General features: G+C 69.1%; 41 protein-coding genes (2 of these 41 running past the window's edge). 17 read left to right on the top strand and 24 right to left on the bottom strand.

Annotated elements, in window-relative coordinates:
* The 9 genes from MRBLMI1x_RS03750 to MRBLMI1x_RS03710 all read left to right on the top strand — a co-directional run.
* Positions 1-677, top strand: partial view of a glycosyltransferase family 2 protein gene (locus MRBLMI1x_RS03750; protein ID WP_363456194.1) — the 3' portion only. 457 nt of this gene lie to the left of the window's left edge; 677 of the gene's 1,134 nt are visible here — the last part of the coding sequence; its start codon lies off the left edge, out of view; its stop codon occupies positions 675-677.
* Entirely contained in the window at positions 677-937 is a 261-nt protein-coding gene (locus MRBLMI1x_RS03745; protein ID WP_028497448.1) for a glutaredoxin family protein, read from the top strand. Before MRBLMI1x_RS03750 ends, MRBLMI1x_RS03745 begins: the two co-directional genes overlap by 1 nt.
* A 19-nt stretch (positions 938-956) precedes the next feature.
* Entirely contained in the window at positions 957-2,645 is a 1,689-nt protein-coding gene (locus tag MRBLMI1x_RS03740; RefSeq protein WP_363456191.1) for an aldehyde dehydrogenase family protein, read from the top strand.
* Positions 2,646-2,925: 280 nt separating this feature from the next.
* Positions 2,926-4,449 carry a sugar transferase gene (locus MRBLMI1x_RS03735; protein ID WP_363456188.1) on the top strand — a complete coding sequence of 508 codons (1,524 nt, stop codon included), beginning with the start codon at positions 2,926-2,928 and terminating at the stop codon, positions 4,447-4,449.
* Complete coding sequence (locus tag MRBLMI1x_RS03730) at positions 4,449-5,696, top strand: DUF1972 domain-containing protein (protein WP_363456185.1); 1,248 nt, start codon at positions 4,449-4,451, stop codon at positions 5,694-5,696. Before MRBLMI1x_RS03735 ends, MRBLMI1x_RS03730 begins: the two co-directional genes overlap by 1 nt.
* A 98-nt stretch (positions 5,697-5,794) precedes the next feature.
* Positions 5,795-6,784, top strand: coding sequence for an acyltransferase (locus MRBLMI1x_RS03725; RefSeq protein WP_363456182.1), 990 nt, complete (start codon positions 5,795-5,797; stop codon positions 6,782-6,784).
* Positions 6,781-8,211 (top strand): lipopolysaccharide biosynthesis protein, encoded by a 1,431-nt coding sequence (locus tag MRBLMI1x_RS03720; RefSeq protein WP_336125648.1) that lies wholly within the window; start codon positions 6,781-6,783, stop codon positions 8,209-8,211. Before MRBLMI1x_RS03725 ends, MRBLMI1x_RS03720 begins: the two co-directional genes overlap by 4 nt.
* A gap of 37 nt (positions 8,212-8,248) precedes the next feature.
* Entirely contained in the window at positions 8,249-9,361 is a 1,113-nt protein-coding gene (locus tag MRBLMI1x_RS03715; protein WP_311858653.1) for a polysaccharide pyruvyl transferase family protein, read from the top strand.
* Positions 9,358-10,551, top strand: coding sequence for a glycosyltransferase (locus MRBLMI1x_RS03710; protein WP_363456178.1), 1,194 nt, complete (start codon positions 9,358-9,360; stop codon positions 10,549-10,551). The genes MRBLMI1x_RS03715 and MRBLMI1x_RS03710 overlap by 4 nt, the downstream gene beginning before the upstream one ends.
* Here the strand turns inward: MRBLMI1x_RS03710 and MRBLMI1x_RS03705 are convergent.
* On the bottom strand, positions 10,476-11,210 hold the full coding sequence (locus MRBLMI1x_RS03705) for a hypothetical protein (protein WP_363456175.1): 735 nt from the start codon (positions 11,208-11,210) through the stop codon (positions 10,476-10,478). The genes MRBLMI1x_RS03710 and MRBLMI1x_RS03705 overlap by 76 nt on opposite strands.
* A gap of 341 nt (positions 11,211-11,551) precedes the next feature.
* Between MRBLMI1x_RS03705 and MRBLMI1x_RS03700 the strand changes: the two genes are divergently transcribed.
* Positions 11,552-12,958: a polysaccharide biosynthesis tyrosine autokinase gene (locus MRBLMI1x_RS03700; protein WP_363456172.1), complete on the top strand. Its 1,407-nt coding sequence runs from the start codon at positions 11,552-11,554 to the stop codon at positions 12,956-12,958.
* Entirely contained in the window at positions 12,955-14,247 is a 1,293-nt protein-coding gene (locus MRBLMI1x_RS03695; RefSeq protein ID WP_363456169.1) for a hypothetical protein, read from the top strand. Before MRBLMI1x_RS03700 ends, MRBLMI1x_RS03695 begins: the two co-directional genes overlap by 4 nt.
* Here MRBLMI1x_RS03695 and MRBLMI1x_RS03690 read toward each other — a convergent pair.
* Complete coding sequence (locus MRBLMI1x_RS03690) at positions 14,174-15,241, bottom strand: acyltransferase family protein (RefSeq protein ID WP_363456166.1); 1,068 nt, start codon at positions 15,239-15,241, stop codon at positions 14,174-14,176. The genes MRBLMI1x_RS03695 and MRBLMI1x_RS03690 overlap by 74 nt on opposite strands.
* A 187-nt stretch (positions 15,242-15,428) precedes the next feature.
* Here MRBLMI1x_RS03690 and MRBLMI1x_RS03685 point away from each other — a divergent pair, with 187 nt between their 5' ends.
* On the top strand, positions 15,429-17,816 hold the full coding sequence (locus tag MRBLMI1x_RS03685; protein ID WP_363456163.1) for a right-handed parallel beta-helix repeat-containing protein: 2,388 nt from the start codon (positions 15,429-15,431) through the stop codon (positions 17,814-17,816).
* A 46-nt stretch (positions 17,817-17,862) separates the two neighbouring features.
* Positions 17,863-18,897, top strand: a complete 1,035-nt coding sequence (locus MRBLMI1x_RS03680) for a glycosyltransferase family 4 protein (RefSeq protein WP_256335406.1) — start codon at positions 17,863-17,865, stop codon at positions 18,895-18,897.
* On the opposite strand, the gene MRBLMI1x_RS03675 is transcribed toward MRBLMI1x_RS03680, so the two are convergent.
* The 7 genes from MRBLMI1x_RS03675 to MRBLMI1x_RS03645 form a co-directional block, all read right to left on the bottom strand.
* On the bottom strand, positions 18,884-19,912 hold the full coding sequence (locus MRBLMI1x_RS03675; protein ID WP_363456160.1) for a glycosyltransferase: 1,029 nt from the start codon (positions 19,910-19,912) through the stop codon (positions 18,884-18,886). The genes MRBLMI1x_RS03680 and MRBLMI1x_RS03675 overlap by 14 nt on opposite strands.
* Positions 19,913-20,015: 103 nt before the next feature.
* Complete coding sequence (locus tag MRBLMI1x_RS03670) at positions 20,016-25,505, bottom strand: PKD domain-containing protein (protein ID WP_363456157.1); 5,490 nt, start codon at positions 25,503-25,505, stop codon at positions 20,016-20,018.
* Positions 25,506-25,768: 263 nt separating this feature from the next.
* A complete protein-coding gene (locus MRBLMI1x_RS03665; RefSeq protein WP_363456154.1) occupies positions 25,769-26,506 on the bottom strand; it encodes a DUF4352 domain-containing protein in 738 nt (245 codons plus the stop codon).
* Positions 26,507-26,595: 89 nt separating this feature from the next.
* Positions 26,596-27,525, bottom strand: a complete 930-nt coding sequence (locus MRBLMI1x_RS03660; RefSeq protein WP_040570453.1) for a glycosyltransferase family 2 protein — start codon at positions 27,523-27,525, stop codon at positions 26,596-26,598.
* Positions 27,515-28,252 (bottom strand): CDP-alcohol phosphatidyltransferase family protein, encoded by a 738-nt coding sequence (locus MRBLMI1x_RS03655; protein WP_018185798.1) that lies wholly within the window; start codon positions 28,250-28,252, stop codon positions 27,515-27,517. Before MRBLMI1x_RS03655 ends, MRBLMI1x_RS03660 begins: the two co-directional genes overlap by 11 nt.
* On the bottom strand, positions 28,249-29,235 hold the full coding sequence (locus MRBLMI1x_RS03650; RefSeq protein WP_363456149.1) for a glycosyltransferase family 2 protein: 987 nt from the start codon (positions 29,233-29,235) through the stop codon (positions 28,249-28,251). The genes MRBLMI1x_RS03655 and MRBLMI1x_RS03650 overlap by 4 nt, the downstream gene beginning before the upstream one ends.
* Positions 29,232-30,203, bottom strand: coding sequence for a glycosyltransferase family 2 protein (locus MRBLMI1x_RS03645; protein ID WP_363456146.1), 972 nt, complete (start codon positions 30,201-30,203; stop codon positions 29,232-29,234). The genes MRBLMI1x_RS03650 and MRBLMI1x_RS03645 overlap by 4 nt, the downstream gene beginning before the upstream one ends.
* A 168-nt stretch (positions 30,204-30,371) precedes the next feature.
* Here MRBLMI1x_RS03645 and MRBLMI1x_RS03640 point away from each other — a divergent pair, with 168 nt between their 5' ends.
* The 3 genes from MRBLMI1x_RS03640 to MRBLMI1x_RS03630 all read left to right on the top strand — a co-directional run bounded on the left by MRBLMI1x_RS03640 (position 30,372) and on the right by MRBLMI1x_RS03630 (position 33,556).
* A complete protein-coding gene (locus tag MRBLMI1x_RS03640) occupies positions 30,372-32,594 on the top strand; it encodes a glycosyltransferase (RefSeq protein ID WP_363456143.1) in 2,223 nt (740 codons plus the stop codon).
* Between the two features lie 93 nt (positions 32,595-32,687).
* Positions 32,688-33,149, top strand: a complete 462-nt coding sequence (locus MRBLMI1x_RS03635) for an adenylyltransferase/cytidyltransferase family protein (RefSeq protein ID WP_018185802.1) — start codon at positions 32,688-32,690, stop codon at positions 33,147-33,149.
* Positions 33,146-33,556, top strand: coding sequence for a hypothetical protein (locus tag MRBLMI1x_RS03630; protein ID WP_020097744.1), 411 nt, complete (start codon positions 33,146-33,148; stop codon positions 33,554-33,556). The genes MRBLMI1x_RS03635 and MRBLMI1x_RS03630 overlap by 4 nt, the downstream gene beginning before the upstream one ends.
* A gap of 104 nt (positions 33,557-33,660) precedes the next feature.
* On the opposite strand, the gene MRBLMI1x_RS03625 is transcribed toward MRBLMI1x_RS03630, so the two are convergent.
* Positions 33,661-35,217 carry a DEAD/DEAH box helicase gene (locus MRBLMI1x_RS03625; protein ID WP_363456138.1) on the bottom strand — a complete coding sequence of 519 codons (1,557 nt, stop codon included), beginning with the start codon at positions 35,215-35,217 and terminating at the stop codon, positions 33,661-33,663.
* 192 nt (positions 35,218-35,409) lie between these two features.
* Positions 35,410-36,282, bottom strand: coding sequence for a KPN_02809 family neutral zinc metallopeptidase (gene ypfJ, locus MRBLMI1x_RS03620; protein WP_363456135.1), 873 nt, complete (start codon positions 36,280-36,282; stop codon positions 35,410-35,412).
* A gap of 157 nt (positions 36,283-36,439) precedes the next feature.
* Between ypfJ and MRBLMI1x_RS03615 the strand changes: the two genes are divergently transcribed.
* On the top strand, positions 36,440-36,874 hold the full coding sequence (locus tag MRBLMI1x_RS03615; protein WP_018185806.1) for a hypothetical protein: 435 nt from the start codon (positions 36,440-36,442) through the stop codon (positions 36,872-36,874).
* 9 nt (positions 36,875-36,883) lie between these two features.
* On the opposite strand, the gene MRBLMI1x_RS03610 is transcribed toward MRBLMI1x_RS03615, so the two are convergent.
* The 13 genes from MRBLMI1x_RS03610 to MRBLMI1x_RS03550 all read right to left on the bottom strand — a co-directional run.
* Positions 36,884-38,581, bottom strand: a complete 1,698-nt coding sequence (locus MRBLMI1x_RS03610) for a serine/threonine-protein kinase (protein ID WP_363456132.1) — start codon at positions 38,579-38,581, stop codon at positions 36,884-36,886.
* The gene (locus MRBLMI1x_RS03605; protein ID WP_018185808.1) at positions 38,578-39,999 is read right to left on the bottom strand and encodes an FHA domain-containing protein; all 1,422 of its coding nucleotides are present in this window, start codon (positions 39,997-39,999) and stop codon (positions 38,578-38,580) included. Before MRBLMI1x_RS03605 ends, MRBLMI1x_RS03610 begins: the two co-directional genes overlap by 4 nt.
* Positions 39,999-40,820: a PP2C family protein-serine/threonine phosphatase gene (locus MRBLMI1x_RS03600; RefSeq protein WP_018185809.1), complete on the bottom strand. Its 822-nt coding sequence runs from the start codon at positions 40,818-40,820 to the stop codon at positions 39,999-40,001. The genes MRBLMI1x_RS03605 and MRBLMI1x_RS03600 overlap by 1 nt, the downstream gene beginning before the upstream one ends.
* Positions 40,817-41,866 (bottom strand): RDD family protein, encoded by a 1,050-nt coding sequence (locus MRBLMI1x_RS03595; RefSeq protein ID WP_363456127.1) that lies wholly within the window; start codon positions 41,864-41,866, stop codon positions 40,817-40,819. Before MRBLMI1x_RS03595 ends, MRBLMI1x_RS03600 begins: the two co-directional genes overlap by 4 nt.
* Positions 41,863-44,175, bottom strand: coding sequence for a transglutaminaseTgpA domain-containing protein (locus MRBLMI1x_RS03590; protein ID WP_363456124.1), 2,313 nt, complete (start codon positions 44,173-44,175; stop codon positions 41,863-41,865). The genes MRBLMI1x_RS03595 and MRBLMI1x_RS03590 overlap by 4 nt, the downstream gene beginning before the upstream one ends.
* Positions 44,172-45,515: a DUF58 domain-containing protein gene (locus tag MRBLMI1x_RS03585; RefSeq protein ID WP_363456121.1), complete on the bottom strand. Its 1,344-nt coding sequence runs from the start codon at positions 45,513-45,515 to the stop codon at positions 44,172-44,174. The genes MRBLMI1x_RS03590 and MRBLMI1x_RS03585 overlap by 4 nt, the downstream gene beginning before the upstream one ends.
* The gene (locus MRBLMI1x_RS03580) at positions 45,512-46,486 is read right to left on the bottom strand and encodes an AAA family ATPase (RefSeq protein ID WP_018185813.1); all 975 of its coding nucleotides are present in this window, start codon (positions 46,484-46,486) and stop codon (positions 45,512-45,514) included. Before MRBLMI1x_RS03580 ends, MRBLMI1x_RS03585 begins: the two co-directional genes overlap by 4 nt.
* A 42-nt stretch (positions 46,487-46,528) precedes the next feature.
* A complete protein-coding gene (locus MRBLMI1x_RS03575; RefSeq protein ID WP_363456117.1) occupies positions 46,529-52,639 on the bottom strand; it encodes an Ig-like domain-containing protein in 6,111 nt (2,036 codons plus the stop codon).
* A 179-nt stretch (positions 52,640-52,818) separates the two neighbouring features.
* Complete coding sequence (locus MRBLMI1x_RS03570) at positions 52,819-55,116, bottom strand: excinuclease ABC subunit UvrA (RefSeq protein ID WP_363456114.1); 2,298 nt, start codon at positions 55,114-55,116, stop codon at positions 52,819-52,821.
* A 3-nt stretch (positions 55,117-55,119) separates the two neighbouring features.
* Complete coding sequence (locus MRBLMI1x_RS03565) at positions 55,120-55,560, bottom strand: cupin domain-containing protein (protein ID WP_363456112.1); 441 nt, start codon at positions 55,558-55,560, stop codon at positions 55,120-55,122.
* Positions 55,561-55,605: 45 nt separating this feature from the next.
* Positions 55,606-56,247: a hypothetical protein gene (locus tag MRBLMI1x_RS03560; RefSeq protein ID WP_363456109.1), complete on the bottom strand. Its 642-nt coding sequence runs from the start codon at positions 56,245-56,247 to the stop codon at positions 55,606-55,608.
* 5 nt (positions 56,248-56,252) lie between these two features.
* Positions 56,253-56,738, bottom strand: a complete 486-nt coding sequence (locus MRBLMI1x_RS03555; protein WP_018185818.1) for a hypothetical protein — start codon at positions 56,736-56,738, stop codon at positions 56,253-56,255.
* Positions 56,739-56,745: 7 nt separating this feature from the next.
* Positions 56,746-57,671 carry the 3' portion of a hypothetical protein gene (locus MRBLMI1x_RS03550; RefSeq protein WP_363456106.1) on the bottom strand. 658 nt of this gene lie beyond the right edge of the window, so the window shows 926 of its 1,584 coding nt (coding positions 659-1,584); its start codon lies off the right edge, out of view — the gene reads right to left on this strand; it ends in the stop codon at positions 56,746-56,748.

Genomic DNA, 57,671 nt, shown 5'->3' with positions numbered 1-57,671 from the left:
AGCTCGCGAACTGCTCCGACCCGATGACCGGGTTCTTCCTGCTCGACACCCACGCCGTCGACGTCGGCGCGCTCCGCCCTCGAGGCTTCAAGATCCTGCTCGAAGTCCTCGCGCGACGTCAGCTGCGGGTCGACGAGGTCCCCTTCGACTTCGCCTCCCGCCACGCCGGCACCTCGAAGGCGACCTTCACGCAGGGCGTCCGCTTCCTGACCCAGCTCGCCATGCTGCGCTTCGGCCGGATGTCGGCGTTCGCCCTCGTCGGCGGGTTCGGCGCCATCGCGAACCTCGTCATCATGTGGGGTCTGATCCGACTGGGGATGGACTACGTGCCGGCGGCCATCGTCGCGAGCGTCATCACGATCATCACGAACTTCCTGCTGCTCGAGTACCTCGTCTTCGCCGACATGAGGTCCGAGTCGGGGCGGATGCTCACCCGGTTCCTCAAGTCGTTCTCTTTCAACGGCCTCGAAGCGATCATCCGCATCCCGGTCCTGTCGATCATCGTCGAGGCCACCCACATCCCCGCCGTGCTGGCCGCGGCTCTCACGCTCGTCGCCGCCTTCGTCCTGCGCTTCGTCTTCCACGCACTCGTCGTCTACGCACCGCGCCGGCCGATACGTGCCGTCGCGGCCCAGGAATCCGAGCCCGCAGCAGCGGGCGGGCGTACCCTGGACTGATGACCGACACGTCCACTCAGATCACGATGTTCGGCGCCGAATGGTGCCGCGACTGCCGCCGCACGAAGGCGCAGCTCGACAGCCTCGGAGTCGATTACCGGTACGTCGACCTCGAGGCTGAGCCCGACGCCGCCGACATCGCCCGTGAGATCTCCGGACGCACCAACATCCCGGTCGTGGTGTACCCCGACGCCACGCATCACGTCGAGCCCAGCAACGACGACGTCGCGGCGAAGCTCCGCGAACTGTCGCTCATCTGAGTCCACCGGCACAGCGACGATGACGACGACGTCACCGGCCACGCCGCACGAGCTCTCCCCCGAGGCCCGCACCGATCTCGACTCCGCCCTCACCCGGCTGCGCGTCGGTGCGAGCGAGTGGACCGCATTCACCGCTGCCGGGCGTCGTGATCTGCTCCGGCGCATCCGCTCCGCCGTCGCCGGTGCCGCCGACGATTGGGCGCGCATCGCCGCCGCGAGCAAAGGGCTCGAGCCGCGGCATCCGCTCGCCGGAGAAGAGTGGCTCGCCGGCCCGTACGCCGCCATCGTCGCGCTCGACGCGTACATCGGGACGCTCGACGCGCTCGCCCGCGGGCGCAGTCCGCTCGCCGGCGTCCGCACCGGCACCGCGCCCGGCGGTCGCACCGTCGTCCACACCTCGCCGCTGAACGTCGCCGACCGGATCCTCCTCTCGGGCTACACGACCGAGGTCTGGTTGCAGCCGGGCGTCACCGCGCACGAGGCGAGGGACGCCGCGGGCCTCGCCTCGCGGCATCCGCTCCGCAGCGGCGGGGTCGGCCTGGTCCTGGGCGCGGGGAACGTGACCTCGATCCCCTTCCTCGACGTGCTGTATGAGCTGCTCGCCGAAGGGCGCGTCGCACTGCTGAAGGTGAACCCCACGCAGGATGCGCTCGTGCCGGTGTTCGAGCGGGCGTTCGCGCCGCTCATCGAGGCCGGGTTCGCCGCAGTCGTGAGCGGAGGCGGCGACGTCGGGGCCTACCTGACGCGGCATCCCGAGATCGACCACGTCCACATCACCGGGTCGGAGACGACCTTCCATGCCATCGTCGGCTCCGGCGACGATCGCCTGCGCGTGCCGATCACCGCCGAGCTCGGCGGCGTGTCGCCGATCATCGTCGTGCCGGGGCGCTGGACGAAGGCCGATCTGCGGTTCCAGGCCGAGCACGTCGCCACGATGCGGCTGCACAACAGCGGGCACAACTGCATCGCCGGTCAGGTCGTGCTCCTCAGCCGCGACTGGGATCAGCGCGAGGACTTCGAGCGCGAGCTGCGCCGCGCCTTCGCGCGGACGCCGAAGCGGCCCGTCTGGTATCCGAACGCGGCGGCGCGGCTCGAGCACGTGCGCGAGGTCTACCCCGATGCCGAGTGGTTCGCCGACGGCACGCGGGCGATCGCAGTGGGTGACGGCGAGATCGAGACGACCGAGTACTTCGCCCCCGTGCTCGGGATCGTCGACCTGCCCGGCACCGGCGCCGCGTTCGTCGATGCCGCCGTCGCGCACGCGAACGAACGACTCACCGGAACCCTCGGCGCGAACGTCCTCGTAGACCCCGTCACCCAGCACCGCCTCGGCTCCCCGTTCGAAGAGGCGATGGCTCGCCTGCGCTACGGCACGGTGGCCATCAACGCGTGGACGGCGTTCGGGTTCCTCACCCCCACGGCGACGTGGGGCGCGTTCCCGGGCGGCACCGTCGACGACGCGCCGAGCGGCATCGGGATCGTTCATAACGCACTCCTGCTGGACGAGGTCGAGCGGAGCGTCGTCCGCGGACCGTTCCGTCCCTTCCCCCGCTCCCTCGGCCGCGGGCGCTTCTCGGTGCTGCCGAAGCCGCCGTGGTTCGTGACCTCGCGCACGGGACGCGCGGTGTCGGAGGGCTTCGCCCGGTTCCGGATCGACGGCCGCATCGGCCCGCTCGTCGTGACGCTCTCCCGCGCCTTCGGCGCCTGAGCCGAATCGCCCGGCGGCGCAGCCGGGGATCGCGGGCGCAGGGCTCTGACGACATGACGCGTCGGTTTACATCGAGTTAACGCCCCGCGCTCGCACGACCGTTCGTCGCACGCTACAGTTGCCATCGAGTGGATCGCGCGGCCGGGGGGTCGTGCGGAGGTTCTTGGGGGACCGCGAAGCTCATTGGGGAACTATGCATCCGCCTTGGGGGCGGGTGCAGTGATCGCACATTGCTTGGGGGCATGATGCGGACACCGTCCGATGTGTGTGGGGACGCACGATGAGCGCGGTCGAGGGCATCTCGCCCGGCCTGTCGCTGCCAGGGCTGAGCCCGCTGACGACCGTGCGCACGTGGGCTGGCGAAGCGCCGCGGGCATCCGCCGCGCTGGTCAGCCGTCAGCAGTGGGAGCGTCGCTTCCGCGTGCGGCTGCGAACCAGCGACACGGCGATCGTCGCAGTGGCCTGCGCGTTCGCGACCGTGCGCGTGACGGCATCGGGCGCCGTCGCCCCGGTCCCGTACAGCGCGATCGCGATCGCGCTCGCGACCGGCACGCTCTGGCTCGTCGCGCTGATGCTCTTCAACACCCGGTCGGCGAGCGTCATCGGCTCGGGCTCGGTCGAGTACGCCCGCGTCGCTCACGCGACCGGGCTCGCGTTCGGGCTTCTCGCGATCATGTTCGTCGTCTTCGAGTGGGGCGGGATCCGCGCGCAGCTGTTCACCGCTCTCCCCCTCGGGACACTCGCGCTCCTGTTCTCGCGATGGGGATGGCGGCGGTGGCTCGTCGCGCAGCGCGCCGAGGGCAGGTTCGCCTCGCGCACCGTCGTCGTCGGGTCGCGGGATGACGTCGAGTACGCGATCCGCACCCTCGGGCCCGCGGGCCAGCTCGGCTACCTCGTCGTCGGGGTCGCGCTCCTCGAAGGCGCCGGCGAGCGCGTGAGCGTCGACGGCGTCGACTACCCGGTGATGCACGGCGAGGACGCCGTCCTCCGTGCGTCGGAGATCTACGGAAGCGACACGATCGTCGTCGCGAGCCAGCCGGCGGGCGATCCCACGTATGTGAAGCGCCTCTCCTGGTCACTGGAGGGCACGGCTGCCGAGCTCGTGATCTCGAGCCGGCTCGCCGACGTCGCAGGACCGCGGATGTCGCTCCGGCCGGTCGAGGGGATGCCGCTCATCCACGTGAAGATCCCGACCTTCGAGGGGGCTTCCTTCTACGTCAAGCGGGCGCTGGACATCCTGGTATCGACCACCGCCCTCCTCGCCTTCGCTCCGGTGGCCGCGGTCATCGCTCTCGCCATCAAGACGAACGACGGCGGCCCGGTCTTCTTCCGCCAGGCGCGCGTCGGCCGAGACGGGCACGAGTTCGCGATGCTGAAGTTCCGGACGATGCGGGTGGATGCCGAGTCCGAGCTCGCCGCGCTGCTCGCCCGCAACGAGGGCTCGGGCCCGCTCTTCAAACTGAAGCAGGACCCCCGGGTCACCCGCGTCGGCCAGATCCTCCGGAGGTTCTCGCTCGACGAGGTACCGCAGTTCTGGAACGTCCTGCGCGGCGACATGAGCGTCGTCGGCCCGCGCCCGCCGCTGCCCGCCGAGGTCACCGCCTACGACGGAACCGTCTTCCGCCGTCTCTACATCAAGCCCGGCATCACCGGACCGTGGCAGGTCGGCGGACGGAGCGACCTCTCCTGGGAGGAGAGCGTCCGCCTCGACCTCCGCTATGTCGAGAACTGGACCGTCATGACCGATCTCGTCCTGATGTGGCGAACCGCCAAAGTCATGGTCACACGTGAGGGAGCGTACTGATGGTCATCGAAATCCCGCACCCGCTCGACACCGACGCCGACCGCGGTCGGCACCGGACGCAGACCCTCGAGACGCGGACGCTCCACATCGCGATGATCGGCACCCGGGGGGTGCCGGCCTGCTACGGCGGCTTCGAGACGGCGGTCGAGGAGATCGGTCGTCGCCTCGTCGAACGCGGCCACGACATCACGGTCTACTCGCGAGGCGCGAGGACGCGGACCTCGGAGTACCTCGGCATGAGGGTCGTCCACCTTCCGGCCGTCCCCGTGAAGCAGCTCGAGACCCTCAGCCACACCGGGCTCTCCGCCGTGCACGCCGTGTTCGGCCGGCGGACGGATGCGGCCTTCGTGTTCAACGCCGCGAACTCGCCGTTCCTCCCGGTCCTGCGTGCCCGCGGCATCCCGACCGCCCTCCACATGGACGGTCTCGAATGGAAGCGCTCGAAGTGGGGCCGGCGCGGCAAGGCCTACTACCGCTGGGCGGAGGAGTTCGGCGTGCGGACGGCCGACGCCCTCATCGCGGACGCCCCCGGCATCCGCGAGTACTACGACCGCGAGTTCGGGGTCCCGACGGAGCTGATCCGCTACGGAGCACCCATCCTGGACGGTGCACCGACCGACGGCGTCCGCGCTCTCGATCTCACCCCCGGCGGGTACCACCTGGTCGTCGCGCGGTTCGAGCCCGAGAACCATGTGCTCGAGATCGTGGCCGGCTATCGGGCCAGCTCCGCGACCACTCCGCTCGTCGTGGTCGGCTCGGCGCCGTACGCCGCCGAGTACACGCAGCGCATCCGCGCCGCGGCCGGCGACGACCCCCGCATCCGCTTCCTGGGCGGCGTGTACGACCAGGACCTGCTCGACGCGCTGTACTTCCACGCGACGTCGTACGTGCACGGGCACTCGGTCGGCGGGACGAACCCCTCGCTCCTGCGCGCCATGGGCGCCGGCACCGCCGTGCTCGCCTACGACGTCGGCTTCAACCACGAGACCCTCGACGAGCACGGCCTGTTCTTCGCGGATGCCGCCGAGGCCACCCGCCACTTCAGCACCCTCGAGAGCGATCCCGTCAGGGTCGCCGCACTCGGTCTGCACGCCCGCGAGCGCGCTGCCGCAGCGTTCCGGTGGGACGACGTGACCAGCGATTACGAAGACCTGGCGAGGCGTCTCGCCCAGGGGGAGTCCATGCACGCTCGAGGCCGCCGGGCTCGCCGCGACAGCCGAGCGCACAGCCTGAGGGGCACCGGATGAGGGCGAGGAACGCACTCATCGCACCGGGTCATGATGTGCCGGGACGCCATACGGCAGGGTGGGCGCCGACGTCACGGACGACGGGACGCGTCGAGTGGATGGACACCCTTCGAGGCACCGCCATACTCCTCCTCATCGTCTGGCACGCATCGTCCATCCCGGTGCGATTCGGGTTCGATATGCCGACCTGGCTGTTCCTTGTGAACGAAGCGTTCCTGCCCTGGCGGATGCCGACTCTCATGTTCCTGTCAGGGCTGCTCTTGGCGGGCTCGCTCCGCAAGCCCGCGTCCGTCTACACCGTCGGCAAGGTGAGGAATCTGCTCTGGCCCTACGCCTTGTGGGCCGCTGTCTACTTGTCGCTCTTCCCCGGATCCGGTGAGGCGATCAGCGACCCGATGTCGTGGTTCGGCGCGGGGTACCTGTGGTTCATCCTCTATCTCTTCGGCTACAACCTGGTGGCCCCGCTGGTCGTCCGCGCGCCGTGGTGGATCGCACTCCCGGCATTCACCGTCGGCGCGATCCTCATCCCGCATCCCTCGCCCCAGAAGATCTGCTTCTTCGCGGTGTTCTTCTTCGCCGGCCACTACGCCCGCACGCTGATCCCGTTCGTCCTCAATGCACCGCGCACGCTCGTCGGCGCCGTCGGCCTCGTCGCTGCGGCCTTCACCGCGGCATCGGTGACGCTGTCCGCGGTGACCGGAGCGCATTTCTTCGAGTTCGCACCCGCGTCGATCGTCTTCGAGCTCGCGCTCATCGCGCTCAGCATCCGCGTCGCGCACGCGCTCGGTCGTCGGGCATCGAAAAGCCCCCTCCGGCGCGGGATCGCGTGGATCGGTCGCAATTCCGTGGTCTTCTACCTGACGCACTTCCCGCTGATGATCATTGCGTGCGTGATCGCCCGACAGACCGCCGATGCGCTCGGACTGTGGATCGTCGGAGTCTGCTGCGCCACCGCACTTCTCGGCGGCGTCCCCCTGGCGCTGGCGAATCGCCACTGGAGTGTCTCCTGGCTGTTCCGCGCACCGAGCCTTCCCCACGGGAGAACTCTCATCACCGCTCGCCCCCGGACCGTCGGCGGTGCCGCATGACGGCCGCCGAAACCGTCCGTGCCCGCAGCGACGCCGCGAGCGAAGAGTCGCCTGACATCGACGTCGACGTCGCACGCCGGCTCGGAACGCGACGAGGAATGCTCGCGTCCGTCGGCGGCAGCGCGATCGCTCGCCTGACGGTGATGCCGCTCAGCGCGCTCCTGGGCATCGTCGTCACACGACTCATCCTCGACAATTACGGTGAAGCGACGTACGCCCAGTACACGCTCCTGGTCGGCATCGCGGCACTTCTGCCCTTCGCAGACCTGGGACTGTCCGCCGCGATCCTGAATGCCGCATCCGCAGCCGGAAACCCCCGCACAGACCTGAACTTCCGGGGTGTCCTCGTCTCGTGCATCCGCCTTCTGGCGTGTTGCGCGCTGGTACTTCTGACGGTCGCCGTGGGCATCTACGCCTTCGGGTACTGGGACGCTCTGCTCGGCGACGGGTTGAGCCTGGATTCGGGGGCCCTCGCCGCGACGCTCTGCCTCGCCATCCTCGCCCTCAATCTGCTCGTCTCCTTCGGGCAGCGCATCCTGATCGCGTTGGGCCTGAACACCCTCGTCGTCCTGCTGGGAGCCCTGCAGACGCCGATCGTCCTCCTCGTGCTCTGGCTGACGATCTCGGCCGGCGCGGGCGGCGGCTACATCGCCGTGGCGTCGTACGCAGGCACCTTCCTGGTCAGCGTCATCGCCTTCGTCGTCGCCGTTCGCCGGACCTCGCCCACGATCGGCATCGCGATCCGTCAGAGCTTCAGCCCCCGCGTGCGCGGAGAGCGCGTGCTCAACGTGGCATGGCCGATGCTCGTGCAGATGATCGCCCTTCCTATCGCGATGTCCTCGGACCGTCTGGTGCTCAGCCATCTCGCCTCGCTCGATGACCTGACCGAGTACAGCTTGACGATGCAGATGTTCGGCCCGGCACTCGGGGTTCTCACCACGGCGGGAATGTCCCTGTGGCCGGTCTTCGCCCGGGCTCGCGCCACGGGAACCGCCACACCCTTCTCGCCGCACGCGATGGCCGGGATGTTCGCGGCGCTCGCGCTCATCGGCGGAACGCTCATCGTCTCGCTCTCAGGGTGGCTCGCCGAACTCGCCTCGGGTGGGCGCATCCATCTCGGCTGGCCGATCCTCGTGGCAGGGGCCATCTTCATCGTCGTCCAAGCGGTCAAGCAGCCGTACGGTATGGCGCTCACCGATCCGAGAGGTCTCGCCTTCCAGGCGGTCTGCGCGCTCGTGCTCCTTCCCGTGAACCTGGGGTTGACGATCTCCCTCACACCGAGCCTCGGTGCACCCGGGCCGCTCATCGGCTCCATCGTCGCCGTCGTCATCTGCCAGCTGGCGCCCAACATGATCCTCGTCCGGCAGCGCGCGCGTCGCGCCGCGCTCGTCGACGAGACACGAGAGACAGGAGTCCGCCATCAGTGACGTGTTGTCAGAAGAGGCGCCCGTTCGCACTTCGCCCGTGAGGCTCGCACAAGTCGGCGACTACTCCGTGTCCAACTGGGGCGATCAGCTCTACCCGGGTGTGACCGCTGACCTGCTCCGCCGCATCGGGCTCCTCTCCGAGATCACGCATTTCGCTCCTCTTGCGGGAACCACCCTGGCCGGCGAGCCGATCCGCCCACTGCGCGAGATAAGGCGGTCGGATGCCACTGCTGTGCTGGTCGGCGGCGGGGACCTCGTGCGCTTCGATACGACCACCGTCGCTCTCGACCACATGGCCATACCGGAGGCGGAACGGCATGGGCGCCTCCTCCGACTGCGAGCGGCGTGGTTCGCTCGAAGGCACTTCCTCGCCGGCCCCGGAGTGTGGCTCCCGGAGGACGACTGGGTCCGCGGCGCGCCGACGGTCCTGGTCTCCGTGGGAGCCCGTCGGATGGCGCACGATGCCCGAGCACGAGCGGTCGTGACTCGACTGCGCGGCGTGTGGGTGCGGACGTCACACGCCGCACAGCAGTTCCAGGCGGCGGGCGTCGACGCTTCGCGCATCGTCCTGGCGCCCGACATGGTCTTCGCTCACCCGGCACTGTCCGATCCCCAAGGTTCAGCCGACCGAGGCCGACAGGTCATCCGTCGGCGACTCGGCATCGACGAGCCACTCGTCGTCTTCCATGCCGCGGCGTTCCACGGCTGGCCTGAGGCCCGGATCGAAGCCGCCCTGCGGTCTCTGGCCGGCCTCCCCGTCGCTGTCCTCTCACTGGGCGCCTATTCCGGCGAGGACCGCGCTCTGGCCGCGGCAGCCGAGCGAACCGGTGTCGGCGCCCTCATCGGCCTCGACGCGGACGAGATCGTCTCGGTGTTCGCCGCGGCGGGGGTGGTCTTCACGACGAGCATGCATGCAGCGATCGTCGCGGGCTCGTTCGGCACCCCCGTGCTCACCCCCGGCGTGGCGAAGACCGCCGAGGCTTTCGCGGCGTGCCCCGTCCCCCCGCGCGTCGAAGGCGTCAGCGACGAGGATCTGGCCGAGACCGTGCGCGCCCGACGCGGCGAACGCGTGTCGCATGACCCGACCCCCAATGCCCGAGCCGCAACGACAGCGATGACGTCGATCCTCACGATGGCCGGAGTGCTGTGACCACGCTGCAAACGGTCCTCGTGGCGCACCCCGGGGCGGAGTTGTTCGGCTCCGACCGGATGCTGCGTGAGTCCGTTGCAGGGCTTCGCGAGGGCGGCGCACGAGTCGTCGTGGTCGTGCCCACGGCCGGTCCCCTGATCCACGAGCTGCGCACTCTCGGCGCTGAGGTCGTCATCGCTCCTGGCCTCGTGCTCCGCAAGGCGCTCCTGCGACCGTCGGGGTGGTTGCGGTTGGTCAGAGAGGCCCTGCGCGGTTTCGGTTCGGCGTGGCGGCTCATCCACCGCGTGAAACCCGACGCGGTGTACGTCAGCACCATCACCATCCCGCTGTGGCCGCTGGTCGCGTGGTTGCGCCGAGTGCCGGTCGTCAGCCATGTCCACGAAGCCGAGGCCTCGGGGAGTGTCCTGGTGAACCGGATGCTGTACATGCCCCACATGCTGGCTCAAGAAGTGCTGGTGAACAGTCGTTTCAGCCAGGAGACGATACGACAAGCGCTGCCGAAGCTCGCCTCCCGCGCGCAGCTCGTCCTCAACGGCGTCGTCGGCCCGGATCGGCCCGAGCCGCCTCGGGCCGACACCGACGGGGCCCTCCGCGTTCTGTACATGGGGCGCTTGTCTCCTCGGAAAGGGCCTGATCTGGTCCTCTCCGCGGCGTCTCTGCTCGCCCGAGAAGGCCTTCCGGTCGATGTCACGCTCGTGGGCGACACCTTCCCCGGATACGAGTGGTTCGGAGCGGAGTTGAGGCAGCAAGCGTCACGCGCGCCGAGGAGGATGTCGGTCCGCTTCGCGGGCTTCCAGCCCGATGTGTGGAGCTATGTCGCAGCGTCGGACGTCATCGTCGTGCCTTCGCGGATCGACGAGCCGTTCGGCAACACGGCCGTCGAGGCCGTCCTCGGCCTGCGCCCGGTCATCGTCGCCGACACCAGTGGTCTGCGCGAGGCCGCCGACAGGTACGCCACGGCGCGCATGGTGCCCGTCGACGAGCCGGAGGCCATCTCAGCCCAGCTCCGGGCACTCTCGGAGTCGTGGGCGGCGGTGACAGCGGATGTCGAACGGAGCCGGGCCGAAGCCCTCCGACGACACTCCCCCGAGTCCTACCGCGCGACCGTTCGCCGTCACGTCGAACGAGCGGTGCGTTCCGCCTCGTCCATCAGCGTCGCGGCCGATCGACGGCGCGGCAGAAGGCGGTAAGTGCGAAGCCCTCGACCCTTGGCCACATCGTTCGGCAGATGATCGACGCCTCGAAGGAACTCCCGCCCCTCCTCCTGTGCAGCATCCCAGGAGTACGTGCTCGCGACCTTGCGGCTCGCGTGCACGACGGCGGCTGCGTCGATCACTCCCATGGCCAGGCCGGCGTCCTCCATGAGACGGGCCCACTGGAAGTCCAGCCCCCACCCCCAGCGAAGGTCCGCCGGGAACGGCAGCAGGAGCCGTGCGGCATCCGCGCGCACCAGTGTGACCGGACCGATCTCGACGAACCTCGTGGTTCGAGCGACACTCAGCAGACGACGCTTCGCAACCGCCCAGTTCGCGTTGCTGAACCGCGTCTGCGCCGGCTGCGCGAGGGCGAGGTCGAGCCGCTCGCACACTTCGATCGCGAGATCCAGGAACCCGTGCGGAAGGACGACGTCGTCATCGATGATCACGAGCCAATCCACCTCGGGCAGATCCCGCACCAAGACGTTGAGATTCTGGAACTTGCCGGCGACGAGATGGTCGGCGCCGGTGTCCGCCTGCATCGCCGCCGGGACGTCCCCCATGGCCCCGAGGTGGATCTTCACCTCGTGGCGCGATGCCCTCAGCTCCGTGACGGCCGCGCGGATGGGCTCCGCGTTCCGATAGATGCCCACCACACCGACGCTGCGGGGCGGCCCTTTTCGCACCGCGCCGACGCCTCGCGCGAACACCTCGTCCACGGCCTCGGACAACCGACGCCCCAGACGCCTGACCCCAAACCCACTCGTGCGCATGCGACTCCCCAAGTCTGCGTATTCCCCAGGTCAGACGATACCGCTCGTCGTCACGATTCACACACTTCCGACATCGCACGAGGAGGCGACCCCGTAGAATGCGGAGAGGAAAAGCGTCCGCTGGGGCCGTTGGGGCGGACGGGATGCTTGGGGGGATCTGCCATGGTGGATGACGTCGTCCGCGCGGGGAACGTGCGCTCGGGTGCATCGAGGACTGCACGGTGAGCCTCAACGACTACTTCCTCGCCCTGCGCAAGCAGTGGCTGGCCATCCTCGTACTCGCTTTCCTGGGCGCCGCGATCGGATACGGCTATGCGCAGACGCAGACCGACGTGTACCGCGCACAGTCATCCGTCCTGGTCCTTCCGGCGCGCGGCGACAGCACAGCCGAGCTCGTTCAAGGGTCGAGCTACGTTCAGAGCCTCGTCAACACCTACGCGCTGGTGGCGACGTCTCCGGTCGTGCTCGAACCGGTGATCGATCGACTCGGGCTCTCGATATCACCACGCGCCCTCGCCGGACAGGTCACCGTCGAAACACCCCTGGACTCCGCCGTCCTGAACATCACGGTGACCGGAGGGTCGCCCTCGGGGACTGCGAGGATCGCGAACGCGATCGCCACCGAGCTCGCTGACGCCGTCGAGGGGCTGTCCCCGCAGACGAACACTTCCGGCCCGGCCGTCCGGATCGAGACGATCAGCCCGGCCGCGGAGTCACGCGTTCCCATCGCGCCCAACACGAGACTGCTCATCATCGTGGGCGCCCTCGCAGGCCTGGTCGCCGGCATGGTGTACGCCTGGCTCCGCCGGCTCCTCGCAACCCGCCTTCAATCCCGCGAGGACATCGCCGGGGTAACGGAGACGCCGGTGCTCGGCGAGGTCACCGGCGTCGCACGCGGCTCGACACTGCCCGATGCCGTTCGCAGAGCAGAGACAGGGCTGGCTGCCGAGTCCATCCGCGGCGTCGCCGCCGGACTCCGCTTCGCCAACGTCGACGGCGACACGAGCGTCATCCTCGTCACCTCCGCGACCTCCAACGAGGGCAAGTCCTCCGTGGCCCTCTCGACGGCTCTGATCCTTGCTGAACAGGGCCAACGGGTTCTGCTCATCGACGCCGACCTCCGACGTGGTTCGATCGCGAGGATGACCGGGCTCGAGGGCGGCGTCGGCGTGACGACCATCCTGGTGGGCGACATCGGCTTCGGCGAGGCTATCCAGCACTGGGGAACGAGCAATCTCAGCGTTCTCGCGAGCGGAACCATCCCGCCGAATCCTGGCCAACTTCTGACGTCCGACCACCTGCGAGAGCTGGTCAAGGATGCACGTGCACGCTTCGACGTGGTCGTGATCGACAGCCCGCCCGTCCTCGCCGTGAGCGACCCGCTCTGGCTCGCACCCGTCGTCGACGGCATCCTCGTGGTCGCCAGACACCGCTTCACGAAGCGCCAGGCTCTCCGACGCACCCTGGACGAGCTCGAATCCACGCGCACGCGGATTCTCGGCATCGTTCTCAACGCCGTCAAGCGTGTCGACTCGAGCCCGTACCACGACAATGCCTACGCGACGTCGCAACCATCACGATGGCGCAAGAGCGAGCGTCTAGGCGGGAGAACGAAGGCGCGGGCGTGAGCACCCGCGCGGTCCTTCCGAGCAGCACCACCTTCCTCCAGAGGAAGTGGACGGCTGAATCCGTCGTGGCGATGGTCGTGTGCGTCGTCATCGGGCTGAGACTCACTCTTCCTTTCAACGTTCCGGTCGGCGGCGCCCTCGGACTCCTTCTGATACCGCTGTGGCTCCCCCTACTTCGCCGCGCTCGTCTCTTCGTCGCCCTGGCGGCCCTTCTGGTCGTAGCCGCCGCGGCAGGAGTGCTTCTCACCTGGTGGATGGCGGCAGAACGCGCCTCCCTCCCTTCGGCGGTCATCGAACGCAGCGCCGTCGCGCTCGGCCTGCTCGGGGCGGTTGGAGCTCTCCTGTGGGCCCGGACGCTCGTGGGACTGTCGACCGTGGCCATCACGTACGGGGCCGGGATGGCCCTCGGAATCGCGGGCGACCTCGGCGGCAACGTCAGCTGGAGGTTCACCTTCTCGATCCCCCTGACGATCCTGCTCCTGGCCTTGGCTGCCCGCCGAGATCGATTCGTGCCTCAACTCGTCGTGGTCATCCTGCTCGCAGCGATCGGTGCCGTGAACGACGCGCGATCCAACACGGCCATGCTCATGCTGGCCGCAGTCGTCTTGATCTGGCAGCGAATCGGCCGGGCGACGGGGACCACACGACGGCGTGCCGGCAACATCGTGGGCGTCATCCTCTTCGGAGTGGCCGTCTTCTTCCTCGCGCAGGCCGCCATCCTCGAGGGGTTCTTCGGAGAAGCGACGAAGGATCGCACACAGGCACAGATCGATGAGTCGGGATCGCTTCTCCTGGGCGGCCGACCCGAGATCGCGGCATCCGAGGCCCTCATTCGGCTCCACCCGCTCGGCTTGGGATCAGGAATCGTCGCCTCGCGCGCCGACATCACAGCGGCAAAGTCCTCGATGGCTGCCATCGGGTACGACCCGCACAACAATTACGTCGACAGATTCATGTTCGGCGGGGGAATCGAAGTCCATTCGATGCTCGGCGACTTCTGGCTGTGGTTCGGACTACCCGGACTCATGGCGTGCGCAGTGATCGCGGCCATCGCAGGGCTCGGCCTGGAGCGCGCCCTCCGCGAGGGTGCGTGCACAGCGCTGGCGATCTACCTCGCCACGCGGCTCCTCTGGGATCTCGCGTTCAGCCCGGCTGTCTCGGCGATGAAAACCCTTCCCTTGGCGTTGGTCGTGCTGGCCGTGCCCGTAGCAGCCGTCATCGCGCAGCGCTCGTCGGGTCGGCAGGATGCGCCACCAGGAGACCTCGCGGGGGATCAAAGAGGAACCTGAGGGGCGGGCGAGTCGATAGTCGGTGGAGGCCGAGAGACAGCGCAATCGCCACGCATGCGGTGACCGGCGGCAAGAACAGCGCGGCAGCCCGCACGATCTCAATGTTCTCCCCGAGCGCGACGCCTGCAGTCAGGAGGATGACGATCGGCGTGTGCGCGAGGTAGACCGGCAAGGTACGCGATCCGAGCCGCACGACAAGCGCGGAACGCTGCAACACCTGGCTGATGGCGATGCCCGCGAGCACCCCCAGACAGGCGAGCGCCGGATACACCCCCGGGATGCGCCCGAGGTCGAAGACGGTCACAGCCCATGCAGCCGCCGCCCAGCCGGTGAAGACCAGGCCGCGAAGAAGCCACCCGCTTCGCGCGGCGTAGGAGAACAGAGCCCGCCTTCCCACCATGCCTATCAGGAAGAACACGTAGTACTTGCAGGCGCCGGTCCAGCTGGGCGACGGAAGGGGCAGGACGTCGGTGAACGCGACGATGGACGCCGCTGCCGCGACCGGGATCGTGACGGCGGCAGGGACCCGGCGCAGCGCCCTGTTGAGGAGGAAGAACAGAGCCAATGCCCAGATGAACCAGAGTTCGAATCGCGGGACGAGGGGCGAGATCACGGTGTCGAAGACCTCTCGACGCAGGTTGATCTCGACTCCGTGAACTGTTTGTCCGAGGAGGTACGGTCCGAGCCCCAGCAGCTCCCAGAGCAGGAAGACCCAGACGAACAGCCGAAGCTTCGAGTTCCACAGCTGAGCGAGCGGCACCGAGGCCCACTTGGCAGCGAAGAGACCGGCCAGCGTGAAGAACAGCGGCATCCGCATCGTCGCGAGGACATCGTTGAGCCAGATCCATCCCGACACATCACCCGCCACACCGGCGAGCCATCGTGCGGAGTGGAAGAGGACGACGAGGGCGATCGCCAGCCCCTTGCCGGCGTCGACCCAGTCGACACGACCCTGCGGAAGCGTCGACTCGCGCCGCCACACTGATCCGAACACGATGACCCCCCATCACCGACGCAGCCCCAACCGCGCACCCCACGCACCCCTGCGCAGATGAAAAGTGTCTCATGGCGAAAGGCCTCGGGCACGCCCCATGTTCTGATGAGTCTCCGTCCGCGCCCCCTACCCGAAGGCGAACGCCGAGATGTCACTCCCCCCAGCCCTCACTCGTTCCCGATTGCGGATGACCGCTGCTGCCATCGCGCTCAGCCTCGTCGCAGCCGGCTCCGTCTTCACCGCGACTGGAGCAGCGGCAGCGACACGCGTCACCGACTCCTTCAGCCGCACTGTCGCGACCGGCTGGGGGACCTCGACCTCCGGGGCCGCGTGGACGACCTCCTCTTCGCGTGTCACGAGCGTGCGCGACGGGGCCGCCGCGGTCCTGCAAGCGCCCGGAACGGCGACGGTTCAGTCGATCCGTTCCCTCGCAGCCACGGACTCGATCCTCAGTGCGACCGTCTGGCCCGAGAAGGCGACCACCACGGGCAATGGATCGACGATCTCACTGGCACTCCGTTCGGACGGCAAGTATTCGTACCAGGCGCGCGTGGGCTTCGGCAGAAGCGGGGTGAACCTCTGGATCAGCCGCTTCGACGGTTCGAGTGGCCGGGAAGTCGTGCTCCGCTCTCTCAAACCGATCAAGGAGCTCCCCGCCGGCGCGCACGTTCGCGCCGAGTTCTCGCTGACGGGGACGTCTCCCGTGAAGATCCGCGCGAGGATCTGGACGGATGGCGCGACCAAGCCCGAGTGGCAGGCGTCCTTCGACGACGCCAGCGCGCAGCGCATCGCACGGGCGGGCTACCCCGCCATCTCGACCTATCTGTCGTCGAGCTCCCCCTCGAACACCGTGCGCATCGATGACGTCGACATCTCGGATGCCGCGTCCCCCACGCCCACCCCGACTCCGCCCCCCACGCCCCCTGTGGCGAACGGTTCGGTGGGGAGCGCGCCGGTCGGCAGCACCAGCTACCCCGTCCCTGCCCGCGCGATCTTCGTCGCGCCGAGAGGCACCCAGACAGGCTCGGGAACGGCGAACGATCCGTACGGGAGTGCCGCGTACGCCGTCTCGCGGGCACCTTCGGGTTCGACCATCGTGCTCCGCGGCGGCACCTACCGGGAGTACGTCTACGTCGGATTCAACAAGGCGCTCACGATCCAGGCCTACCCGGGGGAGGCGGTCTGGTTCGACGGCAGTTCGCCGGTGACCGACTGGGTGAGGTCGGGCAACACGTGGGTGAAGACGGGGTGGACCCACCGATTCGATCACTCCGTGTCGTTCACAGCGGGTCGGGACGACACCTCGCGGTTCGTCGACGACACCAATCCGCTCGCCGGGTACCCCGATCAGGTGTGGATCGACGATCAGGCTCTGAGACAGGTCGGCTCGGCGAGCGCGGTCACCGCAGGCACCTTCTTCGTCGACGAAGGCGGCCGACGCCTGGTGATCGGCTCCGACCCGAACGGCAGGCGCGTGGAGGCCAGCACCCTGGCCCGGGCGTTCAAGGTGCAGGGCAAGCACACGACGCTTCGGGGATTCGGTGTCGAGCGCTATGCGACGACGGTCTCCATGATGGGCGCGGTGACCGCAGAGGTCGATGACATCTCGCTCGAGAACATGGTGGTGCGCGACAACGCGACCATCGGTGTCTACGCATGGAACGACGTCAAGAACTTCCGTCGTCTGACAGTGACGGGCAACGGACTGATGGGACTCGGCGTCAACAAGGCAGCGGATGTCTCCCTGACGGATTCGGTCATCGCGCGCAACAACGCGCAGCGCTTCAAGCCGGCGCCTGCCGCGGGTGGCGTGAAGATCACAGAAGCGGACGGGGTCCGGGTGGATGGCAACATCGTCTCCGACAACATCGGCTCGGGTGTCTGGTTCGACGTCAACTCACGCGACATCCGTGTGACAGGCAACACGGTCTCCGACAACACGACCACCGGCGTTCAGATCGAGCTGAGCGAGAACGCGATCATCGCCGACAACCATCTCTCGAGAAATGTCCTCGGCGCCAAGATCATGAACAGCGGCGAGGTCGACATCTGGAACAACACCATCGACGCCGCCACCCGCGCGCTCAGCTTCGCTCAGGACGAGCGGCGCCAGCCGGTGTCGGGTCTGAAGTCGATCATCCCGTGGCTCCTCGACGACGTGACCGTCCGCAACAACGTCATCTCCTACGGCACCGACTCGAGCACCTGCCCCATCCTCGCCCAGGATTCCGAACGCCGACTCGTCGGCGCTGGAGTGGGAGTGGCGATGGACAGCAACGTCTACTTCCGGCGAGACTCCTCGACCCCCGCCAACCTCGCGTGCTGGGCAAACGGCGCCAACGGCACGAAAAGCGTGAAGACCCTTTCCGAGCTGACGGCGTTCACGGGCAACGACAGGAATTCGGCACTGTGGACAGGCACGCCGATCCTCTCGTCCTCGTTGACCGTCCGCAGCGATGTGCTCGCTTCACCGCGCGCCTCGCTGTCCGGGTTGCCGTCGGACGTCGCAGCCTCCATCGGCGTCGCAGCGGGAACGAAGCGGCCGGGCGCGTTCTCACCCGCCCTGGGCCGGTGATCGAGGTTCGTACCCGTGCGCCGTACGTGAGCCATACGATGTGAGCGTGGCTTTGGGGAGCGGTGCGGACGCTGTCGTCTTCTATCCGGCAGAGCGAGACCTGGAGACGTGGGCCGCGCGTCACGCGGCGGGATCAGCGCCCGACCGATGGCCATATGGACTCGATCGGCTCGAGTCGCACATCGCCGGTGTCACCTCGAAGAACCTGCCGGCTGCGACACCGATCACGCGGGTGGCGCGACGCGTCATCGCCGTGCTGCCGCCGGGCCGGCGGGCATCGAACCCCGTGGGTGTGACATGGGATGAGAACGCTGGTGCGCTCCTGGCGACCACCACCCGCCTGAGCGCGCGATACTCCGGCGTGGTCTGGTTGACGGACGGTGTCGCACGGCAGGGCGGAGGGCGATTCGCGAGCCTGCGCCGCGCACTCCGGCGAATGGATGGGCTCTGGGTACTCTCCGACGCGCAGGTCGCACCCCTCGCCGCCTTCCTCGGCGAGGGCGCTCCTCCGGTGCATTACGTTCGCTTCGGTGTCGACCAGGATTTCTTTCGGCACGCCCCCTACCCGATACGCCCGCTCGTCGTGAGTGTCGGTGGTGACCGAGATCGCGATCCCGAGACCCTGCTCCGCGCGATGGCGACGCTGCGGAAGGTCCGACCCGACGTCGAGATAGTGGTGCAGAGCAAGACGAGCATCGACCCGCCCGCGGGCGTGAACGTCGTCCCGTACCTCACGCACACGGAATTGCGAGATCTCTACGCTCGGGCCTCTGTCGTCGTGATCGCGACGCGGCCCAACCTGCACGTATCGGGTATGACCGTCGGACTCGAGGCGATGGCCACTGGTCGGCCCCTCGTGATCACCCGCACCCCCGGCATGGACGACTACTTCGGCGGCACCACGGCCGCTCGAATGGTCCAGGTCGGTGACGCAGACGCCTTGGCCAGCGAGGCACTCAGGTTGCTGGAGGACCCTGTCGCAGGCGCCGCTGCGGGCGAGGCAGCGAGTGCCCACGTCACGGGTGGCTTCACGACTGCGCATCTTGCGGCGCGCGTCGCCGAGGTCATCACGCGGAGGTAGTCGCTCGCGACCCGTGCATCCACTCTTGCGCCGCGCGTCTACCGTCCACGGAAGGCAGGGCTGCGTGAACCTCGACGACAGAGCGGATGCTCGTGACCGCGGCGACGAGCGCCGCCGACAGGTCCTCGCCCACACTCGGCTCGGAGAGGACCCAGTGCCCGTGGGCGGATAGCCACTCCGCAATCCCCGTCTCCCCTGTCGTCACGATGAGGCATCCGTTCGCCAAACCTTCGACGATGGGGAGGCCCACCTGCTCACGCCACAGGGGGCGGCGTCGTGACGGGAGCGCCAGGACTTTCGCCTCGCCCAAGACGTGCGCGATGTCGGCACGAGGCGGGTCGATCAGGACCGTGACCCGCTCGTCGGTCTCGGCGAGGGTGAGGGCGTCGTCGGCCCCCGCTCCCCGGCCGACGATGACGAGCCGCGCGCCGGGGACCGCAGCCCTGACATCGGGCCAGGCGGACATCACATCAGGGAAGCCCTTGCGCTCGGAGAGGTCGCCGAGGAAGAGGATGACCCGATCGCGCACCCCTTCTGCGGCGCGCGCCGGGGTCGGCAAAGCCGGGATCAGCGCGCGGACCGGTTGTCGGGCCGAGGCACCGAACACGCTCGTGTAGAGCGCTTCGGCAGCCGAGGTGCCATACGCGATCCGATCGATCCACCGCCAGAGCAGGGGTGTGACGAGGTGGCGGAGCCGATACCGCCACCTCGCCTTGACGGGGAGGTGGCGCACGGTCACGGCCGGGTGGAGGTTCTCAATCGCGTAGGTGGTCACGGAGGGCCGTTCCCGGCGCCGGGCTGCGGCCCGCAGTCGCGCCGCGGCCACGAAGGCGACGCTCGGGAGGGATGAGTCACCCGAGAGCGGCTCGTTCACCTCGATCACGTCGATGTCGGTCGAAAGTGCGAAGGCGACGGCCCCCCAGAAGCTCTTACGCTGCGGATTCGTCGCCTCCGCCAGCACCGGATCGAAGTCGTAGCGAGTGCGACGGTAGAGGATGACGGGCCGCGGACTCATGTCCGCAGCCCGCTCCAGATGAGCGCTTCTCACCACCTCGTACAGCTGCACGACACGTCTCTCGGCAGCGACCGGTCTCATCCTCCCCGTACGCATCCGACGATCACGGAGCCGCCACGATCTGGAGGTCGTCGAACGACAGCGCGACCGGGACGTTCGCCGTGGCGCTCGGGAGGTATCCGTACACGCCCGCCGAACCCGCACCCTGGAGTGCAGCAGTCGCATCGCTCCGCTCGATCTGCCACGTGGTCGGAGCGGTGTCGGACGCGTTCCAGATCCTCGCCGAGATCGATGTCGTTGTGGTCGTCTTCGTGTCGACCTCGAAACGGTACGTCTGCCCGGCAGCGATCGTCAGCCCGGTCACCGTGACCGCAGCGCCGACCGACGTGCTGTCACCGCGAAGGACATTGAGCTTGACGGTTCCATCCGCCGCGATCCGTGCACGAATGAGCCATTGCGTCGACCCGACCCGACGGGCGATCACGCCGACATACATGCCTTCGTTGACCTTGTCGACGGTGAACGTGCCGCTGATCCTGGTAGAGGTGCTATCGATGACGGGGGTGTCCGCGAACAACGAGGTGCCCGCGCCCACCGACAGGGTCCCCACACCTCCCGCCGTGGCGAAACGGGTGGCCGCGCCTCGCGTCGTCCACGCCGCGCCGCTGTCGGACGTCCCCCACCCACCGGTCGTCGTGCGGGTGAAGGTGTCTGCGAAGAGCACCCCCGCGGGCGGGGAAGCGACCGTGACCTCTTGAGTCTCGGTGTCCGTCGCCCCGTCATCATCGGTGACCGTGAGGGTGATCGAATACGTACCCCCCGCTGCATATGTGTAGGAGGCCGTCGATCCGGTCGCCGTGCCAGCACCCGGGTCACCGAATGTCCAGGCGTACGAGGCGATGGTTCCGTCGGAGTCCGACGAGGTCCTGCCGTCCACAGCGACCGTCAGTCCCGCAGCCGTGCGCGTGAACGCGGCCGTCGGCGCGACGTTGGCCGCCGGGGCATCCACCGTCACATCGTGGGTCACCGTCGCGGTCGCTCCGTCGTCGTCCATGACAGTGAGCCGGACGGTGTAGGTCCCCGCCGCTGTGTACGTGTGCGAAGCCGTGGCTCCGACGGCCGTGCTCCCGGCGGGGTCACCGAACTGCCAGGCATACGACGCGATACTGCCGTCGGCATCCGTCGAACCGCTACCGTTCACGTCGACCTTCAAGCCCGTCTTCGTGTGGGTGAACGCCGCAGTGGGTGCGGAGTTGCCCGCCGGGGGAACCACAGCATCCGGGTTCATCGCGACGATGCGATCGAAGGACACCGTCACGGGGTCGTTCGTCACGGCGGACGGGAGGAACCCGAAGACCCCGATCCGGCCCGGCGCCTGCAGCGCAGCCGTCGCGTCGGTGGCCTCGCGCTGCCAAGCCGGCTCGGAGCCGGTCGCGGCCCAGACCTTCGCCTTCAGCGACGTGGGTGACGTGCCCGCCACCTCGAACATGGCGTGGTACTTCTGCCCGGGCTGAATCGCGAACGGCAGCAAGAGCGACGATCCGATCGCGACCGAGTTGTTGCGCAGGATGAACAGACGAGCGGTGCCGTCGGCACTGACCCTGACACGGAGCACGTAGAAGTCCGCACCGACCTGGCGTCCGGTGACAGCGACGTAGGTGCCCTCGGCGAGCTTGTCGACGGAGAACGTCGCATCCACTCGCACGCGATCCGCATTCACCGAGGCCGCATCGGCGTACACCGTCGCACCCTTCGGAAGAATGAGGTTCCCGCTGCCGTTCGAGACCGAGTAGCGGCTGGCGACAGATCGGAGCGACCACGCGCCACCGACGTCGGCGGTTCCCCACCCTGTTGCAGCGGTTCGCGAGAAGTCATCCGAGAACAGCGGGGTCGACGCGGATGGGGCTTCGATCGTCACGGTCGCGGTCTTCACGTCCGTCGCACCGTCATCATCCGTCACGGTGAGCGTGACCGTGTACTCGCCGGAACGCTCGTAGGTGTGGGAAGCCGCAGCGCCGCTGGCGGTGCCTCCATCGCCGAACGCCCACGCGTAGGAGGAGATCGTCCCGTCCGTATCGGATGAGGCCGCACCGGTGACGGACACGGACATGCCCGTCACGGTGGGGGTGAAGGCGGCGGTCGGCGGGGAGTTCACCGGTGCGGCGACGACGACGTCCAGCGATGTCGTCGCGGTCGCACCGTCGTCGTCGGTGACCTTGAGGGTGACCGTGTACGACCCGGCTTGCGCGTAGGTGTGGCTCGGTGACGGCGAGGCATCCGTGTTGCCGTCGCCGAAGTTCCACTCGAAGGCGGCGATGGAGCCGTCGGCGTCGGTCGAGCCGGACGACGAGAAGGTCGCGTCGAGACCGACCGCGCTCCACGCGGCTTGAGCCGTCGGCGCCGCGTTGGCCACGACGGTGATCGGCACCTGCGACGTGTGCGAGGCGCCATCGTCGTCGGTCACGGTCAGCTTGACCGTGTACTCGCCGCCGGAGGCGTAGCGGTGCGTCGGGCTGATCGCCGTCGATGTCTCGCCGTCGCCGAACTGCCACGCATACGCCGCGATCGTGCCGTCGGGGTCCGACGACGCCGAGCCCTGGAAGGACGCGTTGAGGTGATCGAGGGAGTAGGTGAACTGAGCCGTGGGCGCGATGTTCGGCGCCTCACCCGTCGTGCCCGCGGTGAAGTGCTGAGCTGCCTCGGCGGCGCTGAGTACACGGCTGTAGATCGCGGTCTCGTCGTAATTCCCGGAGAGGAACGCGGACGATGAACCCCACGTGGTGTCGCCGCCGACGCGCCAGTATCCGCCGTAATCCTGCGCCGACGTCTGCGGATGGGTCCCCACGGGGACTCCGTCGACGTACATGGCCATGCCGCCGGATCCCTGAGACGCGACAAGGTGATGCCATTGTCCGTTGTTGTAGGCGTTGGGTGACGTGATCGTGTTCGTCTGCCCGGTCCACGTGCCGAAGACGAGTTGACCGTTGTCCTGCATGTACACATGCCGGTCATAGCTGGACGACGTGCCAGACTGCGCGTTGCCGAAGCCGATGATCTTGCCGCCCTGCGTCGATGTCGTCTTGAACCAGGTCTCGAGCGTGTAGGCGCTGGGAGTCCCGAACTGAGCCACGGAGTACACGTTCGATGCACCGGACAGGGTGATGCCCGGGTCCGTCGTCCCCGAGATCGCGCCCGGCGCGTTGCGGGTCACCGTGCCGGCGATCGCCCCGGCGTACCCCGAGGTGCTGCTGTCCGCGACGTTCGTCCCCGAAGTTTCGCTGTAGCGCCAGTAGATGTCCGGTTGGGCCTCGTAGACGATCGCACCGTAGGCGTCGGTCGGCGCAGCAGGCACGTCGAGCGTGCGGCCGGACGCGCGGTAGTGCGACTGCACCTCAGCGAGCGTGAGCGGCGTTCCGTACACGGCGACATCGTCGATGGTGCCGCTCAGGTGTGACGACGACGGCTGGTTCGGCCACCCGCCGATGTTGTCCCCACCGACTCGCCAGTACCCGTTGTACGCCTGCGCGGTGGTGGTGTCGCTGCGTTGCGCGACACGTTTGCCGTCTAGGTAGAGCTTCATCCCGTCCGAGCCCATGCTCGCGACGATGTGATGCCACTGGCCGTCGTTGTATCCCGCGTTGGAGTTCACGGTCCTCACGCCACCGGGGTAGACGCCGAACCAGACCCGTCCATCGTTGTCCATGTACACGTGACGGTCGTAGCTTCCCGAGTTCGCCGTCGCACTGTTGCCGAAGCCGATGATCTTTCCGCCGGAGGTCGAGGTCGTCTTGACCCAGGCTTCCACCGCAAACGTGGTGGGCCCCTCGATGGAGTCGGTCATCGATGCGAACGCACCGTTCGAGAACGTCTTCGCCGTGTCAGCGTCCGACGAGATCGCTCCTGCGGAAGACTCCACAGCGCCGTTGACCGTGAGGTCCGACGTGCCGGCCCAGTCGCTGGCGGTCGCGTTGTCGGGGTCGGAGAGCCGCCAGTAGTGCGCGGCATCATCCTTCAGGACGTCGTCCGCGTAGTCGCTGAGGACCGCGTCCGACACCGTCACGGTGATCCAGCTCGACTTCGCGACGTTGCCGTAGGGGTCGGAGGCGACGACCCGATACCGATGGGAGCTTCCCGCCGTGAGCCCGGAGTCGGTGAACGTCTGCGACTGAGGCTTCCAGAACACCGTCGAGACGGTCTTCTCGGAGATGGGCGCCGAAGACTCGGAATCGCGGTAGACGCGATAGGTCAGCGTGGTGTCGTCCCGGTCCCAGTTGGTGGGGTACTTGACGCGGACTTCACCCGCGGCGAAGGACTTCGCCGAGAAGTTCCACGCGTCAGCGGACAAGCGAGGTCCTTGCTTGTTCGGCGCGATCGAGCGGACGGCGTATCGAACGAGGCCCTGCTGGCGGGTGCCGTTGACGCTCGGGAACTCGCCGCCGTAGATGACGTAATCGGAGTTGCCGGTGACCGTCCACACCGCCTGGCTCGTGCCGGTGAATGTGCCGGGCGTGGTCTGCGGGAACCAGTTGAGCAGCTCGGGACGTGGCGTACCCGGGTGGTCCGGGTACCCGTAGATGTCACCGGTGTTGGTTCCGCGAGCATCGGTGGTCCATGCGGTGGAGTGGTAGAAGGACCACGGGTCCGTCTGCGGGAATCCGCCGCTGTTGCCGCAGTAGTGCTTGTGGCTGGCGGAGTAGGCGATCTTGCCCACGATGGCGATGTCGTAGGTGTCCCCGTGGCAGTCCTCGATCCAGGCAACCGAACCATCCGTCCAGTTCACGGCGAACGTGCCCTCGACATTGCCCGTGCCGCCGTAGTGCCAGCCGGACCCGTAGAACTTCGTCCCGTCGGTTGCCAAACTCATGAATCCGGCGGCGTCGCCGGCGTTGCGCACCTGGGTGTTCGCAGGGAGAGGCAACCCGGCACCGGAGGTGGCATCGGCCAGATACAGACCGAACCCGGGGGTGTCTCCACCGCCGACCGAGGTGAAGTTGCCCGAGAGAGCGACGCGGTCACCGGCGCCGTTCACGACGATGCTCTGCACCTGACCGTTGTCGACCGGAACCGCGAAGGGCTGGACAGCCGTCGCCGCGGCGTTCAGCTTCACGATTCGCTGTCGCGGCTGGCTCGACACCGAGGTGAAGTAGCCACCGACGAAGACACCGTTCGAGGTGGCGTAGACCGCCTTGCCGATGTTGTTGAGGCCGACTGTTCCCGACACGAGGTTGCCGCTCGGGATGTCGAGCACGGCGAAGCGCTGCCGGGTCTGACCGTTGACCTGCGTGAACGAGCCGGTGACGTACAGCTTCGTCCCGTCCGGCGAGGCGGCGAGATCATTGATCCGGTTGTTGAACGTCGGCGCGAAGGAGGTGATCAACGCGCCCGTCGTCAGGTTGTACGCGAGGATGTTGCCACGCGCAGTGAGGCTGGTCCCGGGTGCAGCTCCCGCCGGTCGCGCATTCGAGAACTGTCCGGCCGCGTAGACCGTGTTCCCCACGATGACCTGGGACCACACCACGCCTCCGTCGATCTGGACCGTCGGCAACGAGTCCGCCGACACCGTCTCAGGCAGGGCATCGGACGCAGCCGCCACGGGTGGATCAGCAGCTTCAGCCGCTGCCGGCACCACCCCCAGCGTGAGCCCAGCCGCGACGACAGTCGCAATCATCATCGACAGAGCCGCACGGCCCGCAGAAATCGTCCCCACGATTTGCATCCCCTATATACGCGCCAGCACACACGCAGAATGCGTCGTGCCGCCGGGTCCCCAGAAATCCCCCCAAAGGATTTCTCGCACAACATACGCCATAAGCGGTGCCGCGCGCGAACTGTTTTTCAGATTCGACCCCTACGCGTTCACCCGATGTCGCCTTCGAAGGCGATCAGGGGTTCGGAAAGCGAGAGATCGACTTCGACTCGTACACCGTCGCGCTGGTCCTTCGGCAGCTCGAAAACGAAGGCGCCCCGGGCGACTTCTCCCGGCGCGACCTCTGCCGGGAATGCCTTCCCTGCCGGCTTCGACACCGGGCTGGCCTGCAGATCGTCGTTGCCGGTGTAGAGAGTCACGATGGCCGCGGTGAGTTCGATCGGCTTCTCCGTCGTGTTCTTGACATCGACCGCGATCCGCACGGCGGGGCCGCTCACCTCACCGGGCAGAACGGCTTCACCGGTCACGCTCTGGATGGAACTGACCGACACGAGCGGGCCACCGTCCACCGCCACGGGCTCCGTCAGTTCTGCGGGTGGCAGCGTCTCGCGGGCATCCGGTTCCGACTCCGTCGAGCCCTCGTCGACCTCGGGATCCGGTGTCGGCGTCACGTTCGATGCCGGAGGAACCGCGGAACCGCTCGGCGTCTCCGCCGGGTCCGGATCGTCCGCCGGCGTCGACGCCGTGGACTCCTTCGCCCCGCCCGGTGCCGCCGAGACCTGGCTGCTCCCGAGTCCTCCGACGGCGATGGCGACTGCGATGCCGATCACCGCCACGCCTGCGATCGCTGCGGCTACGACGATCCACCGACGTGGACGTCGCGGCTCCTCCCCCAGCACCCTCTCGAACTCGTCGCGGTCGCGCGCGAACGCTTCGTCGTCTTTCATTGTGATGACGTCCTCCCCAAAGAACGTGCCGTCCTCCCCAGTGGACGTGTCGCACGATTCAGCCAGATACTAACCGTTCGGCCCGACATTCACATCGCCTTCGCCGTCACCGTCCCATCGGCGATCCGGCGCGCATCCCGAGAGCCGCGCACGTAGGCCCGCCACGGCGCAAGCGATCGAAGCAGCTGTGCGCGTCCGCCCCGGAGGATGACCTCGCGGGCCGACGCCGTCACCTCGGCACGCCAGCGCCGTACTCCCTCTTCGTCGAGGAATCGGGTGGCGAACAGCATCCGATTCCGGATGTTGAAGTAGTAGTACGTCTCGGACTTGCTGCGGTCGCTCTGGCGACGCGACCGATGGGTCGCGCCCTCGTCGTGGACCGCCACAGCGTCGTCGATCAGTCGGAGGCCTCCCCCCGCGAGCACCACTCGACGCGAGAAATCGACATCCTCCCAGTAGAGGAAGTACTCCTCATCGAACCCCCCGGCCGCGGCCCACAAGGTCACGGTGAGCCACAGGCATGCCCCCGTGAGCCACTCCCACGACTCCTCGCCACTGTGCTTCGCGCGCGAGGAGTGCCCGCGGGTGCGGCCGTCGACGAGCGACACGTCGGCACCCGCGAACCAGACCGCCCCTGCGGGCGTGATGATGCGAGGGGCGCACAGGGTCATCGGCGCACCGACGGTCCCCTCGCGAAGCGCGCTCACGGCGTTCCCGTCCATGCGCGCGTCGGGGTTCAGCAGCAGAAAGCCCGTCGCTCCGCGCTCGATCGCCGCTGCCACCCCGAGATTGACTCCGCCGCCGAATCCCGTGTTCGCGGTGGGCTCCACGAGGACCCACCGCTCCCGCTCCGCGAGTTCGCGCATGCATTCCCGCTCTGCGGCGGTCGTCGGATTGTCGACCACCACGACGAGGTCGGGGTCCGCCTCCGCGGCGGTCGCGACGAGATTCCTGGCCAGCAGCGCACTCGATCCGTAATTGACGACCACGACGGCCCACACATCACCTTCAGTCGACACGGCGCATCTCTCTGAACCACTTGACGGCAGCAGCGCACAGGAACAGAGCGTTGACCGCGAACAGTGCACCGTAGACCAGGAGGAAAAGCGGCGACGCGCCCCACAGCACGAAGGCGAGGCACAACACACCGAAATCCGTCGGCAGCAGGAGCATCGAACGAGCGAAGGTACCGCCGGCGCGAGCGTGGGTGGACGCGACACCTCGAGCCGCCTTGAGGAGGTCGTTGAGGATCATCCCGAAGAAGGTCGCCGTGGCGACGACCGAAAAGCCGATCGGGACGAGCAGGACCACCTCGTCGACGTCACCGAACCGATAGAGCCCGACGAGCACGGCCAGATGCAGGCTGGCGATCTTGACCGCGTCCACGAAGTGGTCGAGCCACTCACCGGCTATCGAGCCACCGCCGCGCAGGCGAGCGACCTGACCGTCGGCCGAGTCCCAGGCGTACCCGGCCACGAGCAGTGCTGCGACGACGACTCCTGCCCACCACGAGGGAGGCACGGTCGCGATCACCGCGATGCCGGCGAACGTGTGCAGGGCGCTCACCATCGTCACCTGATTGGGAGTGAGCCCCCAGCGATAGGCGACGGCGGCGAACAACCGCCCGATCCGTCGGTTGACGTACACCGAGTAGGCCGGGGCGCCCCGAGCATGCCCTTTCTGAGCGCCGCGCAGGCGAGCGAGGGTCTCGGGGAGAGTGGGCGGAGTCGAACCCGTCGTCGTCATCGGCTTGCTCCTCGCACAGGTTCTCCGTAGTGGATGCGGATGTGTCCGGCGGCGCCTTCCAACGCCCCGACACCCCGCATGGTGTCCCGGCGACCCGTGGCATCCAGCCGCTCCGAGCGAACGAGCGCGCCGGTCGCGGTCCGGGCGACGCCCGCGGCGATGCGGGCGACCCCCGCGAGGGTCGCCTTCGCGCGGACCACGGTGCGCCCGCTGCGGGTGGGAGCCAGGATGAGTCCGACCCGCACACCGGCCGCGGACATGCCCCGAACGCGCCCCAGCGCATGCGCCCGGGTCCGCCGTGTCTCGGGCAGGTGGTCGAGGACGAGCGCCTCGGCACACCACACCATGCGCGCTCCTGCCCGGTGCAACTGGCTGGTGAACAGCGAGTCCTCACCACCCGTGCGGCCGAATCTGTCGTCGAACCGGACTCCGCTCGCTCTCACGATGGCGAGGTCCAGCAACAGGTTGTTCGTCGCCGCACGCTGAATGACCTCGCCGGTGAGGATGCCGCGGGTGTGACGACGCGCGAAGAAGCCGCCCACCTCGATCCACGGGTCAATCCCGCCGTCGACCACCGTCAGCACGGGGCCGGCGACCGCGTCGGCACGATGGTCCCGCGCTGTCTCCAGAAGACGTGCCAGCCAATCGCTCGCCGCGGGCGTTTCGTCGTCGTCGATGAAGACCAGCACGTCGTGACCGATGCTCTCGTCGAGGGCTCGATTGCGGGCAGCGGCGACGCCGGGCGACCTCTCGTGCACCCGGATCACGGGGGCGTCATCGGGGAGAACGGCGAGCCCCGACGCATCCGGGTCGTTGTCGATGACGAGGATGTCCACCCGGGATGCCGCGCCCACAGTCGTGGCGTACACGACGACGGGATCGAGAGAGCGGACAAGTCGTCGCAGGTCGTCCGGTCGGCGGTAGGTCGGCACGGCGACCATCACCGCCGGCGGTGTTCTATCGATCGATGCGGAGGGGGTCATCGGCCGCGTGCCACACGGAGCTTCATCAGCACCCAGCGCGGGTGCAGCACGCTGGCCGCGACCATGTTGGCCGCGAAGGCGACGGGTCGCCGGTTGAGCCACGCGAGCCCTGCCTGGCGATATCGCAGCGCACCGGTGTCCTTCCGGTACCACCGCCACCGGGTTCGCCGGTCGGGGCGGTTCGCCTCCCGCCACTCGGCGAAGGAGACGAAAGCTCCCCCCTCGAGCTGGGCGTGGTTGCGGTAGACGATGTAGCGCGTCATCATCCGCTGCGCAGCGATGTGGGAGAACGACATCGATGTGTCGTGGATCCGGTAGAGCACGTGCGGCTCCGCAAGAGTGCGCACCTGCCACCCGGCGGAGTAGACGAGCCGGTTGACGATCTCGAGGTCCTGCGCCGCGTCGAACTCGGCGTCGTACAGTCCTGCAGCGACCACGGCGTCTCGCCGATACATGATCGCGGGGTGAGGAATGAGGATCTCCCGACCCTCGTCGCGCATGCGGTGGAACTCGGCATCCGTCCGCGGCCCGACCGATACACGTCCTGCGATCCGGCCCGTCGGCCCGAGGTACCGGCCCTCACCGGAGACGGCTCCGAGTGAGGCATCCGACCGCAATGCCGCGAGCTGGGCGGCGAAGCGCCCGGGGAGCACGAGATCGTCGTGCTCCGCGACGGCGACGAATTCCGGACAGTTCTCGAACGTCATCCCGCGGTTCAGGGCGCGCGACACCCCGGTCGGTTCATCGTTGCGCAGCAGGACGACCCGATCGTCGCGCCGCACGATCTCGTCCACGAGCTGCCCACTGCCGTCTCGGGAGCCGTCGTCGACGACGACGACCTCCCCATCCCCGGGCAGGTCCGCCAGCACGCTCTCCAGCGCGGCGACCACGTAATCCGCAGCGTTGTGCACCGGCATCACGACGCGGACACCGCGTGTCCCCGGTCGCACCGTACTCGTTTCCCCCACGAGCGAAGTCATTCGCGCCACCCCCAAGTAGCCGGACGTTCGCGGGCACTGAAAGCGCCCTCCCCACGGACAGTATGACGTGCAAATCGCGTGGTGTCGTTAGTATTCCTTCACCACGCCTGTCTGGGGAGATGACGGGCGCGGTCTATCCACGGTGATGGGGGACGTGTGGAACACATCGACGATCGTGCGCGCGAGGGACGGCTTCGCGTGCTGATCAGCGCCTACGCGTGCGGTCCGGTATCGGAACCGGAAGCGAGCGCAGGCTGGCAGGTCGCCACCGCGGCGGCGCGCACCCACGACGTCTGGGTCATCACGCGGCCCCGATTCCGAGAGGCCATCGACGCGGCCCTCGCGACGGATGCCGCTCTGCGCCGACGCCTCCATGTCGCCTACCTCGATCTGCCGCCGAAGGTCGTGCGCCGCAAGCGCCGAGGCTGGGACCTGTATTGGTACTACCCCCTCTGGCAGCGCGCTCTCGGACGGCGGGCGCGATCCTTGCACGACGTCACGCGCTTCGATGTCGCACACCACGTGACCTTCGCGAACGACTGGATGCCGTGCGGCCTGACCGCTCTGCGCGACGTACCCCTCGTCTGGGGGCCCGTAGGAGGGTCGAGCACCCTCCCGATCCGGCATCTGAGCCGGTGGCTCGGTGTCAGGGGAACGCTCACCGAACTCGTCCGGAGCCTGACGACCACCATCTTCCGCCGTCTGTGGGCGGCGCCGGTCGCGAAACGCGCGTCGCTCATCGTCGCTCAGAATCCGGACGTCGGCCGCATGTTCCAGCCTTTCAACGACGCTGTCGTCGTCGAACCCAATGCCTGCCTGGATGACCTGCCCGCCCGGGTGACCTCGGCCGTGCAGCCACGGCACGCTGTCTTCGCCGGTCGGCTGCTCGCCTGGAAGGGAGCCGCGATCGCCATCGAGGCGCTCGCCCGCCCGCAGGCGGCGGACTGGACGCTCACGATCTTCGGCGACGGGTACGAACGCCGTCGACTCGAACGGCTGAGGAGCCGGCTGGGACTCGACGACCGCGTCGCCTTCGCCGGTCACCGACCGCGTCCGGAGGTCCTCGATGCGATCGCGCGCGCCGAGGCGTTCGTCTTCCCGTCGATGCATGACCAGGCCGGATGGGTCGCGGCAGAGGCGAGCACCATGGGATGCCCGGTCGTGTGTTTGCCGCTGGGTGGGCCGCCTCTGCTCGCGGGAGACAACGCCTACATCGCCGATCTACGGGGCGACCTCCCCGGCGCCGTCGCGCACCAGCTCGTCGCGGCAGCCACCGCGGGCGGTCGCCCCCACGATCGCTGGTCCGCCCATCGCCTCCCCGCCCTCGTCGACGGCTGGTACCGAACCGCATTGCGCGCGACGGATCCACCCTCGATCCGCGTGCTCGAGACCTTCGGTACACCGAAGGTCACCACGAACCCGTACATCGCGCAGCTCCACGCCAGCCTGAGGGCGACCCCGGGCCTCACGACCCTGACGTTCGACTACCGCACCGCACTGCTGGGGAAGTACGACGTCGTTCACGCCCACTGGCCGGAGCTGATGGTCGACGGTCACAAAGCGCTCGGCCGCGCGGCGCGGCGAACGCTCGCGGCGCTCACGGTTCTACGGTGGCTCGTGACGCGAACACCCGTCGTCAGGACCCTGCACAATGTGGAAAGACCTCAGGGCATCTCATGGTTCGACCACGTCGTCCTGAGCGGGATCGATCGGGCGACCACGCTCGACATCGCTCTCAACGACCTCACCCCTGCTCGCGCCGGCGTGCCACAGGTCACCATCCCGCACGGGCATTACCGCGACTGGTTCGCTGTACGGGAGCCCTCGCCCAGCGTGGCCGGACGGGTCGGCTACGTCGGCTTGATCCGCCGGTACAAGGGGGTCGAAGACCTCGTCGAGGCGTTCAAGGAGTGGGACCGGGCAGGAGTGAGCCTGCACGTCGCCGGCAAGCCGTCGTCGTCCGAAATCCTCGACGGTCTCCGTGCGGCAGCGGCATCCGACGACCGGATATCGATCGATGCGCGCTTCCTCGACGAGCCCGATTTCGTGACGGCGATCCGCGCGTCGGAGCTCATCGTGCTGCCCTACCGGCACATGCACAACAGTGGAACCGCTCTGGCGGCCCTGTCGCTCGACCGGCCGGTGCTCGTCCCCGAGAACGCCGTCAACCGTGCGCTCGCCGAGGAGTGCGGTCCCGGCTGGGTCCACACGTTCGAGGGTGAGATCTCCGCGGATGACATCGAGCGGGCCTGGAACGACTCTCGAATGCGCGGCGCGAGACCGGATCTGTCCCGTCGCGAGTGGGCGGCGGCGGGTGCCCACCATCGCGACGCCTTCGAGCGCGCCGTGCTCGAGTACCGCCCCCGCACCGGATCGTGACGCCCGGGGGCGTCGTGGTGTAGTGTCCTCCGCATCGGGCTTTGGGGGCTCGGTTCGAGTTGGGGCTCGATTTAGCTGGCTGGGGAGCTTGCTATGACTGTGCGTATCGGTTACGCCGCGGGGGCGTTCGATCTGTTCCACGTGGGACATCTGAACATCCTTCGCCACGCGAGGGACAACTGCGACATGCTCGTCGCCGGTGTAGTCAGCGACGAGATGCTGCACGAGGTGAAGGGCGTCGACCCGTTCATCCCGACGGCTGAGCGCGCCGACATCGTGCGCGGCATCCGCTTCGTGGATCACGTCCACATCGAGCGCGTGCCCGACAAGCTGGCCGTGTGGCGCGAGGTCGGTTTCACGCACTTCTTCAAAGGCGACGACTGGCGCGGCACCGAGAAGGGCAACCGTCTCGAACGGGAGTTCGCCGAGGTCGGGGTCGAGGTCGTCTACTTCCCGTACACGGCGCACACCTCGAGCACCCAGCTGCGTCGTGCGCTCGAGGTCGCCTCAGCCGAGACGCTGTACGACCGCGAGCTGCGTTCCGAGTCGGCGTGACCACGGCGCGCGACGACAGCGCGCGATCCGAGGGTCCCGACGAAGTCATCGAACTGTTCGTCGGCCAGGTCCTCGCCCTCTACCCCCTGCGGGTGTTGGGCGGACCGACCAGCGGACTCGACCCTCCGCCGCTGCGCCGCATCTTCCCCCGCTCCCGTGACCCGAGAGCCTCCTCCCGCGCCGAGCAGGACTGGGCGCGGGCTCGAGCGCGGACCTATGTGGTCCTCGCCGATGCGCCCGGCCACGGCATCCTGACCGTCGGCGACTACCGGGTGGAGGTTGTCATCCTCCCCCTCGACGCCTCGACCCCGCCGCAGGCGACCGTCTTCCGCGTCGCCTCGATCACCGGTCGCATGGTCACCGTCACCGGCGCCGTCATCGATCCGCTGATGGATGCCGCCGGCTGAGCCCCGGACTTTTCGAGACCTGTCCCGCCCACCGTCGTGCGGGACAGACGGCGAGAGCCGCACCCCTGTGGACGGGGTGCGGCTCTCGACCTGGATGCTGCGGGTCAGCGACCGCTGCGGCGGCCGGCACCGTTCTGGCGGACGACCGACCCGACGGTGAGCGCACCGCCACCGCTGGCGCGACGACCGGTGCGACGAGCGCCGCCGGCCGGGGCGGCCTTGGGCGCGCCGTGCGACGCGGTCTGGCCGGAGCCGGCGGTGCGAGCGGGCTGGCCGTCACGGCGCGGCGCGTCGGCGGAGCGGCGCGTCGAATCGGCGGCACGACCCTGGCCACGGCCACGGCCACCCTCGCCGCGTCCGCCGCCCTGGCCGGAGCGACCGCGGTCGCCCTGGCCCTCGCGGGCGGCGCGCTTGCGCTGCGCGTTCGCGCCCTGGCTCTGACCGCCGCCGCGGGTCTGCGGCTGCTCGGGTGCCGGGGTGACGTGCGCGGCGACCTCGCCGACGAGCTCGACGACCGAGGCGGATGCCACGGTCACGGTCTCGGGCGTGACGGAGATCGCGGCCTTGCGCAGCAGCGAGTCGACGTCGCGACGCTGCTCGGGCAGGACGATCGTGACGACGGCGCCCTCGGCGCCGGCGCGGGCGGTGCGGCCCGAACGGTGCAGGTACGCCTTGTGCTCCATGGGCGGGTCGACGTGGACGACGAGCTCGACGTTGTCGACGTGCACACCGCGGGCGGCGACGTCGGTCGCGACGAGCACACGGGCGGTGCCGGCGGAGAACGCGGCGAGGTTGCGGTCGCGCTGCGGCTGCGACAGGTTGCCGTGCAGGTCGACCGACGGGATGCCCTGCGAGGTCAGCTGCTTGGCGAGCTTCTTCGCGGCGTGCTTGGTGCGAAGGAACAGGATGCGACGGCCGGTGCCCGAGGCGAGGAAGCGCACGAGCTCCTTCTTCTCGTCGGAGCCGGGCACGTGGAACACGTGGTGGGTCATGGCGGTGACGGGCGAGTGCGCCTCGTCGACCGAGTGGAGCACCTCGTTCTGCAGGAAGCGGCTGACCAGCCTGTCCACGCCGTTGTCGAGCGTGGCGCTGAACAGCAGGCGCTGCGAACCCTGCGGGGTCGCGTTCAGGATGCGGGTGACCCCGGGCAGGAAGCCGAGGTCGGCCATGTGGTCGGCCTCGTCGATGACGGTGATCTCGACGGCGTCGAGGCTCACGAGCTTCTGCTGCATGAGGTCCTCGAGGCGGCCCGGGCAGGCCACGACGATGTCGGCGCCGGCGCGGATGGCCTCGACCTGACGGTTCTGGTTCACACCGCCGAAGACGGTGGCGGTCTTCATCCCGTAGGCGGCTGCCAGCGGAGCGAGCACGCGGTCGATCTGCGTCGCGAGCTCGCGGGTCGGGGCGAGCACGAGGCCGAGGATGCGGCCGCGGCGGCGGGTGCCGCCGGCGAGCTCCTGCCCGAGGCGGGCGACCATGGGGATCGAGAAGGCGAGGGTCTTGCCCGAGCCGGTGCGACCGCGGCCGAGCACGTCGCGACCGGCGAGCGTGTCGGGGAGCGTGTCGATCTGGATCGGGAACGCGGTGGTCTTGCCGTCGGCAGCCAGAGCGGCGACGAGGGGAGCGGGCACGCCGAGCGTGCCGAACGTGGGTTCAGTCATGAGAGAACTAACTCGGGCGTGATCGCCCGGATCGGTGTCCCGAGTGCGAGTGCGCAGACGGGTTCGCCGTGAGAAGGAGTCGCCAGCGACGATCGATGGATCGGCAGCGGATGATGCGTTCTACGACGCGAGGGGCACCAGGAAAGGCGCCGCAACCCCTTCAGCCTATCAGGTGGCTCCCGGACCGGCCTCTCAGAGCTGCTGGCCCGAGACGGAGAAGGTGTCGCAGGCGCCGGATCCGCCCGTGTATCCGGCCATGAACCAGCGCTGGCGCTGCTCGCTCGACCCGTGCGTCCAGCTCTCGGGGTTCACACGTCCGGACTGCTGCTGGATGTGATCGTCGCCGACGGCGGATGCCGCGGACAGGGCATCGTCGATCTGGGCCTGCGTCGGCTTCTGCAGGAAGGACTGACCGGAGGCATCCTTCTGATTCGGCGCCTCAGCCGCCCACGCCCCGGCGAAGCAGTCGGCTTGCAGCTCGGTGCGGACCGCGTTGCTGTCCTCGCCGGTCCCGTCGCGCGGGTGGTCCTCGAAGATCCCGGTGAGGTGCTGCACGTGGTGGCCGTACTCGTGCGCGAGCACGTACAGCTGTGCGAACTCGCCTCCCTCGGCGCCGAGCTGGTTCCGGAGGATCGACCAGAACGTCGGATCGATGTAGACGGTCTCGTCGGTGGGGCAGTAGAACGGACCGGTCTGATTGGATGCCGTGCCGCAGGGCGATGACGTCTGCTGCTCCACGAGCACGAGATCGGGTGCGCGGTACCCCTCGACTGCGTTCTGCCAGTACGAGTTGATGACCTCCTCGCCTGCGTCGAGTCGGCACGCGTCGTCGTTGTTCGCGTCGGCGCCTGTCGTGCAGTTCTGCAGCGCTTCGCCCTCGGAGCCGGTGCCCCCGCCGGGCGACCCGCCCAGGAGCCCGCTGAAGTCCTGACCGGTGAAGAGGCTGATCAGCAGGACGGCGATGCCGATGACGCCGACTCCGGCCCCGCCGGCGACGACGGCGCCGCGGCCCCCGCGGCGAGTCGCGCTCTTGCCCCGCACGTCGGCATTCGGGTTGAAGGTCATGCCCGGGACCGTACTCCGCCCCGGACGTCACGGCACACGGGTTGCATTCGTGCCGCGAACCGTGTTCGGGACGGTCGCGCGTCGGCCAGAATGGGGCGATCGGTCACAATGGACTGCGACGGGGCTGACCGCATCGTCGCTCGCGGAGGAGATCACAGTGGACGCACACGCGGACGAACCGGCACCCGGGGACTACGCGGAATCGCGCCTCATCGCGATCCCCGACGATCCGACGACGGATGCCCCCGGCTTCGCCGCCCTGCACCCCAGCCCGGAGTGGTGGCTGGCGCTCCCCGCCGGCTCACGACTCGTGGGGCTCGTCGTCTCGCGGCCCGACATGCCGAGCGTCGTCGCCCAGCGTGACGCGCTCGCGCAGTTCGGCGTGCCGATCGAGGGGTTCCGGCATCCCGCCCCCGACATCGGCGAGACCTGGGAGGAACGTCTCACACGCCTGTTCGGGCGCCTCGGCGCCGGCGACGTGCTCGTCGTCACCGACGTGAAGGCCCTCGGCCGCGACGCGCACGAGGAGACCCGCACGGTCGCGGAGCTCCGCCGCCGGTCGGTCATCGTGAAGGTGCTCGACCGGGGCTGATCCCCGCCGTCAGGATGTCGCGCAGATGCGCAGCGGGTCGCTCGTCGCGCCGTTCTCGCGGCGCACGCTGACGTCGATGCAGATCTGGGTCTCGTCCCCGAGAGGAACGGACACGCGCGCCTTGGGGGCGTTCGCGGGGGTGGCTTCAGCGCCGTCGAGGCGCACCTGCTGCCACAGGTAGGTGTCGCCGTCCTGCGGGTCGGGGTTGACCCACCGGAAGACCGCCTTGCCGTTCTGGATGCGGCTCGACCCGTCGGTCGGCGCCGCGATGAACTCCGCGTCGGGTTCCTGGGGTTTCGGAGTCGGGGCCGAGGACTGCGCGGGCTTCGCCTCCGTCGCGGGCGGCGCGAGCAGCGATGCGAGGACCACCGCGCCGACCACCACGACGACGACCACGGCAGCGGCGATGAGCCCGACCCACAGCCCCCGACGCGACCGAGCCGGCGCGGCCGTCTGACCGACGGTCTCACCGGCCGGCACCGGCGGCGCGGTCGGTGATGTCGCCGGCGGGGTCTCGCCGGCGGCGATCCGCTGCGACCCCCGGACGATCGTGCCGTCATCCGGCTCGGACACCGCAGCGGCGGGGGCCGACGGCGGGATCGCGGTCGGCGGTCGCAGGACGGTCGAGTCGACGCCCGTCGCGGAAGCCGTGGCGGCGGGGGCCCACCCCGAGGTGTCGCGGTGCTGCGTGGCATCCGTCCCGGTCGCGAGACCTGCCGCGAGGGCGGTCCGCTCCCACGTGGGCCCTGCCGCCGGCGAGGTGTGCGGGTCGATGCTGACGATGCCGCGGACGCGGGTGAGCTCGCCCTCCTTCTCCTGCTCCTCGACGGGCGGGGCGTCGTCGAGGATGTCGATCGGGGTGACCGAGTGGGCCAGCTCGATCTGCACCTTCTGCAGCGCACGGGCGAACGCGACGGCCGACTCGAAACGGTCGGTCGGGCGCTTGGACATCGCCCGTTCGAGCACCTGGAAGAGCGACGCGGGGACGTCGGCCCGCTCGAGGCGGGCGAGTGGCTCGGATTCGATCCGGCGGATCAGGTCCGCGCCGCCGTTGCGTCCACCGGGCACCTCGAACGGCGACCGTCCCGCGAGCAGGTTGTAGACCGACGCCCCCAGCGCCCACACGTCCGAGCGCACGGTGAAGTCCGGCGCGTCCGCGAAGGACTCGGGCGGCGACCACGGGATCGACATCCCCGCAGACGGATCCATGCCGTCCGCCGTCGTCGCGATGCCGAAGTCGGTGAGGGCGGGCCTGTTGTACTCGGTGACGAGGATGTTCGCCGGCTTGATGTCGCGGTGCAGGATGCCCGCACGATGAGCGGTCTCGACCGCCGCCGCGACCTGGATACCGACGCGCAGCGCCTCGGCCACCGAGATGGGGGCCGAGCGGGCGCGGACCTGCAGGTTCGGCTTGGAGCAGTACTCCATGACGAGATACGACCTGCCGTCGCCGGCGACACCGGCCTGGTAGATCGTGACGATCGCGGGATGCGTTGAGAGCATCGCCATGACATTCGCCTCGGCCTGGAACTGCTCGGCCGCGCCGCTCGTCATCTTGTCGGCGAGGAGCACTTTGACGGCGACGCGACGCCTGGGCAACGCCTGCTCGTACAGGTAGACGTCGGCGAATCCGCCGGAGCCGAGCACCTGGACGTAGGAGAAGCCGGGAAGCTCCGGTGGCGCGGCGGGGGCTCGCTTCGAGCTCACGGAAGGTCCTCGAAGGTCAGGGTGACGCCGTCGCCGAGGTCGAGCACGTCGCCGTCGATCACCATGGTGGGCTCGTTCGGGTGCAGCCGCACCGGGTCGTGGCCGCCCCGGAGCAGGACGGTGCCGTTCGTGCTCGCGAGGTCGACGGCGAGCACGTGCTCACCCTCCGCGCGGATCTCGACATGGTTGCGCGAGATGTCGTGCTGTGGGCCGTCCACGGCGACGAGGGTCGGCAGCTCGTTCTCGGCCGGTCGCGTCGAGCGCGGTCGGCGGCCGATGATGACTGTGCGCTCGAGTTCGACGACGCGGCCGTCGGCGAGGCGGATGCGGCCCCGCGACGGGCTCCGCGGCGGCACGTCCTCGATCGAATCGAAGGATGCCGACCGCATCGCGCGCGCTTCGGCGACGGATACGGTCGCACCGTCGTGGTCGCCCAGCGCCGACGCATCCGCAACCGGTGGGAGGGGCGGCGCGGGGTGCGGCGGCACGAACGGGGGCAGGGCGGGGACGGGCGCGGTGCCCTGCGGCGCCACCCGGGAACTCACGATCGTCGCCCCGAGGACGGCGTCCTCATCCGGCCCGGAGATCGTCTCGCCGGGGTCCGGCGGCCGCGGCGCATCGTGCGGCACGGGGACCGAGACGGGCGAGCCACCGAGCGTGTGGATCGGTGGAACCCCCGTGACCAGCCCCGGCGTCTCGGTCTCCGGCTCCGATTCCGGTTCAGGTTCCTTCGCCAGCGTGCGCGGCGAGGCGACGGTCTCGCCCAGATCGTCGGGTGCCACAGCGGATGCCTCCGGCTCCGGCTCCGGCTCCGGCTCGGGCTCGGGCTCCGGTGCGGGCTCGGGCTCGAGCTCGGGCTCCGGCTCGGCGACAGGCTCCGGCTCGGGCTCGGCGACTGGTTCCGGCTCCGGCTCGGCGAGGGGCTCCCCCGCCGTCACGGGCGCTGCGACCGGCGCGGCGGTCTCGTGCTCTGCGACGTCGAAGATGATCTCGGCGACGGGGACGACGCCCGACTCGATCGGCAACAGGTCGGCATCCGCGGCTGTCCCGAGGTCGACGCTCACGCGGATGACGCCCGGCAGGAACCTCTCGGTCCACGTCGCGACGCCGGCACCCGAGACCGCATCGACGCCGTCGGCGGTCTCGACGACGAGGGTCACCGGACCGCGGACTGCGACGCGCACCCCGTCGCCCTCCGCGACGGCGAGACCGAACGGCGGGATCGCCGCGAGCGACGTGCCGAACGCCCCTGTGAGGGATTCGAGGACGGCGCCGATCCCGCCGTTCTCGAGCCGGCGCCACACACCCTCGACGGCGTGCGGGGTCACAGCCGGGGGCAGCACGGCGAGCGCCGAGCCGGTCACGGCGGCACGCCAGGCTTCCGGGGCGCCGTCGGGCCGATATCGCACTGCGCGCATCAGGCGTCTCCTCCTGCCGCTGCTCGCGGCCGTGTGTCCTCTTCGGCGTACGACGCGCCCCCCGCGGGAGCCGTGTCGTACGCATCATCATCCTGCCCCGCCACGCGGACGGCATCGACCACCACGGCCGTGATGTTGTCGCGACCGCCGTGGAGCATCGCTTCGTGCACGAGGCGGGTCGCGGCATCCTGCGGGTCGACGACCTCTCGGAGGATGTCGCTGATGCGGTCCTCGGGAACCTCGCCCGACAGGCCGTCAGAGCAGATCAGCATGCGATCGCCCGGCTCGGCCGCGATGAGCCAGAAGTCCGCCTCGCCGCCGCTGCCCGCGCCGATCGCCCGGGTGATCTCGTTGCGGCGCGAATCCCGTCCGGCGGCTTCGCCGGTCAGCTCGCCCGCGTCGATGAGCTCCTGCACGACGGAGTGGTCGACGCTGATCTGCTCGAGCTCACCGTCCGCGAAGCGGTAGGTGCGAGAGTCGCCCACGTTGACGGTGAGCCAGTATCCGTGGCCGCCGACTTCGGTGACCGCGACACCGGTGAGGGTGGTGCCGGCGGCCCGCCCCTCGTGACCGATGCGGTGCACGGCGGCGCGGGCACGCGCGAGGACCGCCCGCATCCCGTCGATCCCGACGGAGTCCTGACCGACGAGGGCGCGGAACTCGGCCACGACGGCGGAGCTCGCCGCGGCGCCCGCATCGTGGCCGCCCATGCCGTCGGCGACGAGGAAGAGCGGATACTCCGCCAGGTGGGAGTCCTCGTTCACGCGTCGACGGAGGCCCGGGTGCGTCGCCGCCCCGACTTGCACGTCCATCGCGATCATCGCGCGGACTCCACCGTCAGTCGTCGATCGCCGAGTTCGAGGACGTCGCCCGACCAGATGCGCGCCGGTTCACCCGGGACGAGCCGCTGCGGCTGACCGGCACGGACGATCACGACGCCGTTGAGCGAGTGACGGTCGACGACCCACGAGCCCCGCTCGTCGGCGCCGACCTCGAAGTGCGTCTTCGACAGCGACAGGGTCTCGTCGCGGACGGGTGTGCTGCGCCGCCCCTCCTGCTGGCCGGGCCCCCGACCGAACAGCGTCGGCTCGTAGATCGTGTGCCGCGTCCCGTCATCCCAGCGCAGGATCGCGATCACGGGCGGCGAGACCCGTTCGGCCGATGCGGGCCGGCCGTCGCGGTGCGGCACTCCGGGGACGGTCGAGATCACGTCGACCGGCAGCGTCCGCGGGATCGGCCGGTTCGCCGGAACGGATGCCGGAGCCCACGACGGCGCAGGGAGGGGGTCGCCGTGGCCGGTGGCCGCCGCCGAGACGACGGGCCGGGGATCTGGCGCCGCCGCGGCCGCCGCGGTCTGCGGGATGAGGACGGGCGCGGGTTCGATCCGTGCAGCGAGCGCAGGCTCGACCGGCGCGGCGGGCGTCACCGCCAGGACGTCGGCCGGGTGGACGATGACGGCCCCCACAGCCAGGTCGTGCCATCCACGCCGCCACCGCGACGAGTCGAACAGAGGTGAGAAGAGACCGACGACGACACTGCAGGTGAGCGTCCACACGAGGTTGCGCCCGAGTGCGCGGCCGAAGCCGAGCCGCCCGTCGCCCTCGTCGGCCCGCTCGAGCCGCAGCCCCATGACGCGCATGCCGATCGAGCCCCGGCCGCCCTGCAGGGCGGTGTGGACGAGGAACCAGGCGAGCGAGGTGCCCGCCACGGCGGGAAGCAGGACCAGGATCCCCACGATGCCGGCCGACAGGACGGACGCGGCCAGGACGCCCCCCGTGACCGCGGCGACGACCGCCGCCCCGATGACGGAGTCGATGACGACGGCGCCGACGCGGTGAGGCATCGTCGCGGGGGCACCCACGGTCATCGCCGGCGCACCGATCGACCCGCCCGACTGCGTCGGAGCGATCGCAGGCTCAGCCGGGCCCGAAGACGCTGCCAGAACGTGGCCCCGCCGGCCATGCCCGCGACGATCTCGTCGACCTCGCGCCAGAAGGCGTCGACGTCCTCAGGGGTCGGGTCACCGGGGCCGTACACCTCGGCGTCGGCCTGCTGCGCGAGTGTCGCGACGCGAGAACCGTCGAACGCGTCGCCGACGACCGTTGCGCTCTCGGCGCGGGTCGATCCGGGAGGCACGGCCACGCGGTAGTCGACAGCGCGGTCGACCAGCTCGTCCCAGCCGCCCGACACGCGGTCGGCGGTGCGCTCCGCGCGCAGTCGCCGGGTGCGACGAGCCGCCTTGAGCCCCCCGATCACCAGGAACGGCGACATCAGCAGCAGGATGCCGCCGAGTCCCACGCCGGTCCAGAGGAGCAGGGGTCCGAGCCAGTCCGGGCCGGGCTCCTCGTCCTCATCCTGGTCGCGCTCCTCGGCGAGTGCCGGCGGCTGATCGGCCGGTTCCTGCGCGGGCGGCGGCGGCTGCAGCACCTGCGGCTTCGGGTTGGCGCGCGGCTTCGTGTTCTGCTGGCTCGGCTCGTTGTCCTCGTCGGGAGTCGGGTCGAAGGGGATCCACCCCTTGCCCTCGAAAGCGATCTCGACCCAGGCGTGCATGTTCTCGCCCGTCGCGGTGAAGACACCCCCGGCATCCTTCTCCCCCTCATCGGGATGCCAGCCCATGACGACACGGGCAGGCATGCCGAGCTGGGTGGCCATGAGCGCCATCGTGACGGCGTACTGCTCGTCGTCGCCCACCATCTGGTCGTTGTTCACGAGCATCGAGATGCGTGCCGAGCCGTGACCGGACGGCGAGTACACGTCATCGGCGAGACCGTGGCTGAAGTATCCGTCGGTCTTCAGGTAGCTCTCGAGCGCGCGCGCCTGGTCGATGGGCGTCTCGGCGTCCTCCGTCGCATCCGAGGCGATCTCGCTGAGCGCCTGCGGGATGCCGGTCTGCTTGGGCATCTTCAGCGGAGCGAAGGGCGTCTCGGCGAGCTGCTCGTCCTTGATCACGGGCGGGATGATCGTGTCGATCGTGTACGCGTCGCCGGACTGGACGCCCGAGGTGACCACCGCGGTGCCGGTCGCATCGTTGAAGTGGGCGCCGCGGCGGAGGTCGGTCGCCCGGTCGCCCTGGAACTCGATGTCGCGCGCGGATCCGACGGAGGGGAGCCACACGCCGGACAGCTCCTCGATGTCGACGCGCACCTTGGTCTCGGTGCCGGTCGCCTCGGGCGACATGTTCGACCGGATCGAGGTGAAGGCGCTCGAGGATCCGGCGCCGTCCTCGGCGACGTTGTAGACGACGCCGTCGTAGGCGTCCATCGTCGCGAGGCGCACGCGGCCGTCTTTCGGCAGCCCGCTGACGGTGAACAGCTGGTCGGTCTTGAAGTCGCGGACATACTTCCGCCAGGACTGCAGCGGGCTCGCGTAGTCGTGGATGTCGAAGGGCGGGACGACGAAGTCGCGCAGGATGTACCGCTGGGTGGGCGGGCTGGCGGTCGCCGCGACCGCAGCCCCTGCACCCGTCGCGAGGGCCAGGACGATCCCGCCCGACACCAGACGGCGCAGCCGAGCGGCGCGCGAGGCGTCGGCTCCGGGGGTCGCGGCCTCGACGGCCGTGCGCTCCGGGCTCCACATGGTGCGCAGCGCGAGCCACACGACGGCGACGACGACGAAGAGGGCGCCCTGCACGATCGGCGCCACGGTCTGCGCCGTGCCGAGGAGGATCTCACCGGCGATGTAGACGGATGCCGGGATCAGCGCCCACGCCGCGCGACGCAGGCGCAGCGCGAGGGACGCCGTGAGCACCGTCGCGACGAGGGTCATCAGGAACGGGACGATCAGGTGGCCGTCGCCCGGGTCGACCGGCGGCACCGTCGTGAGGAGGTCCTTCCACGAGGTGACGGCGCCGAGCGCCAGCTGGCGCCACGTCTCGAGGGTCGGCACGACGCCGAGGAAGGTCGTGTTCGGCAGTGCCAGCGCACCGCCGAGCAGGAAGTAGAGCGCGATCGTCGCCCCGGCGAGGGACAGGATGCCCCAGCGCCACCGGGCGCCCGCCCATGCGAGAGCCAGGCCGAACACGAGCGCGCCGATCGCCGCGAGGAGGTAGGCCGGGCCGTCGAAGGTCGCGGCGAACCCGACGATCCCGACGCCGAGCAGGAGCACGACGGCGGCGATGTCGGCGACGAGACGCCGCCAGGTCGCACCCGGCAGCAGAAAGAAGGCGAGCCGGTTCACGAGAGGACCTTGCGGAGGGCGTTGGGAAGCTGATCGAGGTGGCCGAGGGCGACGACATCAGCGTCGCCCACGCGGCGGAGGACCGGCGATTCGAGGCGACTGTCGGCGATGATCGCGAGGGTCCGCACGCCGAAGGGCACGCGCGAGCAGGCGAGGCGCAGCTGTCCGGCGTCGACCGTCGACCCGCAGAGCAGGACCGCGACGGCGGCATCCGGGGAGTGCGCGGCCAGGATGCCGGCGAGCGCGACGATCCCGCCGTCGCGCGGCTTCGTGCTCTCGAGCGCGGAGAGCGAGTCGAGGTACCGGCGACCGGTCTCGGCACGGATCTTGCCGGCCGACGTGCGCACGTCCAGGGTGCGCGAGTCGCGGAGGGCGCGCAGGCCCACGGAGCCGGCGACGGAGATCGCGGTCTCGAACTCCTCGGGGTCGCGGTACTCGCCGGGGTGCGTCGACAGCGCCACGACGAAGTGCGAGCGACGGGTCTGCTCGTACTCGCGCACCATGAGCGTGCCGGTGCGCGCCGTGGACTTCCAGTGCACGTGGCGCAGATCGTCGCCGGGCTGGTACTCGCGCAGCGCGTGGAACGAGACGTCGTCACGGGCGAGGTGCTGATCGGGCAGGCCCTCGAGGTCGCGCATCTGCCCGAGCGAGAGCCCCTCGAGCGGCAGCGTCCGCGGGTGTACGAAAAGGTCGACGGCCTGACGGCGGTCGTGCGTGCGTTCGAACAGACCCAGCGGGTCGCCGCGGAGGACGCTCACCGGACCGACGGCGAGCACGCCGCGGTGGGTCGTCGGGATGGCGAAGAGCTCCTCGTGCTCCTCCCCCGCCTGAAGCCGCGGCACCTGGAAGACGCCGCGACCGGAACCGACCGGCAGGACGATCTCGGAGGGCAGCAGCGAGCGGGACGTGAGGTTCGCGAGCTTCAGCGCACCGACGGCCCGCTCGCCCACCACGACGCGCGTGCGGGTGAGGTCGAGGTCGACCTCGTACGCGGTCCGCCCGAAGAGGAAGACGATGCATAGGAGCGCCAGCACCGTCGCCACGATCGCCGCGACGAACGCCTCCTGCCAGCCGAGCGAGAATGCCGTGATCCAGAGGATGATCGCGGCGGCGATGACCACCCATCCGGTGAGCTGGATCACCTCGGCGATGATCCGCGCGCGGGAACCTGCGCGGCGCGCCCACACCCCGGCATCCTCTCGCAGCTTCTCCCACCGCGTCGCTTCGCGGGGCGCGAGCAGCGCCGTGTCCTCGGCGGCGTCCGGTGCGGTGCCCGCGGGCGCGCCGGAGGGGCCGGGCGCGTCCGGCGCCTCGGCGACCGTCTCCGGCGTCATCGTCATTCGGCGGACGCCCTCGCGAGAGGCGCCTCGACCTGGCCGAGGGCGCGCTCGATGACCGACTCGGACGTCGTCCCCGAGAACTCGGCCTCGGGGTCGAGGACGAGACGGTGGGTCCAGACAGGTGCCGCCAGCGCCTTCACGTCATCGGGGATGACGTAGTGACGACCCTGGGATGCCGCGACCACACGCGCGATCCGCATCATCGAGATCGCGCCACGGACCGAGACGCCGAGCTTCGTGGCATCCGATTCGCGGGTCGACTCGACGAGCTGCGCGGCGTAGCGCGCGACGGCCGGGTCGACGTGGACGGTGGCGGCCAGGTCGGCCATGTCGGCGACGGCCTTCGTCGTGATGACGGGGCTCAGCTTGCCCGACGGGTTGCGGTCGACGTCGCCGGCGAGGATCCGCTCGGCGACGGCGAGAGACGGGTAGCCGATCGAGGTCTTGATCATGAAGCGGTCGAGCTGCGCCTCGGGGAGCTTGTACGTTCCCGCTTGCTCGATGGGGTTCTGCGTCGCGATGACGAGGAACGGTCGACCCACCTCGTGCGGCACGCCGTCGACCGTCACGCGGGACTCCTCCATGACCTCGAGGAGCGCCGACTGCGTCTTCGGCGAGGCGCGGTTGATCTCGTCGGCGAGGACGATCGAGGCGAACACGGGACCCTTGTGGAACTCGAACTTGTGGTTCTGCTGGTCGTAGATCGTGACGCCCGTCACGTCCGAGGGCAGCAGGTCCGGCGTGAACTGGATGCGGGTCGACGACCCCTGCACGCTCGCCGCGAGTGCCTTCGCGAGGCTCGTCTTGCCCGTGCCCGGCGCGTCCTCGAGGAGGACGTGACCTTCGGCGAGCATCGCCGCCAGCACGAGGCCCACGACCTCGCGCTTGCCCATCAGCGCCTGGTCGACGTTGTCGACGAGTCGCGTGAACGTGTCGCGGAACCAGGCCGCCTGTTCAGGGGTCATGCTCATTCGTTCAGTCCTTCTTCGTCATCTTCATCGTGTTCGTTGGTCCTACTTGGCCCAGAAGCGTTTCTCGGTGTCCACGTCGCCTCCCCAGCCGAGGATGTCCACCCAGACATCCACGTTGTCCGATCCGTGCCAGCACGTGATCTGGACCGAGCCGTCGGAAGGGACGTTGAACGGACCGTTGTAGTCGTTGAACCTGGGGTCGCCCGTCGCGTTGCAGTCGATCCGATAGCTTCCCCCTGGGAAGTTCTTGGTGTTGACCACGAAGTAGTAGCAGCCGTTGACGCATGCCTCCGGCCCACCGTCTCCCTTCGTCACCCAGACCTGCGGTTGCGGTGGCGGCGGCGCGTCGACGGTCGTCGCACTCGCTTGCGCGGTGGTGGTCTGGCTGCCCGCAGCGCTCGTTCGCACTTCGATCGTCCGCGTCGTGCTGTACCCGACGTCGTAGTTCTCGGTGCCCGAGGCCGCGACGACACGCCATCCTCGGCCGTCACCGGTGCGGATCTCGGTCGTGACAGGCCGCCCGTTGGGGGCGGGCGACGACCAGCTCATCGAGATCGTCCGCCCGTCGCCCGCCCGCGATGCGCTGGCCGACGGATTACCGATCTGCCCGTACGGGGCGACCTGGTTGGAGGCCGCCGACGCGGGTCCCTCGTAGGTCGTGCCGTCCGCGGTGGCCACGGCCCGGATCTGGACCGTGTACGAGCCGTTGTTGTTGACGACGCCGTTGCCGATCGTGCCGGACGTCCCTGAACCGCCGCCCGCGACCCAATCGGCACGCCATCCGCTGCCGTTCACGTTGTACTGGTACTGGATCTCGTTCGCGGTGGCACCGTTCGACGCGGCCGGCTGCCACTGGACCGTGACCTGGTTGTCGCCCTCGCCCGCGGTGACACCAGACGGAGCACCCGGCGGCGTGAAGGCACGGCGCGGAGCGGATTCAGGACTCAGCTTGCCCCACCCTGCTTTGTTGCGCGCCCGCACGGTGTAGGTGTAGTTGGTCTGGGAGGTGTCGACGACGACGGCCTGGCTCGTCTGACCTGCCGGTACCGAGATCTTCTGGACGACGCTGCCGCCGCGGATGACTCGCAACTCGTAGGCGGCGATCGCGTCGCCGTTCTCCGCAGGCTGGTTCCAGGACACGCGCATCTGAGCACGGCCCCCGACCGGCTCGAGACGGGCCACCGTCGGAGCGCCCGCCGCCGCCGGCGGTGCGGCAGGGATCTCTCCCGCGGACCACTGCGAGAAGTCGGAAGGCTCGGGTGCGCGGTTGTGGGCGCGGACCCGTACTTGGTACTCCGTACCGTTCTGCAGCCCGTCCCACTTCAGCTTGTTCCCGGTCACGCCTGTTTTCTGCGCGACGCCGGAGGGCGGTGCGGGTGAGATCTCGAGAGTGAAGCTCTCGACCGGCGACCCCTCAGTACGTGGTGTCTTCCACGTGACGTCGAGACTACGATCACCGAACGCCAGCGCCGGGGGCGCCGGCTGGTCGGGACGCACATCCGGACGCGCGGTCTCCGACGGCACCGACGGATCGGACTCGCCGACGCTGTTGGTCGCTGTGACGACGAAGTTGTACTCGACGTTGTTCGTCAGCCCGTCGAGGGTGCACGTCGTGGAGGGACATTCCCGGGTGTAGCCACCCGCGGTCGAGGTGACCGTGTAGCCCGATATCCGACGACCGTTGTCCGCGGGCGGGGTCCAGCTGAGAACCACGGTCCGGCTCCGTACCGTGGTCACGGTCGGCTTACCGGGCGCCTCAGGCCGCCCCTGAACGGTGATGCGGATGCGTCCGTCGACACGCCGGTCGGCGTCTCCTGTCGCGTCCTGGACCGTGTAGCGGACGACCACGTTCCCGACGAACTCTTTCGACGTCGTCACATTCACGTTCGGGCCGGACACCCTCACGCTCGTGACATCGCCCGTCTCGATCTGTGTGTTCACGATCTGGAGGGCCTTCTCAGGGAACGGGTTGACGTCGTTGTTCAATGCGTTCACCGACACGGTCTCGCCCTGGTCCGCCTGTTTGACGACATCGTCGTTGACCGACGGCAGCTCGCGGGTCGACGCGGTGACCGTAACCTGGATGTTTGCTTCGACGGGGTCCGTCTCCCCATCGGTGACACGGACGGTCAGCGAGAACCGCGTGCCCTTATCCACGTCAGGTTGCGCGGATACCTGCAAAGTCTGTCCGTCGATCGACGCGTTGACACCGGATGGCGCGTCGGAGGCGAGGGAGAACGTCAGTTTCTCCATATCGCCCGGGTCGGGATCCGAAGCCAGCTCCCGCAGGCCGAGAGTCGTCGCCTCCTCGCCGGGCGCGACGGAGATCGACGCGCCCGTCATCGTGGGCGGCTCGTTGTCCGGCGGCAGCACCGTGATCGGGATGGTCAACGTCGCCTTGCGGCCGGTGTCATCATCGGGCCCGGAGCCGTCGGTGACTTCGAACGTGAGCGCGTCCGATCCGAAGTAACGCTCCGCGGAGGTGTAGGTGAGCGTCGACTCGTCCTTCACGAGGCTCGCGCCGTTGCTGTGCGCCGCCGAGACCTTCTCGGTCTCGGTGATCACGACGTTGCCGCCGCCCGAAGCACGTACGTACTTCGACAGGGGCAGGTCGATCGACTCCCCGCTCTTGACAGTCACGCCCTCGGTCGAGAGAAGGGTGGGGGGAAGATCAACGAGCGCCGGAACGTGGATGAATGCTGCAGAGACCTGGTCGTCCTCATCCTTGACGAGATACGTGATGAGCTGACGCTGGTCGGTGACGGTCAGGCTGACACGACCGCCCGATCCGACACGCGCATTGTCGCCGCCCTTGCCAAGCGATACCTCAAGGGCAGATCTTGTGCCGTCGGGGTCATCGTCGTTGGCGAGGACATCGACCGTCACGGTGCCGTCTTCCTTCACCTGGTCGGGGAGGACGCGATCGTCTCGAGCGATCGGACGGGCGAGAGGGACATCGGGGTCGACCGTGATCTGCACGGACGTCGTCGCGCGGAGCCCGCGCTCGTCGGCGATCGTGTAGATGACACTCGTCTGCATCGGCTTCTCAGGCGCCGTGATGAGCAACTGCTGTCCCGAGACCTTCGCGCTGAGCCCCGCGACGTCGGGGACCTCCACCGCGTTCTTGGCGAACGTGAACTTGTCGCCGTCGGGGTCGGAGTCGTTCTTCAGCACGTCGACGGCGACCGTGCGCCCAGGCCGCATCGTGATCGTGTCGCGCACCGCGTAAGGAGCCTGGTTGGTCGTCGGGGCCGGGGCGATGCCGATCTGGACGGATGCTGTCGCCTCCTTACCGAGAGCGTCGCGTACCCGGTACTGGAACCGATCGACACCCACCGCATCTTCGAAAGCGGTGTAAGTGAAGGAGTCGGCCTCGATGGCAGACACCCGGCCCTTCTTCGGCGAGGATGCGAGACCCACGAGCTCGACGGAATCGCCGTCCGCGTCGATCCCGTTCAGGTCGACGGGAACCGTGACAGCCGACCCGCTGAGCGTGCGGACCGTCACGTCGCGCGGTCGCGGCGCGGCGTTCGACGTGTCGTCGCGGGGCAGGATCCGGATCGTGACGTAACCGGCGTCGCGTTGGCCGCTGGAGTCCTCGACCTCATATGTCGCGTTGACCGTCTTCGGCTCCGACCCGGCGCGGAAGCGCAGCGTGTCCTCGGAGACGAACAGGTCGCCGTCCGCATCGTCGACGAGCGGCGGCACGAGTTCGGGCGAGATGTGGATCTCGTCGTTGTTCGGGCTGTAGTCGTTGTCCATCACCGGAATGGTCACGACGTCGCCGGTACGCACGACGACCTCGTCGTCGACGGCGATGGGGGGGCGGAGCTTCTCCGGAGCCGGCACTGGGATGACGATGATCTCGCCGTCGGCCGACTGCGATCCGTTCGAGATCGTGTACGTCAAGCGGACCTGCTTGTCGAGCGACGCCTGGTCGCTGACGCGGATGGTCTCATGCCCGAGCACGGCCGCGGCCACACCCGCGTCCTCATCGACGGTCACGGACTGAACGACCAGAACGCCGCCCGCCGGGTCGGTGTCGTTGCCCAGCACATTGACGAGCACGTCGCCACCGGCCGGCAGGAGGGCGACGTCACGGACGGCGATCGGCGCGACGTCGGCATCCTCTTCGGGGAGCACATCGATGCGCACGATGCCGGGAGCCGAGTTCGGTCCGGCCGAGGCGAGGTAGGTGGCGTAGTACGTGCCGATCTTGGCGGACTGGAACGTGAACGACTTGTCGGGATAGTCGCGCGTCACAGTGCCGCCTTCGACGTCGTCGACACGGGTGAGGCGGAGCTGCTCGTTGCCGGTGCTCGTATCGTTCGTCAGCGGGCGAACGGTGACCGGACGGTCGGGGCGGGTCACGACGTGATCCGCGTTCGTGACAGGGAGGGTGGTTCCGAGCGGACGGATGTCGTACCGCGCGACGCCTACGGCGGAGTCGCTTCCGTCCGACACCGAGACCGGAACGTCCTTCCGACCCTGCGTGCCGCCGATCGCGCGATAGGTGATCTGGCCGTCGGAGGTGAACTCGGCTTCGTCGCCACCGTCGGGAGTGACAGATTGCAGGAAGATGTCGTCCCCGTCGGGGTCTACCCAATCAGTCAGCACGTTGTAGGAGACCACGCCGCCCGTCTCCACGGTGATCGCGGTCTTGCGCTTCTGGACCGGCGGGGAGTTCTCGCTCAACGGCCGGACGGTGAGCGCGACGCGCGCCGAGTCCTTGCCGCCGCGACCGTCGGAGACCTCATAGGTGAACGAGGTGGTTCCGCTCGCGTCATCGGGCATGGCGATCTGCAGGGCGGTGCCGTCGTAGATCGGCGTCACCTTCCCGACCGACGGCGGCGTGACCACCTTCGCAACGAGGACGTCGCCGTCGGCGTCGAGGTCGTTCTCGAGGACCGGGAGGACCGTTGTGCGACCCGGACGGACGCCGTAGCGGTCGTTCTCGGCGACGGGAGCCGTGTTCTGTTCGGTGCGCTCGGGGAGGGTCGACTGGATGGTCTCCTCCGTCGTCTCCTCCTCTTCCTCACCCTCGCCCTCGGGAGGAGTGATGTCCTCCCAGTTGTCGACCTGCTGCAGTGCGTCGCTCGCCATCCACGCCGATCCGCCGAAGATGTCGTTCAGGACGACAACGTCCCGGTTCACGCGGAACCGGAGCTGGCTGGACTTCTTGACACCCTTGATGGTCTTCTGCACGTCGTCGCCGTCGCCCGTGCAGTCGCGCACGAAGGCGCCGGTGCCCGACCAGGCACCGTACGCGCAGCCCGCGACGTACACCGGCTGAGCCGGGGCACCGCCGCCGCTGCCGGCATCCTTCGTCACGAGGTCGCCGCCGCCCAGGGGCACGCGGACGAGCTGCGACGGCGTCGCGAGCGTCACGGTGTCGGTCGCGTTGGAGGGCTGCTGGAGAACCGCGTCGCCCGGCACTTCGGCCTGGAGGCCGTCGGTCGAGTAGAGCATCGAGGTGGTCTGGTCGAGGACCACGCTGACTCCGCCAACGGAGGTGATCGAGAGCTCGTCGTCCTTATCGATGCCCTCCAGCTCGCGCTCGGCGGTCTGCACGTAGGTGCCCTCGGCGTTGGGGCCGTAGGCGAAGATCTTGCCGGACTTCGCCGAGACGGCGTAGACGACGCCGGCGGTGCTGACGGTCACCGCGGCGCCGCGACCGAGCTTCGCGATCGGATCGCCGGCTTCCTTGCCGACCGCGGCGATCGAGGTGAAGGGGGCGGCGCGCAGGGCGCCGTCCTCGTCGATCGTCGCGACGGTGGGGCCGCCGAGCACCACGTTCGCGCCCGAGGGGATGTCGGCGCTGTCCGAGAGAACGACCCGTGACGGGTCGATCGCCGTGGCGGTGTTCTCTGCTTCGTCCGTGACGAGGACCCGGTTGCCGGCCTGCTGGATGTCGTAGTCCGCCGACAGCGTGCGAAGACCCCCGTCGAGCACGCGCGACTCGTTGTTGAAGTGTCCGACGAGCAAGCTCGTCTGCTTGGTGAGCCAGACACCGCCGTCGTTGAGCTCGACCTCGGTCGTCGGCTCACCGTCGTAGGTCAGGGCGAGGACGCTGACAGCGACAACCGCGGCCGTCACCGCACCGATCGAGGCGAACGTCTTGGGCCGAGAACGCAGCCAGGTGAACGACTTCATGAGTGTTCTGACTTCCCCCGAGGCAGTCATGCATGCAGAACCGTGGCGGCCGGTGAGAAGACCGACTGCCACGGCGTGTGGACGCCATAAAGACTAAGCGAGAGACGAATATCGGGCGAGCGCGTGACGTGGGGAGTTCTCCCCATCTATGCTCGTGGGTTCAGCCGTGCCGAGGCGGTTCAGACCGCGCCGACGTACCGTGCGAGGTGCTCTCCCGTCAGCGTCGACCGCTCCTTCACCAGTGCCGCCGGCGTCCCTTCGAACACGACCCGTCCGCCGTCCCGTCCCGCGCCCGGACCGAGGTCGATGAGGTGGTCGGCGTGCGCCATGACCGCCTGATGGTGCTCGATGACGATGACGGAGTTGCCGGCATCCACCAACCGGTCGAGAAGCGACAGCAGGTTGTCGACGTCGGCGAGGTGCAGACCCGTGGTCGGCTCGTCGAGGACGTACACCGCCCCCTTCTTCGCCATGGCGATCGCGAGCTTCAGCCGCTGGCGCTCGCCTCCGGAGAGGGTGTTGAGCGCCTGACCGAGCGTGATGTAGCCGAGGCCGACGTCGATCATCCGGGCGAGCGTCGTCTTGGCCGACCCCGTCGTGAAGCCGTGGGCCTCCTCGGCCGACATCGCGAGGACCTCGGCGATGTTCTTGCCGTCGAGGGTGTACTCCAGGACGGCGTCGCTGAACCCGGACCCGTCGCACACCTCGCAGCGCGTCTCGACACTCTGGGTGTAGCCCAGGTTCGTGATGATCACGCCGAGCCCCTTGCACGCGGGGCACGCGCCCTCGGAGTTCGCGCTGAACAGCGAGGCCTTCACGCCGTTGGCCTTGGCGAACGCGGTCCGGATCGCGTCGAGCACGCCGGTGTACGTCGCGGGGCTCGACCGGCGCGAACCCTTGATGGGCGATTGGTCGACGACGACGACGTCATCGAACCCGGGGACGTTCCCGTGGATGAGGGACGACTTGCCCGAGCCGGCGACACCCGTGACGACGGTCAGCACGCCGAGCGGGATGTCGACGTCGACGCCCGTGAGGTTGTGCTGGGTCGCACCGCGGATCGGCAGCGAGCCGGTCGCGGTGCGCGTGCTCGTCTTGAGCGCCGCGCGGTGGTCGAGGTGCCGGCCCGTGAGCGTGCCGGAGGCGCGGAGACCCGCGACATCCCCCTCGTACATGATCTGCCCGCCGCGCGAGCCCGCCTGCGGTCCCAGGTCGACGACGTGGTCGGCGATCGCGATGACCTCGGGCTTGTGCTCGACGACGAGCACGGTGTTGCCCTTGTCGCGCAGCAGCAGGAGCAGGTCGTTCATCCGCTGGATGTCGTGCGGGTGAAGGCCCGCGGTGGGCTCGTCGAAGACATAGGTCACGTCGGTCAGCGCGGAACCGAGATGACGGATCATCTTCGTGCGCTGCGCCTCGCCGCCCGACAGCGTCCCCGACGAGCGGTCGAGCGACAGGTAGCCGAGGCCGATGTCGATGAACGAGGCGATGACCCGTTTGAGCGACGACAGCAGCGGACCGATCGACGTCGGGTCGACGCTGTCGAGCCAGGCCGACAGATCGGTGATCTGCATCGCGGAGACCTCGGCGATGTGGACCCCACCGATCTTCGACGAGCGGGCGCCGGCGTTGAGACGGCTGCCGCCGCACTCCGGGCACGGCAGGAACTTGACCGCCCGATCGACGAACGCACGGATGTGCGGCTGCAGAGCCTCGCGATCCTTCTGCAGGAACGACTTCGTGATCTTCGGAACGAGACCCTCGTAGGTCATGTTCATGTTCTGGAGCTTCACCTTGGTGGGCTCCTTGTAGAGGAAGTCCGCGCGCTCCTGTGGCGAATACGACGCGATCGGTTTGGCAGCATCCAGGAACCCGGACTCGGTGAAAATGCGCACCATCCAGCCGTCGACGTTGTAGCCGGGCACGGTGATCGCGCCTTCCGACAGGGACTTCGAGCTGTCGAAGAGTTCGTCGAGGTCGACGTCGCTCACCTCGCCGAGCCCCTCGCAGCGTGGGCACATGCCACCGGTGACGGTGTCGGATCCCGGCGCGGAGGGGATGTTGAACGAGAAAGCCTGCGGCGATCCGATGTGCGGCTCGCCGAGGCGGCTGAAGAGCAGGCGGAGCATGGCGTAGGCGTCGGTCACGGTGCCGACCGTCGACCGCGCGTTGGCCCCCATGCGCTCCTGGTCGACGATGATCGCGGGACTGATGTTCTCGAGTCCGTCGACGTCGGGGCGGCTCAGCTGCGCCATGAACTGCTGCACGAAGGTCGGGTACGTCTCGTTGATGAGGCGCTGGGACTCGACGGCGATCGTGCCGAACACGAGCGAGGACTTGCCCGATCCGCTCACCCCGGTGAACACCGTCAGGCGTCGCTTGGGGATCTCGACGTCGACGTCCTTGAGGTTGTTCTCACGCGCCCCGACGACGCGGATGACGTCGTGCGCGTCGGCGACGTGACGATCGGATGCCACGACTCACGCCTCCGGCGCGGACCACGGCATCGGCCGCTCGGCCCGCGCCGAATCCGACGGCACCTCGGGGAGCTCCTCCCCGCCGGCGCGGATGCACAGCCAGCGGAGCTGACCGGGGCTCTCGGGGTGGGCGCGCCACGTGCGCCACACGCCCTGGCCGACGCGAACGACGGAGCCTGGACCGACCTCGACGAGGTCGTCGTCGAGTCCCATCTGACCCCGACCCTGGAGGAAGACGTAGAGCTCCTCGACCTCGGAGTGGGTGTGCCAGTAGCCGGCCTGCTCCCCCGGTTCGAGGGCGTTGGCGGTCAACCCGATGTACTGCATCGCCAGCTCGTGATCGACGACGCGTCGACCGTCACGCGAGCGCGCCGGCGCGAAGCCGCCGAAGTGGTCGCGCCACTGGTCGAGCCCGCCGATCTCGGTGATCTCGTACCCCGTCATGTCTGCCTCCCGGTCGCCGTCTCCACATGATCCCGGGAGCAGACCTCACGGGGCAAGACTCGGCGCGCCGGACTCGAACCTCGCGGCCGCGGCGATCGAGTCGAAAAGGTTCAGCATCGCGTCGTGCAGGTGGCCGAGCGGCGCCGCGAAGCTCGCGAGCACGACGCGCTTGGAGCTGGGGACGGCGAACCAGTAATCGACCTCGAGCCGCTGCACTGGCGTCTCGACGGGTGGCGCCTCGACGGGCGCGCCGTCGACCGTCTCGTCTACCCGCCGGTGGATCCGCAGCGCTCCCCCGTCGGGCGCCGGTACGCGAACGGCGGTGTCGATCCCCGCCACCTCCAGCGTCTGGAGGCTGCGATGAAGGGTGTCGAGCACGGCGGCCGACGCGGTGCCGATCGCGGGGGTCATGGACATCGCCGAGAGCGCGTGCACCGTGAGCGTCGCGGGCAACCGCACCCCCGGCGCGACCTCGAGGCAGAGGAAGACGCCCTGCGCCTCCGACGCCCGGGCCGACCCGACCACGGTCCGGAGCTGATCGCGCAGCCGCCGGCGGGCCGCGGCGGCATCGTCCGCGACTCCCACGACGTCGCGGACCGCGGCATCCACTCGGTCGAAGGATGCTTCTTCGTCTCGCGGATCTATCGCGAGCCAGGTGCCCGGCAGGGGGAAGGCGAGCCATGCCATCACGCTCACTCCGTGCCGGCGAGCGCCCGCAGTTCGTCGGGCGAGACGAGCAGCTGACGCTTGCCGGCATCGGTCACACCGAGGGTGGACGCGATCTCGGACGCGAGGCCGATGACGTCGCGGTTCGCCTCACCGCGGGCCGTGTAGTCGCCACGCTGACCGTCGATGAACGTCAGCGCCACCGCATCCGCGTCGGCGACGGCATCATCGGCCGACAGCACGGGGGCGGCGGCGCGCACGGCGTCGACGACTCCGGCATCCGAAGGGTCGTCGAGGAACAGCATCACCTGCACGTGGGTCACCCACGGTGCGTTCGGATGCGTCGTCCACACGAACGCGCCGTTGACTCCCCCGACCGACGCGAGCTCGCTTTCGAGCCCCGCCGTGTCGGGGTCCGCGGATGCGGCGCATCCGGAGAGGCCGAGCGCTCCAGCGCAGAGCGTGATCGCCGCGACGGCGAACACGGTCAGGGGGCGGCGCTGACGGGGCATGCGAACCTCACGATCCTCGGGTGTACTCGGCGACGTAGACCTCTTCGCTGCCCGAGTCTCCCGCACCCGCGAAGAAGATGTCGTCCCCGGGCCGCGGTTCGGGCAGATACCGCTCGGCGGCATCGCCGTACATCGTGGCATCGTGCATCGGCCAGCTGAGCGGCCGGTACGTCTGCCAGTCCTGGTCCAGCCGGACGTAGTCCTCGATTCCGAGCCCGAAGAACTCGAGCGTGTGCACCGGATCGATGCCGTTGTTGAACTGCGTCACACGGACGTCGGGAGGCATGTCGCTGTAGTGCTTGTCGATCGCCGAGCCTGCCGTCACGACGGACTCGACACGGTCCGACACCCGTGGATCCGTCGCCATCTCGCCCGCCATCATGCCGCCGAGCGACCACCCGGTGAACATGATCGGGGCGTCGCTCTGGAAGACACCGGCATCCGTCATCGCCTGCCAGGCGGCCTGCTCGTACTGCGTCTGCAGCTCGGGGAACATCGACAGCATCACGTCGGTGCGGAGGTCGTTGAGCGCCCCGTCGGTGTTGGAGGGCGACCACTGCTGTGTGCTCGGCAGCTGGACACGCCAGGCGACGGTCTCGCCGGACCCGTCCCGCACAGCCACGACCCGGATCTCGGTGTACTCCTCGCCGCCGGCACCGTCCTGCGCGGCCAGTTCGCCGAACAGGTCGCGGTAGTCGCGGGGTTCGAGCTCGTCGGACACCTCGAAGCGGTCCGTGCGCTGCACGACCGGTGGCGCCATGAGCTCGCGGATCGCCATCGATATGAGGGATGCCGAGACGAGAGCGATGAGCAGGAGCAGGCCCGCGCCGCCCAGCGTCAGGTAGACGAAGCCGAGCACCAGCACGCCGACGAGGATCATCACCGCGACGACCGCGGCCGAGACGAGGGCGCTGACCAGCTCCGCCAGCTCGA

Origin of the sequence: Microbacterium sp. LMI1x-1-1.1 (assembly GCF_040676205.1) — a bacterium.
GTDB classification, from domain to species: Bacteria; Actinomycetota; Actinomycetes; order Actinomycetales; family Microbacteriaceae; genus Microbacterium; species Microbacterium aquilitoris.
This window is presented reverse-complemented; position numbering and strand designations above follow the sequence as displayed.

What these genes read in the sequence shown, in the direction of transcription:
- MRBLMI1x_RS03580 (WP_018185813.1), bottom strand. Translation starts at nt 46,486, where the DNA reads ATGAGCATGACCCCTGAACAGGCGGCCTGGTTCCGCGACACGTTCACG.
- MRBLMI1x_RS03665 (WP_363456154.1), bottom strand. Translation starts at nt 26,506, where the DNA reads ATGAAAGACGACGAAGCGTTCGCGCGCGACCGCGACGAGTTCGAGAGG.
- MRBLMI1x_RS03595 (WP_363456127.1), bottom strand. Translation starts at nt 41,866, where the DNA reads ATGACCGTGGGTGCCCCCGCGACGATGCCTCACCGCGTCGGCGCCGTC.
- ypfJ (WP_363456135.1), bottom strand. Translation starts at nt 36,282, where the DNA reads ATGACCTTCAACCCGAATGCCGACGTGCGGGGCAAGAGCGCGACTCGC.
- MRBLMI1x_RS03625 (WP_363456138.1), bottom strand. Translation starts at nt 35,217, where the DNA reads ATGACTGAACCCACGTTCGGCACGCTCGGCGTGCCCGCTCCCCTCGTC.
- MRBLMI1x_RS03555 (WP_018185818.1), bottom strand. Translation starts at nt 56,738, where the DNA reads ATGCCCCGTCAGCGCCGCCCCCTGACCGTGTTCGCCGTCGCGGCGATC.
- MRBLMI1x_RS03600 (WP_018185809.1), bottom strand. Translation starts at nt 40,820, where the DNA reads ATGATCGCGATGGACGTGCAAGTCGGGGCGGCGACGCACCCGGGCCTC.
- MRBLMI1x_RS03585 (WP_363456121.1), bottom strand. Translation starts at nt 45,515, where the DNA reads ATGACGATGACGCCGGAGACGGTCGCCGAGGCGCCGGACGCGCCCGGC.
- MRBLMI1x_RS03650 (WP_363456149.1), bottom strand. Translation starts at nt 29,235, where the DNA reads ATGACCCCCTCCGCATCGATCGATAGAACACCGCCGGCGGTGATGGTC.
- MRBLMI1x_RS03560 (WP_363456109.1), bottom strand. Translation starts at nt 56,247, where the DNA reads ATGGCATGGCTCGCCTTCCCCCTGCCGGGCACCTGGCTCGCGATAGAT.
- MRBLMI1x_RS03745 (WP_028497448.1), top strand. Translation starts at nt 677, where the DNA reads ATGACCGACACGTCCACTCAGATCACGATGTTCGGCGCCGAATGGTGC.
- MRBLMI1x_RS03740 (WP_363456191.1), top strand. Translation starts at nt 957, where the DNA reads ATGACGACGACGTCACCGGCCACGCCGCACGAGCTCTCCCCCGAGGCC.
- MRBLMI1x_RS03725 (WP_363456182.1), top strand. Translation starts at nt 5,795, where the DNA reads ATGGACACCCTTCGAGGCACCGCCATACTCCTCCTCATCGTCTGGCAC.
- MRBLMI1x_RS03735 (WP_363456188.1), top strand. Translation starts at nt 2,926, where the DNA reads ATGAGCGCGGTCGAGGGCATCTCGCCCGGCCTGTCGCTGCCAGGGCTG.
- MRBLMI1x_RS03605 (WP_018185808.1), bottom strand. Translation starts at nt 39,999, where the DNA reads ATGCGCGCAGTGCGATATCGGCCCGACGGCGCCCCGGAAGCCTGGCGT.
- MRBLMI1x_RS03575 (WP_363456117.1), bottom strand. Translation starts at nt 52,639, where the DNA reads ATGAAGTCGTTCACCTGGCTGCGTTCTCGGCCCAAGACGTTCGCCTCG.
- MRBLMI1x_RS03675 (WP_363456160.1), bottom strand. Translation starts at nt 19,912, where the DNA reads ATGAGTCCGCGGCCCGTCATCCTCTACCGTCGCACTCGCTACGACTTC.
- MRBLMI1x_RS03565 (WP_363456112.1), bottom strand. Translation starts at nt 55,560, where the DNA reads ATGACGGGGTACGAGATCACCGAGATCGGCGGGCTCGACCAGTGGCGC.
- MRBLMI1x_RS03635 (WP_018185802.1), top strand. Translation starts at nt 32,688, where the DNA reads ATGACTGTGCGTATCGGTTACGCCGCGGGGGCGTTCGATCTGTTCCAC.
- MRBLMI1x_RS03730 (WP_363456185.1), top strand. Translation starts at nt 4,449, where the DNA reads ATGGTCATCGAAATCCCGCACCCGCTCGACACCGACGCCGACCGCGGT.
- MRBLMI1x_RS03685 (WP_363456163.1), top strand. Translation starts at nt 15,429, where the DNA reads ATGACCGCTGCTGCCATCGCGCTCAGCCTCGTCGCAGCCGGCTCCGTC.
- MRBLMI1x_RS03655 (WP_018185798.1), bottom strand. Translation starts at nt 28,252, where the DNA reads ATGACGACGACGGGTTCGACTCCGCCCACTCTCCCCGAGACCCTCGCT.
- MRBLMI1x_RS03720 (WP_336125648.1), top strand. Translation starts at nt 6,781, where the DNA reads ATGACGGCCGCCGAAACCGTCCGTGCCCGCAGCGACGCCGCGAGCGAA.